The sequence below is a fragment of the Dyadobacter crusticola DSM 16708 genome, from assembly GCF_000701505.1.
Taxonomy (GTDB): domain Bacteria; phylum Bacteroidota; class Bacteroidia; order Cytophagales; family Spirosomataceae; genus Dyadobacter; species Dyadobacter crusticola.
In genome coordinates this window covers 305101-362771 of the sequence record NZ_KL370787.1, presented here as the reverse complement: position 1 = coordinate 362771, position 57671 = coordinate 305101, and the positions used below count along the sequence as shown (strand labels likewise).

Annotated in this window: 55 protein-coding genes (1 of these 55 running past the window's edge); 35 read left to right on the top strand and 20 right to left on the bottom strand. The window is 47.0% G+C overall.

Annotated features, from left to right (window positions below):
- From Q369_RS0126355 to Q369_RS0126330, 5 genes are all read right to left on the bottom strand, one after another.
- Positions 1–123 carry the beginning of a ferritin-like domain-containing protein gene (locus Q369_RS0126355; RefSeq protein ID WP_031530706.1) on the bottom strand. 348 nt of this gene lie to the left of the window's left edge, so only the first 123 of its 471 coding nucleotides appear in the window; its start codon is at positions 121–123; the stop codon falls past the left edge of the window.
- A 146-nt stretch (positions 124–269) separates the two neighbouring features.
- Complete coding sequence (locus tag Q369_RS0126345) at positions 270–1370, bottom strand: DNA topoisomerase IB (RefSeq protein WP_229206954.1); 1101 nt, start codon at positions 1368–1370, stop codon at positions 270–272.
- A gap of 190 nt (positions 1371–1560) precedes the next feature.
- Positions 1561–3849, bottom strand: a complete 2289-nt coding sequence (locus Q369_RS0126340) for an ATP-binding protein (protein WP_031530704.1) — start codon at positions 3847–3849, stop codon at positions 1561–1563.
- Between the two features lie 4 nt (positions 3850–3853).
- Positions 3854–4465 (bottom strand): biliverdin-producing heme oxygenase, encoded by a 612-nt coding sequence (locus Q369_RS0126335; RefSeq protein WP_031530703.1) that lies wholly within the window; start codon positions 4463–4465, stop codon positions 3854–3856.
- A 25-nt stretch (positions 4466–4490) separates the two neighbouring features.
- On the bottom strand, positions 4491–4934 hold the full coding sequence (locus Q369_RS0126330; protein WP_031530702.1) for a response regulator: 444 nt from the start codon (positions 4932–4934) through the stop codon (positions 4491–4493).
- Positions 4935–5193: 259 nt separating this feature from the next.
- Between Q369_RS0126330 and Q369_RS0126325 the strand changes: the two genes are divergently transcribed.
- From Q369_RS0126325 to Q369_RS0126290, 7 genes are all read left to right on the top strand, one after another.
- Positions 5194–5757, top strand: a complete 564-nt coding sequence (locus tag Q369_RS0126325; RefSeq protein ID WP_031530701.1) for a DUF4142 domain-containing protein — start codon at positions 5194–5196, stop codon at positions 5755–5757.
- A 189-nt stretch (positions 5758–5946) separates the two neighbouring features.
- Positions 5947–7509: a sulfatase family protein gene (locus tag Q369_RS0126315; RefSeq protein ID WP_031530700.1), complete on the top strand. Its 1563-nt coding sequence runs from the start codon at positions 5947–5949 to the stop codon at positions 7507–7509.
- Positions 7510–7513: 4 nt separating this feature from the next.
- Positions 7514–8950 carry a phytoene desaturase family protein gene (locus Q369_RS0126310; RefSeq protein WP_031530699.1) on the top strand — a complete coding sequence of 479 codons (1437 nt, stop codon included), beginning with the start codon at positions 7514–7516 and terminating at the stop codon, positions 8948–8950.
- A 14-nt stretch (positions 8951–8964) separates the two neighbouring features.
- The gene (locus Q369_RS0126305) at positions 8965–10056 is read left to right on the top strand and encodes a formylglycine-generating enzyme family protein (protein WP_051664296.1); all 1092 of its coding nucleotides are present in this window, start codon (positions 8965–8967) and stop codon (positions 10054–10056) included.
- 55 nt (positions 10057–10111) lie between these two features.
- Positions 10112–10663, top strand: coding sequence for an RBBP9/YdeN family alpha/beta hydrolase (locus tag Q369_RS0126300; protein ID WP_031530697.1), 552 nt, complete (start codon positions 10112–10114; stop codon positions 10661–10663).
- Positions 10664–10799: 136 nt separating this feature from the next.
- On the top strand, positions 10800–11402 hold the full coding sequence (locus Q369_RS0126295; RefSeq protein ID WP_035333849.1) for a YceI family protein: 603 nt from the start codon (positions 10800–10802) through the stop codon (positions 11400–11402).
- Positions 11403–11474: 72 nt separating this feature from the next.
- A complete protein-coding gene (locus Q369_RS0126290) occupies positions 11475–12620 on the top strand; it encodes a beta-1,2-mannosidase (RefSeq protein ID WP_031530695.1) in 1146 nt (381 codons plus the stop codon).
- 51 nt (positions 12621–12671) lie between these two features.
- Here the strand turns inward: Q369_RS0126290 and Q369_RS0126285 are convergent, their stop codons facing one another.
- Both Q369_RS0126285 and Q369_RS0126280 read right to left on the bottom strand, forming a co-directional pair.
- A complete protein-coding gene (locus Q369_RS0126285; protein ID WP_031530694.1) occupies positions 12672–12965 on the bottom strand; it encodes a type II toxin-antitoxin system RelE/ParE family toxin in 294 nt (97 codons plus the stop codon).
- The gene (locus tag Q369_RS0126280; RefSeq protein ID WP_031530693.1) at positions 12958–13209 is read right to left on the bottom strand and encodes a type II toxin-antitoxin system ParD family antitoxin; all 252 of its coding nucleotides are present in this window, start codon (positions 13207–13209) and stop codon (positions 12958–12960) included. The genes Q369_RS0126285 and Q369_RS0126280 overlap by 8 nt, the downstream gene beginning before the upstream one ends.
- Before the next feature lie 200 nt (positions 13210–13409).
- On the opposite strand from Q369_RS0126280, the gene Q369_RS0126275 reads away from it, so the two are divergent.
- The 14 genes from Q369_RS0126275 to Q369_RS0126210 all read left to right on the top strand — a co-directional run bounded on the left by Q369_RS0126275 (position 13410) and on the right by Q369_RS0126210 (position 28100).
- Positions 13410–13967 carry a fasciclin domain-containing protein gene (locus Q369_RS0126275; protein WP_031530692.1) on the top strand — a complete coding sequence of 186 codons (558 nt, stop codon included), beginning with the start codon at positions 13410–13412 and terminating at the stop codon, positions 13965–13967.
- Positions 13968–14237: 270 nt separating this feature from the next.
- The gene (locus Q369_RS0126270; RefSeq protein WP_229206961.1) at positions 14238–14972 is read left to right on the top strand and encodes a 3-keto-disaccharide hydrolase; all 735 of its coding nucleotides are present in this window, start codon (positions 14238–14240) and stop codon (positions 14970–14972) included.
- A gap of 1 nt (position 14973) precedes the next feature.
- Positions 14974–15408, top strand: a complete 435-nt coding sequence (locus tag Q369_RS0126265) for a hypothetical protein (protein ID WP_031530690.1) — start codon at positions 14974–14976, stop codon at positions 15406–15408.
- Between the two features lie 7 nt (positions 15409–15415).
- Positions 15416–16267, top strand: a complete 852-nt coding sequence (locus Q369_RS0126260) for a sugar phosphate isomerase/epimerase family protein (protein ID WP_031530689.1) — start codon at positions 15416–15418, stop codon at positions 16265–16267.
- Between the two features lie 155 nt (positions 16268–16422).
- Positions 16423–17457 (top strand): ThuA domain-containing protein, encoded by a 1035-nt coding sequence (locus Q369_RS0126255; protein WP_031530688.1) that lies wholly within the window; start codon positions 16423–16425, stop codon positions 17455–17457.
- Positions 17458–17514: 57 nt separating this feature from the next.
- Positions 17515–18342 (top strand): sugar phosphate isomerase/epimerase family protein, encoded by an 828-nt coding sequence (locus tag Q369_RS0126250; protein WP_031530687.1) that lies wholly within the window; start codon positions 17515–17517, stop codon positions 18340–18342.
- 141 nt (positions 18343–18483) lie between these two features.
- Complete coding sequence (locus Q369_RS0126245) at positions 18484–19293, top strand: alpha/beta fold hydrolase (RefSeq protein ID WP_031530686.1); 810 nt, start codon at positions 18484–18486, stop codon at positions 19291–19293.
- Between the two features lie 184 nt (positions 19294–19477).
- On the top strand, positions 19478–20560 hold the full coding sequence (locus Q369_RS0126240; RefSeq protein ID WP_031530685.1) for an aldose 1-epimerase family protein: 1083 nt from the start codon (positions 19478–19480) through the stop codon (positions 20558–20560).
- A gap of 123 nt (positions 20561–20683) precedes the next feature.
- The gene (locus tag Q369_RS0126235; protein ID WP_031530684.1) at positions 20684–21898 is read left to right on the top strand and encodes a class I mannose-6-phosphate isomerase; all 1215 of its coding nucleotides are present in this window, start codon (positions 20684–20686) and stop codon (positions 21896–21898) included.
- Between the two features lie 145 nt (positions 21899–22043).
- Positions 22044–23084 (top strand): sugar phosphate isomerase/epimerase family protein, encoded by a 1041-nt coding sequence (locus Q369_RS0126230; RefSeq protein WP_031530683.1) that lies wholly within the window; start codon positions 22044–22046, stop codon positions 23082–23084.
- Positions 23085–23235: 151 nt separating this feature from the next.
- A complete protein-coding gene (locus Q369_RS0126225; protein WP_031530682.1) occupies positions 23236–24393 on the top strand; it encodes a Gfo/Idh/MocA family protein in 1158 nt (385 codons plus the stop codon).
- An 85-nt stretch (positions 24394–24478) separates the two neighbouring features.
- A complete protein-coding gene (locus tag Q369_RS0126220) occupies positions 24479–25981 on the top strand; it encodes a sugar ABC transporter ATP-binding protein (protein ID WP_031530681.1) in 1503 nt (500 codons plus the stop codon).
- Positions 25982–26119: 138 nt separating this feature from the next.
- Positions 26120–27067 (top strand): ABC transporter permease, encoded by a 948-nt coding sequence (locus Q369_RS0126215; protein ID WP_031530680.1) that lies wholly within the window; start codon positions 26120–26122, stop codon positions 27065–27067.
- Between the two features lie 91 nt (positions 27068–27158).
- A complete protein-coding gene (locus Q369_RS0126210) occupies positions 27159–28100 on the top strand; it encodes a sugar ABC transporter substrate-binding protein (RefSeq protein ID WP_031530679.1) in 942 nt (313 codons plus the stop codon).
- A 511-nt stretch (positions 28101–28611) separates the two neighbouring features.
- On the opposite strand, the gene Q369_RS29205 is transcribed toward Q369_RS0126210, so the two are convergent.
- Positions 28612–28761, bottom strand: a complete 150-nt coding sequence (locus tag Q369_RS29205) for a hypothetical protein (RefSeq protein WP_157488324.1) — start codon at positions 28759–28761, stop codon at positions 28612–28614.
- Positions 28748–29203 carry a DUF6934 family protein gene (locus Q369_RS29975; RefSeq protein WP_031530677.1) on the bottom strand — a complete coding sequence of 152 codons (456 nt, stop codon included), beginning with the start codon at positions 29201–29203 and terminating at the stop codon, positions 28748–28750. Before Q369_RS29975 ends, Q369_RS29205 begins: the two co-directional genes overlap by 14 nt.
- A 134-nt stretch (positions 29204–29337) precedes the next feature.
- On the opposite strand from Q369_RS29975, the gene Q369_RS0126190 reads away from it, so the two are divergent.
- The 3 genes from Q369_RS0126190 (at position 29338) to Q369_RS29195 (ending at position 31795) form a co-directional block, all read left to right on the top strand.
- Positions 29338–30705: a Gfo/Idh/MocA family protein gene (locus Q369_RS0126190; protein ID WP_031530676.1), complete on the top strand. Its 1368-nt coding sequence runs from the start codon at positions 29338–29340 to the stop codon at positions 30703–30705.
- 209 nt (positions 30706–30914) lie between these two features.
- Positions 30915–31490: a DUF4136 domain-containing protein gene (locus Q369_RS0126180; protein ID WP_031530675.1), complete on the top strand. Its 576-nt coding sequence runs from the start codon at positions 30915–30917 to the stop codon at positions 31488–31490.
- Between the two features lie 167 nt (positions 31491–31657).
- The gene (locus tag Q369_RS29195; protein WP_157488322.1) at positions 31658–31795 is read left to right on the top strand and encodes a hypothetical protein; all 138 of its coding nucleotides are present in this window, start codon (positions 31658–31660) and stop codon (positions 31793–31795) included.
- Between the two features lie 34 nt (positions 31796–31829).
- Here Q369_RS29195 and Q369_RS0126170 read toward each other — a convergent pair whose 3' ends face one another.
- On the bottom strand, positions 31830–33287 hold the full coding sequence (locus Q369_RS0126170) for a peroxiredoxin family protein (protein WP_031530674.1): 1458 nt from the start codon (positions 33285–33287) through the stop codon (positions 31830–31832).
- A 177-nt stretch (positions 33288–33464) separates the two neighbouring features.
- Between Q369_RS0126170 and Q369_RS0126165 the strand changes: the two genes are divergently transcribed.
- Entirely contained in the window at positions 33465–36419 is a 2955-nt protein-coding gene (locus Q369_RS0126165; RefSeq protein WP_031530673.1) for an FAD-binding and (Fe-S)-binding domain-containing protein, read from the top strand.
- Position 36420: 1 nt separating this feature from the next.
- On the opposite strand, the gene Q369_RS0126160 is transcribed toward Q369_RS0126165, so the two are convergent.
- Positions 36421–36672: a YrdB family protein gene (locus tag Q369_RS0126160; protein WP_031530672.1), complete on the bottom strand. Its 252-nt coding sequence runs from the start codon at positions 36670–36672 to the stop codon at positions 36421–36423.
- 211 nt (positions 36673–36883) lie between these two features.
- On the opposite strand from Q369_RS0126160, the gene Q369_RS0126155 reads away from it, so the two are divergent.
- Positions 36884–37624 (top strand): hypothetical protein, encoded by a 741-nt coding sequence (locus Q369_RS0126155; RefSeq protein WP_031530671.1) that lies wholly within the window; start codon positions 36884–36886, stop codon positions 37622–37624.
- A 77-nt stretch (positions 37625–37701) separates the two neighbouring features.
- On the opposite strand, the gene Q369_RS0126150 is transcribed toward Q369_RS0126155, so the two are convergent.
- Together Q369_RS0126150 and Q369_RS0126145 are read right to left on the bottom strand one after the other, a co-directional pair.
- Complete coding sequence (locus Q369_RS0126150) at positions 37702–39162, bottom strand: SusD/RagB family nutrient-binding outer membrane lipoprotein (protein ID WP_031530670.1); 1461 nt, start codon at positions 39160–39162, stop codon at positions 37702–37704.
- Positions 39163–39186: 24 nt separating this feature from the next.
- Positions 39187–42324 carry a SusC/RagA family TonB-linked outer membrane protein gene (locus Q369_RS0126145; RefSeq protein ID WP_031530669.1) on the bottom strand — a complete coding sequence of 1046 codons (3138 nt, stop codon included), beginning with the start codon at positions 42322–42324 and terminating at the stop codon, positions 39187–39189.
- A 332-nt stretch (positions 42325–42656) separates the two neighbouring features.
- Here Q369_RS0126145 and thrA point away from each other — a divergent pair, with 332 nt between their 5' ends.
- The 6 genes from thrA (at position 42657) to Q369_RS0126115 (ending at position 48794) form a co-directional block, all read left to right on the top strand.
- Positions 42657–45113 carry a bifunctional aspartate kinase/homoserine dehydrogenase I gene (gene thrA / locus Q369_RS0126140; protein ID WP_031530668.1) on the top strand — a complete coding sequence of 819 codons (2457 nt, stop codon included), beginning with the start codon at positions 42657–42659 and terminating at the stop codon, positions 45111–45113.
- Between the two features lie 83 nt (positions 45114–45196).
- Positions 45197–45589 (top strand): HEPN domain-containing protein, encoded by a 393-nt coding sequence (locus tag Q369_RS0126135; protein ID WP_031530667.1) that lies wholly within the window; start codon positions 45197–45199, stop codon positions 45587–45589.
- Complete coding sequence (locus tag Q369_RS0126130) at positions 45586–46521, top strand: homoserine kinase (protein ID WP_031530666.1); 936 nt, start codon at positions 45586–45588, stop codon at positions 46519–46521. The genes Q369_RS0126135 and Q369_RS0126130 overlap by 4 nt, the downstream gene beginning before the upstream one ends.
- A 75-nt stretch (positions 46522–46596) precedes the next feature.
- The gene (locus Q369_RS0126125) at positions 46597–46923 is read left to right on the top strand and encodes a HesB/IscA family protein (RefSeq protein WP_031530665.1); all 327 of its coding nucleotides are present in this window, start codon (positions 46597–46599) and stop codon (positions 46921–46923) included.
- A 126-nt stretch (positions 46924–47049) separates the two neighbouring features.
- A complete protein-coding gene (locus Q369_RS0126120; RefSeq protein ID WP_031530664.1) occupies positions 47050–47946 on the top strand; it encodes a nucleotidyltransferase family protein in 897 nt (298 codons plus the stop codon).
- A gap of 143 nt (positions 47947–48089) precedes the next feature.
- Entirely contained in the window at positions 48090–48794 is a 705-nt protein-coding gene (locus tag Q369_RS0126115) for a hypothetical protein (RefSeq protein ID WP_031530663.1), read from the top strand.
- A 115-nt stretch (positions 48795–48909) separates the two neighbouring features.
- Here the strand turns inward: Q369_RS0126115 and Q369_RS0126110 are convergent, their stop codons facing one another.
- From Q369_RS0126110 to modA, 5 genes are all read right to left on the bottom strand, one after another.
- The gene (locus Q369_RS0126110) at positions 48910–49344 is read right to left on the bottom strand and encodes a helix-turn-helix domain-containing protein (protein ID WP_031530662.1); all 435 of its coding nucleotides are present in this window, start codon (positions 49342–49344) and stop codon (positions 48910–48912) included.
- Positions 49345–49493: 149 nt separating this feature from the next.
- Positions 49494–50171, bottom strand: coding sequence for an SGNH/GDSL hydrolase family protein (locus Q369_RS0126105; RefSeq protein ID WP_031530661.1), 678 nt, complete (start codon positions 50169–50171; stop codon positions 49494–49496).
- Between the two features lie 77 nt (positions 50172–50248).
- Positions 50249–51139, bottom strand: coding sequence for an ABC transporter ATP-binding protein (locus Q369_RS0126100; RefSeq protein ID WP_051664295.1), 891 nt, complete (start codon positions 51137–51139; stop codon positions 50249–50251).
- Positions 51120–51794, bottom strand: coding sequence for a molybdate ABC transporter permease subunit (modB, locus tag Q369_RS0126095; protein WP_031530659.1), 675 nt, complete (start codon positions 51792–51794; stop codon positions 51120–51122). Before modB ends, Q369_RS0126100 begins: the two co-directional genes overlap by 20 nt.
- A gap of 150 nt (positions 51795–51944) precedes the next feature.
- Positions 51945–52709 carry a molybdate ABC transporter substrate-binding protein gene (gene modA / locus Q369_RS0126090; RefSeq protein ID WP_031530658.1) on the bottom strand — a complete coding sequence of 255 codons (765 nt, stop codon included), beginning with the start codon at positions 52707–52709 and terminating at the stop codon, positions 51945–51947.
- Between the two features lie 150 nt (positions 52710–52859).
- Here modA and Q369_RS0126085 point away from each other — a divergent pair, with 150 nt between their 5' ends.
- From Q369_RS0126085 to Q369_RS0126075, 3 genes are all read left to right on the top strand, one after another.
- Complete coding sequence (locus Q369_RS0126085; RefSeq protein WP_031530657.1) at positions 52860–54017, top strand: pyridoxal phosphate-dependent aminotransferase; 1158 nt, start codon at positions 52860–52862, stop codon at positions 54015–54017.
- A gap of 21 nt (positions 54018–54038) precedes the next feature.
- The gene (locus Q369_RS0126080; protein WP_031530656.1) at positions 54039–54896 is read left to right on the top strand and encodes a prephenate dehydrogenase; all 858 of its coding nucleotides are present in this window, start codon (positions 54039–54041) and stop codon (positions 54894–54896) included.
- A 151-nt stretch (positions 54897–55047) separates the two neighbouring features.
- Positions 55048–55827 (top strand): murein L,D-transpeptidase catalytic domain family protein, encoded by a 780-nt coding sequence (locus Q369_RS0126075; RefSeq protein ID WP_031530655.1) that lies wholly within the window; start codon positions 55048–55050, stop codon positions 55825–55827.
- Here Q369_RS0126075 and Q369_RS0126070 read toward each other — a convergent pair.
- Both Q369_RS0126070 and Q369_RS28945 read right to left on the bottom strand, forming a co-directional pair.
- Positions 55740–56978 carry a L,D-transpeptidase family protein gene (locus Q369_RS0126070; RefSeq protein ID WP_051664294.1) on the bottom strand — a complete coding sequence of 413 codons (1239 nt, stop codon included), beginning with the start codon at positions 56976–56978 and terminating at the stop codon, positions 55740–55742. The genes Q369_RS0126075 and Q369_RS0126070 overlap by 88 nt on opposite strands.
- 478 nt (positions 56979–57456) lie before the next feature.
- Positions 57457–57671: transposase (locus Q369_RS28945; protein ID WP_205624370.1), on the bottom strand; the 215-nt coding region annotated here is incomplete at its 5' end.

Below are 57671 nucleotides of genomic sequence, written 5' to 3'. Positions count from 1 at the left end.
TCCTCTTAGGTCGATGTCGATATCTTCAACCTCATTGATTGCTCTTTCATAGCCTTCAATACGGTCATTATTAATTCTGATCAGGTCATTTAATACCTCAACTAAATTTTCATTGGTTTCCATGATCTATGTTTTTTAGTGTTGATAAATTCTCATTTGTAACTCAAAATAAAAATGCTGTGCCAACCTGATTTCTATATCGTACCCAAGGATCTGATACAAAACACTGGACACGTATATGTAGGAATTCTTGCCCGCTGGCGCATTTTTCATGATTTTGGATGCGCCAAAAGCAACTTAACCCTTTGCTCACTCGCGGAGAACCATTTCATCTCCTCCACATCCTTGGATGCAAAGCGCTTGATCCTGTCATTTTCATAAGCAAGGAACACCGCCGGGTGCACATAGTACTTCTTGCAAACAGCTCTTGTGTTTCCCAAATGCGCCGCCACTACGTCGAGGCAGGTGTTTAGGGTTCTTGTTAATTGCCGCTGCGACGAAGGTTTTTCCTGTGTTGTGAGGTATTCAAATGCAGTTACAGTCCCCATCCAAGTCCTGAAATCTTTGGCCGAAAAGTGCGAGCCGGTATGCTCGCGGATATAATCGTTGACCTGTCTTGCATTGAGCGCGCATTTGCCGCCTCCTTCTGAAGTGTACTGAAACAATCTCTTCCCCGGCATTTCCTTGTACTGCTTCACGAGCCGGGCGAGTTGGGTATCACGTAATGTAATATCTTGTTTAACCCCCTTTTTGCCTGTAAATACAAACCGGATCCGGCTTCCGGTCACAGTTGCTGCACGCGCATCAAGTGTGGTAATACCCGATGATCCGTGTTTCAGCTTGTAACGCTGATTTCCTACTCGAATGCAGGTTTTGTCCATCAGCTTTACCACCAATGCAATGGATTTGTTCAGGTCGAAATCACGCCTTCGGAGATCGTGTTCTACCTGTTCCCGTAGCGCGGGGAGTGCATCAGAGAATGTAAGCAGCCGGAAGTATTTGGCCTGATTGCGGATCAGGTTCCATTGCGGGTGATAACGATACTGTTTCCTGCCCGCATCGTCTATTCCCGTGGCTTGCAAATGCGCATTCAAATCGTTGCTGATCCAAACTTCTTTCCAGGCCGGAGGAAGTACCAGCGACTTGATCCTTTTAATTACCTCTTTGTCTTTCACCCTGTTTCCCTGCGGGTCTACATAAAAGAAGCGCGGTGCTTTTCCTTTGCGCAGGTAACCGGGCGCGTATCCCGATTTGATATAATTTAATCCCACAGCCGCTGCTGTGAGCGCGGGGTCTTTTCTTAACTTTTTAAACTGTCGTGCGGATATTTCAGGTACTTCCGTGAGCGTCCCTACTGCGGTTGCTTGCATGTTCACAATCATTTACTTTCTAGGCCTTTGTTATAACAAAGTAGTACCAGCGGAAGTAGGCAAGATGTGCCGCGCCAAAAGCTTCTAAATCAGCTTTTCAGGGATGGTATCACAAATGAAAATTCTTCAGCCCGGCCCGGATCAGGCTTTGCTGAGGAAGTATATACTCAATTTGAATTTTCTCTTGAAACTATTCTACCGGAAAGTAGGCATCGAAGATAGAGCCTATGCCCAGTTCGGAAGAAGCGATCAGGAAGCCTTTATGGTTTTCCATAATTTTTTTGCAAATCGCAAGTCCGATTCCCGTCCCGGGATACCGGTGGGCAGGGTGCAGGCGCTGGAATACATCGAATATCCGCTCCTTGTATTCGTCCTCGAAGCCGATACCATTATCTATAAACGAAATGCGGTAGTACTGTACATCGTTAACAGCCTTTTCGTCGCCAACATCACTGCCGTTCACTTTCGATACACGGATGTGGATCAATGGCAATACTTCGGAACTTGTAAACTTAATTCCGTTACTGATCAGGTTGATAAACAGCTGGCGGATCTGGAACGGGATCACCGACAGAACAGGCAGCTTGTCGTAGGTAACTACCGCTTTTTTCTCCTCGATGGTATCGCGCAGCTCTTTGATAACTGCGGCAGCAATTTCATTCAGGTCAATGGATTCGTATACCTTTTCCATATTTCCTGTTTTGGAATAGGTCAGGATATCTTCGATCAGCGCCTGCATTTTCTCGGCGGCAAAACGCATTCTTTCCACCGAATCCTTCACTTGTGCCGAGAGATAAGGATCTTCCCGATCAAGTACTTTGGAAGCGAATATCTGTATCTTACGAAGCGGCTCTTTCAAATCGTGCGTGCTGATCCAGTTCAGGTTAGCCAGCTCTTTGTTCGCCGTTTTTAATTCTTCATTCAAAATCCGGTTCTTATCTTCCTGCGTCCGGATCAGCTGATAATTAATGTGCTTCTGCAATGCATAAGAGAAATTGGAAGCAGCGCTGAGCTCCAATTTTCTCCATGGAAGGCTCTTGTCTTTTACCTCAACCATCCAAAGCTCAAACGATTTTCTTGGCGAAAGACGGAAACCATCCTCGTTAGCCAACACCGCCTTGTCCGGATTGCCGGCCCAGTTGATAGTTTCCACTTTCTCCGACCGTAACCACAAGATACCGTCCGGATTCACCGACGCCACAGAGTGATAAATTATGCCCGCCGCAAATTTCGAAAACGACTTGGCTTCCGGGAAAATATCCGAGAGCCTGTCTGTATAAAACCCCTGGGTCGGGTATTTTTCTGCGAGTTTGGTCATCAAAGCAATCAACTCGTCGTCACCCGGCACCAGGCCATTTTTGTACAATTCGCCATTGTAGTATATCACAGCTCCGGTAGCATTGGCCAATCTGAGAATGGAAGGCGACTGATGACAGGCTTCAATAAAGTTCTCATTTTCGTGTAAAAGCGTCAGAGAATCCGAAAGCGCCCGGTCTACTTCCTGGCCAATCTCAAATTCTTCCGCAACTTCTCTCACAGCGATCTGCGACGTAAGAAAGTGTCCCTGAAGCAATGCAGAAAGCCGCGTGTAATGAGGCAACACTTTGGGGGAATAATGGTGGCACGCTATCAATCCCCACAGCTTACCGTTTTGAAGAAGGGAAATTGTCAATGTAGCGCCTACGCCCATGTTTTTCAGGTACTCAATGTGAATGGGCGAAACACTCCTCAGAATGGAGAGGCTCAGGTCAAGCGATTGGTTGTCTTTCTTATTTCCATCGTCAAGGGTCAGCAAACGGACAGGCTCATAATTGATATCCGCGATCATTCTTAACGGATTGCGGATATATAGTTCGCGCGCCTGCACCGGAATGTCCGTGTGCGGGTACATTTGTCCGGCGAAAGAGTCAATTTCGTCTACCTTGCTTTCGGCAATTACTTCTCCATTATACTCTGAATCAAATCGATAGATCATTACACGGTCGTAACCCGTGATCTCCCGTGTTTCATTTGCGATCTCCTGGCAAAGCTCCTGCAGGTAAGTCGTTTTTTCCAGTACCGACACAAAATGCCTCGTCTGGTTATATAAATTAGGTAAGTTGATCGTTCCGTCAGGGAAAGGCTCAAATTCCAGAATAATGGTGTCGCCGCTCTGGTGTACCGTCGTATTGTAGGAAACCCCGTTGAGGGTAAATACAAATGGCTGTGCTGTATCTATAACCCGGACTGTGGCGTAGCTGGCGAATTCTTCCGCCTGCTTCTCCGGGACAACTTCTTTTAATGATTTACCAAGAATCGCGTCCGGTGTGAGACCGATATAGCTGCCTGTATTCTCACTGCAGTATTCGATTCGGAGGGTATCTTTTTTTATGCCAAACAGGAATCCATGAGGCTGAATGCTACCCGGAATGTGAATTGGTTCGCTTTCGCAATTCGTCAGATTAACGATGTCCCTGTTTACTATATCCTTAATGTTCATTCAACTAATTTTTTCTATCGCTTAGCCAGCTGTTAATTACTGTAAAAGTTTTTTTGGCGCTTTCGATAATGGTCGCACTGTCGTTATTCCGGGTGGCATACTGAGCAAGCACGGACACAAATGCTTTCCACATTGTGCCGGTTTGATCGCCATAACCCCAGAAATAAGCGGCGCCGCTCTCCGGATCCAGCCCCAGTTTGTCATGAACATGCTTGTAAATGATTTTCCCGCCGAGGGTCGAACCCTCCATTACGTACATCACGCCCATTGCCTCCGAAATGCCCGAGCAGTCAAACTGATGAATCGGCAAATCGCGGATCTGATCGTCGCTCATTCCTGTACGGGACAGGTCTTTTACGATCAGGGCAGATTTGTACCTGTTGTTCTTATCCGGCAAAACGTTGTTCAGAATAGGGAAAATCTGCAGTTCACAAGCCAATGTGATTCCATAGATTTTTGACAAATACGCCTGATAATCGGATAGGGTAACAGCTGGGTCAAGTAACGTTTTGGAAAGCTGATTGTTTTCAAGAATTTGATGGCTTTCAGCAGTTTCTCTTCTTAAATTCTTAATAAACGATTCTTGTTCCTTCTCAATAACGGTTACTTCATTCATAGAACGCTAATTCAAACCTCTAAAATCAGTTTGTAATCAAAAATTGTTCCACATGTGCCGGGGTAGTATGGTTGAGGCTCTGGAACAGGCACTTCTCCAATACATTTACAAGTCCCGCAAAGCTGGTAGGCTTTTGAATGTACAGGTTCGCTCCACCTTTATACGCTGATTCCCAAAGATACTGGGCAACCGAAGTAGACAGGATAATGACAGGTGTTTTTTCAAAGCCCGGGGTCGCCCTGATCTCTTCAAGACATTCCAGTCCGTTCTTGACCGGCATGTTCATGTCGAGAAAAATAAGGTCAGGCTTCGGCTCGTCGCCCTGGATCTTGTCGGTCAGCTCTACGCCATTTGCGGCAATGGATAGCTGTGAATTTGGGGAGACTTGTTCTAAAGCTTCTCGGAATAGAAAGGTATCATCATCGTCGTCGTCAGCGAGAAGAATCTGATATTGTTTGTCCTGCGTCATTACTTTTCTCAGGAGCGAGGCTCCTTTTTCTGTCTTTTACCGGAGTGGGGGTGTGAATATTATGAGCCAATAAGGTCGGTCGGCAAAGCTAATATAACTTTTTTTCAAAAAATGCATTCACTCCTTTGTAGAATGAGAAAAAGTAATATCCGCTATGATGATCGTCTTGTTCCAAACGGCTCGTGAATGCGGAATAGCCGAGGTTGGCACACTTTTTTCAATTTTCATATTCAAAAATCACAAAAAAATTAAAATGATTATGAAAAAGATCGCATTTACTTCGCTGGCACTTGCTACAATGATGGCATTCTCTGCCTGCAATTCCAACAAGACGGAGGATACCGCAGAAGTAGCAGAAGAGCAAAATGAGCAGAAGCTTGACGATACCGATCTGGAAGATGATTCAGAGTTTGCAGTCGCCGCTGCAGACGGCGGTATGATGGAAGTTCAGCTGGGCGAGCTGGCCAAAACAAATGCCGCCAGCGCTGATGTGAAGAAATTTGCGGCGACTATGGTGACAGACCATGGAAAGGCAAATGATGAGCTGAAAGCTTTGGCACAACAGAAGAATATCACGCTTCCCGCTATGCTGAGCAACGAGAAGCAGAAGAAATATGACGAACTCGCTGCCAAAAAAGGCGCTGAGTTTGACAAGGCATACATCTCATTTATGGTTGATGATCATAAAGAAGATATCAGCAAGTTTGAGGAAGCTGCCAAAGATGCCAAAGATCCGGACGTGAAATCGTGGGCAGCAGGCAAAGTGCCAGCCCTGAAACACCACCTGGAAATGGCAGAAGCGATGAACCGCGCAAAAAAATAGCACGCAAATTCCTCCCTGATCAGCCGGTAACCCACAAGGTTCCGGCTTTTTTGTTTGCCGTATGGTTGAGTTTTGGGAAGAAATGGACAATTTGAAGCTTTCAATCAGAATTAATACGAAGCCAAAAACACGCAAATATTTGATTAATCATTTGTATAAGCTTATTTTGTCTACCAACTTAATAGAGTTATGATTTTAGGTCTCCTTTTTTCATTTCGTAAAGCCGTGGTTATCGCTGGTCTGGCCATTTTTTCAATGGGTTTTGCAGCGGCGCAAACAGCCAGCCGGCCGAATATCATTTTTATTTTTTCCGATGATCACGCTTACCAGGCGATCAGCGCCTATGGGAATAAGTATGTAAAAACGCCCAATATCGACCGCATTGCCAAAGAAGGTGCATTGCTGACAAACAACCTGGTTACTAATTCCATTTGCGGGCCAAGCCGGGCTACTTTGCTTACGGGTAAGTACAGCCATTTAAACGGGTATAAACGAAATGACAATACCAGGTTCAATACCAATCAGACCCTACTCTCAGAGACACTCCGGCAGGGCGGGTACCAGACTGCGTGGATCGGGAAAATGCATTTAAATAGTTTGCCTGCGGGCTTCGATTACTGGAATGTACTGCCGGGGCAGGGCAGCTACTACAATCCTGATTTTATCGGTCAGCCCAACGATACTACCCGGCACACCGGCTATGTTTCTGATCTGATCACCAAGTTCTCAACGGACTGGCTCGACAAGCGGGACAATTCCAAACCTTTTTTCCTCATAGTAGGGCACAAAGCAACCCACCGCGAGTGGCTGCCCGATTTGCAGGATCTGGGTGCTTACGACAATGTGAACTTTCCGCTTCCTGCCAATTTTTACGATGATTATAAAGGAAGAGCGGCCGCACTGGACCAGGATATGTCGATTGAAAAAACAATGCGGCTGAAAGAAGATCTGAAAGTGAATGCGGATTTCGAGAAAGACTGGACTTACAATCGCTTCAACGCAGAACAGAAAAAGATATTTAAGGGGTATTACGATAAGATATCAAAAGAGTTTGCCGACAAGAAGCTGACCGGAAAAGCATTGACCGAATGGAAATACCAGCGTTACCTGCGCGACTATTACTCCGTTGCGAAATCGCTGGACAGGAATATCGGAAAGTTGCTCGATTACCTCGACAAGAGCGGACTGGCAAAGAATACAGTTGTGATTTATGCGTCCGATCAGGGATTTTACCTGGGCGAGCATGGTTGGTTTGACAAGCGTTTTATCTACGAAGAATCACTGAAAACACCATTTGTGATCCGGTATCCGGGCGTAATCAAGCCGGGGACTAAGAATAATGACCTCGTTGTGAATATCGACTGGGCCCCGACTGTTCTGAACATTGCAGGTGTGAAAGTACCGGCAGATATGCAGGGTAAATCGTTTTTGCCAAGACTGCAAAACAGTCAGACTGCGCAGGTACCCTGGCGGAAGGAGGCTTACTATCATTATTATGAATTCCCGCAGCCTCACCACGTGTATCCGCATTTTGGTTTGAGAACGAACCGTTACAAGCTGGCTTATTTCTACGGCGGGGCCGATTCGTGGGAGCTTTTTGATTTGCAGAAAGATCCTAGCGAGGTCAATAATATTTATGGTACCAGAGGAACAGAGGCGCTTACCGCTGATCTGAAAAGCAAGCTGGAAGTTTTAATGGAAGAATACAAGGATGAGGAAGCATTGAAGGTGCTTGCATCTGCTAAAAAATAGTAACGTGGGTAGCAAACAATATGATGCGGTGGTAGTTGGCGCCGGTCCGAATGGATTGGCGGCAGGGATTACCCTGCAACGTCGCGGACTGTCCGTTCTGATTGTGGAAGCCAAAGAGACGATCGGCGGAGGAATGCGGAGCGCGGAGCTGACCTTGCCGGGTTATATCCACGATGTTTGTTCGGCTGTACACCCGATGGCGTTAATGTCGCCATTCTTCAAAAGCATTCCATTGCGTGAGCTGGGTGTGGAATTTATCCAGCCTACGTTAGCCGCAGCACATCCTTTTGACGAGGGTCATGCAGCAATCCTGGATCAGTCGGTTGCGAAAACAGCAGACAGCCTGGGTGTGGATGAATCCGCTTACCTGGACTTTATGGGCGGGCTGGTAGAACTTATTCCGGAAATTTTGCCGGATCTCCTGGGGCCTTTGTCTTTTCCGGAACATCCGCTGTCACTGGCAAAGTTTGGATTGAAAGCGCTGCCACCTGCTACCTGGTCGGCGGGGAGGTTTAAGGCGAAAGAAGCGCGAGGATTGTGGGCCGGCATGGCGGCGCATTCCATTCAGCCACTGGAAAATGCGGCTACCTCGGCTTTCGGGATCATGTTGATGGCGGCTGGGCATTTGTATGGCTGGCCGATCCCAAAAGGTGGAAGTCAGTCGCTGGCTGACGCACTGGCAACCTATTTCAAATCATTGGGTGGAGAGATCAGAACAAATTTCCGTGTCAACAGTATAAATGAGCTGCCGGCTGCAAAAGCTATATTAATGGATGTTACCCCCAGGCAGCTGGTACAGATCGCCGGGGACGAGCTGACTTCTTTGTATCGCCGCAGGCTGCTCAACTACCGGTATGGTGCCGGTGTCTTCAAATTAGATTGGGCCCTGGAAGAGCCAATCCCATTTACGGCAGCAGCGTGCCGGCGGGCAGGCACTGTTCATATTGGCAATACCATTGAAGAAATCGCAAAATATGAAGCAGGAATAGCAAAGGGTATCCATTCAGACAAGCCTTTTGTACTCGTAGCACAGCAAAGCACGTTTGACAAAACCCGCGCACCTGAGGGAAAGCACTCGGCCTGGGCATATTGCCACGTTCCAAACGGATCAACGCGTGATATGACGGCGGCTGTCGAACAGCAGGTGGAGCGGTTTGCGCCAGGGTTCAGGGATATAATCAAAGCAAGAAGTACCATGAGCCCTGCCCAGATCGAACGTTATAATTCCAACTACATCGGAGGCGATATCAATGGGGGAATGCAGGATATTTTTCAGCTTTATTCAAGACCTGTACTCAGCGCCTCGCCTTATCGTACATCAGCAAAGCACATTTATATATGTTCTTCGTCAACACCACCGGGCGGCGGAGTGCATGGAATGTGCGGGTACCACGCTGCTACACAGGCATTGAAAGATATTTTTAAAGTTACTAATGATTAGTTTTTGTGAGATCAATGAACATCAGTAGAAACAACCTTCAAAGATTCGCCTTGCTCGCGCTTGTTGCGGGCGCAGCTTTGGGTTGCGGAAGCAAAAAAACCGCTGAGGAAAAAAAGGCGGACAGCATTGCCCAATGCATTTCCGAAGGCATTCCTTCCCGGGCAGCGGCAATCGCCAATGCGGTGAACATCACCGCAGGTAAAGGCGACACGACCGGCATGGTGTGGATCAAAGGAGGTAAGTTTTTAATGGGCGCCGACGAATTTCCCGACTCGCGACCGATGCATGAAGTAACGGTCGACGGATTTTATATGGACGCGCACGAGGTAACCAATGCGGAATTTGCAGCGTTCGTCAAAGCAACGAACTACAAAACAGTGGCGGAGCGGCCGCTGAACCCCGCCGATTACCCGGGCGTGCCTGCGGATAAACTGGTGCCCGGCTCTGCGGTGTTTACGCCCACGCCCACGCGGGTGAGTCTTGATAACCCGCTTCAATGGTGGAATTACGTACCAGGCGCAAACTGGTCGCACCCCGAGGGGCCTCAAAGTTCAATTAAAGGAAGAGAAAATTATCCGGTGATCCACGTCGCTCACGAGGATGCGGCTGCTTATGCCAAATGGGCTGGCAAGCGGCTTCCTACAGAGGCGGAATGGGAGTATGCGGCGCAGGGCGGCAAGGGAAACCACACCTACTACTGGGGCGATGAACTCAAACCCGGTAATAAATGGGTCGCCAATATTTACCAGGGCAGCTTTCCCGACAAAAACACTAAAGAAGACGGCTACCTGACTGCCGCGCCGGTAAAAACATTTCCAGCAAATCCGTACGGGCTCTATGATATGGACGGAAATGTGTGGGAATGGTGCGAGGATCTGTACCGGCCGGATTACTATCAGAAAAGTGCGAAGGTAAACCCCACCGGCCCGTCAGACAGCTATGATCCCGACGAGCCAGGCGCTGTCAAGCGCGTACAACGGGGAGGGTCATTTCTTTGCAGCGACGAATATTGCATTCGCTATAAAGCGGGGAGCCGCGGTAAAGGTGAAGTTACAAGCGGGAGTAATAATCTCGGTTTCAGATGTGTGATGGTTGTAAAGATGTAATATATTTTCGGTGTTTTTACTTTAAAATGATTCAACTGTTAAGTTGTAGTATAATATGCAAGGGTTCGAAAACACACATTTCCTGACAGTTCCGGGTCTTGCCAGTTCAGGGCCGCAGCATTGGCAAACAATCTGGGAAGAGCAGTATCCCGCCCATTTCAACCGGGTACAACAGGTAAACTGGGACTGGCCTGTAAAAGAAGAATGGGTAGGGCAGCTGCAAAAGGAAATCAGCGAATTGAAAGGGCCGACTGTACTGGTAGCCCACAGCCTGGGCTGCATTACCGTAGCGCATTGGGCGCAGGAGTTTCACTCGGAGCATATAAAGGGTGCATTGCTGGTTGCGCCGGCTGATGCCGATCTGTCAAAACGCCTGAACTTCGTGGTAGGTTTTACGCCAATCCCGACCGGAAAAATCAGCTTTCCGACGATTGTAGTGGCGAGTACCAACGATATGTATGCGAGTATCGCGCGGTCACAGACGTTTGCAGCAGACTGGGGCAGCGAGTTTATCAATGTAGGAAAGAAAGGTCATATCAATGCCGTTTCAGGACTTTCTGATTGGAGTGAGGGGAAGGAGATATTGTATAAGCTAAGTGGGTCTTAAGTGTTGAAGCGGCACGCAACGTTTATCCCGAAAGTACCGTAAGGCATTGAAACAACAGTTCTATAATTCACTATATCTTTTTATATTACAAAAAAATCTTTCTCACCTTAAAACGATGGAGTCCACTATGAAAAAAATGTTTCTTCTAGCCGCAGCCGGTTTGTTGTTCAATGTTGCTGCAATTGCCGACGGACCTGGCAAGACGAAGGTTGCAGACAAGACATTGAAGGTCGACACTAAAAGCAGCAGCGTAACCTGGGGAGCGAAAAAAGTGACAGGAACCCACGCGGGTACTGTTCCATTGGAAAGCGGCTCTCTGGTAGTTGACGGAGATAAGCTGAAAGGCGGCAGCTTTGTGGCAGATATCAAGAACCTTGTAGTAACTGATATCACCGACAAGGAAATGAACGGCAAGCTGACCGGCCACCTGAAAAGTGATGATTTTTTCTCTGTTGAAAAACACCCGCAAGCCAAGCTGGTAATCTCTTCTGTAACTCCGAAAGGCGGAAATGCGTATGATGTGACAGGTAAACTGACTATCAAAGGCATCACTGAGGAAGTGAAGTTTCCTGCTACTGTGAAATCGGATGCACAAAAAGTAACTGCAACTGCGAAAGTGACGATTGATCGTACCAAATACGATATCAAATTCCGCTCGACCAACTTCTTCGAGAACCTGGGCGATAAGGCGATTGACAATGATTTTACATTGGATGTGAACCTGGTTGCCAACAAATAATTACAAGTTTTCTTTGAAATAGAAAATCCGGTTTGAATATTCAGACCGGATTTTTCAATTTTTAACCAACCTATGAACAAATCGACTACCGGATTACTCTTTTGCCTCGCGCTTCTTTTCGGCGAGGTGGCTGCTCAAAAAGAAAATAAATTGCCTGACTGGACTTTCGGAGGCTTCAAACGTCCGGCCAATGTGAACCCCGTGATTTCACCGGATAGTACCTCCACATTCTTCTGCCCGATGAATAAAAAGCAGATTGACTGGGAGTCGAATGATACCTTCAATCCAGCCGCTGCGATCAAGGACGGAAAGATTGTAGTGCTTTACCGAGCCGAAGATAAAGCAGGTAAGGCGATAGGAAAGCGCACATCGCGGCTCGGATATGCTGAAAGTGAAGACGGAATCCATTTTAAAAGGAAAAAAGAACCTGTGCTTTTCCCTGCGGAAGACAGCCAGAAGGCAATGGAGTGGCCGGGCGGCTGCGAGGACCCGCGCGTGGCAGTTACCGAGGACGGCTTGTACGTCGTTTTTTATACGCAATGGAACCAGGACAAGGCGCGCATTGGCGTAGCGACTTCCCGGGATTTGATCAACTGGGAAAAACACGGGCCGGTATTCAAACAAGCTTACGGGGGTAAGTTCAATGAGATATGGACAAAGTCGGGCTCCATTGTAACTAAACTGGTCGGCGACAAGCAGGTAATTGCAAAGATCAATGGAAAATACTGGCTGTATTTCGGAGAAGCGAATGTAAATGTGGCCACATCAACTGACCTGATCAACTGGGAGCCGGTTGTGGATAGTAAGCAAAACCTGGTAAACCTGATTTCCCCCCGCAAAGGCTATTTTGATAGTAACCTGACCGAATGCGGCCCGCCGGCGATCTTGACTGACAAAGGCATTGTCCTTTTATATAATGGTAAAAACGACAAAGGCGAGGATGGCGACAAGCAATTTACACCCAACAGCTACTGCGCCGGTCAGGTGCTTTTTGACAAAAATGATCCCTCCAAAGTACTCGCCCGCCTCGACAAGCCGTTCTTCCGACCAATGGAAGCATTTGAAAAAAGCGGCCAGTATGTAGCAGGTACAGTGTTTATTGAAGGAATGGTTTACCACAAAAAGAAATGGTACCTATATTACGGCTGCGCCGATTCGAGAGTAGGGGTGGCGATTTATGATCCCGCGAAAAAGACACCCGGCGACCCGCTTCCGTAAGCTGAACCAATTAAAGGAGCAAAGTGAGAACGGCGCATCTGCTTTGTTCCTTTAAAGATGCCTTTCAACATCCATGCTGACGTGAAGGATGCGAATAATTTCAGCTTTGTTTTCAGTTGAAAAACGGAAAAATATGTAATGCTTTCCATACAATGTTTTCTGGTAGCCTTTCCGGACCTGATCAATCGCTTTGCCTTTTATTTTTCCTTCTCCTATTGCTTCAAAACTCGATAATAGCCCGTCAAGATACTTTTCAGCCTGGTGCAATGACCATTCATGAACTGTATATTCCCAAATTCTTATCAAATCATTCTCTGCAAGTCGGGTAAGTTTGTAACTACTCATTGGCTGAATAGTTCTTCTTCAATTTAGCCTTGAAATCTGCTGGGTCAAAGTTTTCTGACCAGCCGCTTTCTTCGCCTTCAATAAGCGCTTGTCGCAACAAGCTCAGCTTTTGCTCTTCTTGCTCCAATAGTCGAAGACCTGCACGAACTACTTCACTCGTAGAGGCATATCGGCCATTGGCTATTTGAGTCTGAATGAACGAATCAAAATGCTGGCCCATTGATATGGATGTATTCTTTCCCATTTCCGATTTATTTACATGTGAAGATCAAAGTTACCAATTTTTGGTAACTATCTGCCAGCGCCGACGTTCCATTCATTTTTCTCCCGATACATATTTTTTACTTGCTGTTACGCGATAGCGGCAAGAAAATTATCTGGCATTTAATCGATCGGAATCTGATCGACGTACATAAAGGAAATCACTAAACTAGGTTTCTTATTATGAAAATGTCAACAAAAATCATGGGCTTGCTGCTCGCAGCGATGTTTACAACCGGATCTGCTTTTGCACAAAAAGAGAAAACCGTCATGGTGGGAGGCGCTGCAATGTACCCTTCTAAAAACATCATTGAGAATGCAGTAAACTCCAAAGATCACACTACGCTGGTAGCTGCGGTAAAAGCAGCTGAACTGGTAGAGACACTATCAGCAACTGGCCCATTCACAGTGTTTGCACCGGTTAATGCCGCATTTGCTGCATTGCCAGCCGGAACGGTGGATAACCTGTTGAAGCCGGAGAATAAAGGAGCACTTACTTCGGTACTGACTTACCACGTTGTTCCAGGAGTAGTGGATTCTAAATCGGTTGCAAAAATGATCAAAGACGGAGGCGGCAAGGCCATGGCGAAAACTGCCCAAGGTGCTGAACTTACTTTTTCAATGAAAGGAAAAGACTTGATTGTGACCGATGCAAAAGGAAATTCAGGCAAAGTTACCACAGCTGATGTTTATCAGTCAAATGGTGTAATCCACGTGATTGACAAAGTGTTAATGCCTTAATGATTGTGTGAAGTTGGTTGAGTGAGTGAGTTGTTGTAGAAGCGGGAGGACCTTGGTCTTTCCGCTTTTTTATTTGCGCTGCACCCCTTCAAGCAGGTTAGTACAGGATAGTCGGTCAGATATTTTTAGGAATTTTTGGATATAATTTTCTGCTTTTTTAAGAGTATTAACTTTTATAAAAACCCTCTTGTAAGGGAAAAGGAGATTAAGGAAGTCACTAAACCTATAAAACCAATTCAAATGAATTTCAGATTTGTCAAAGCCGGTTTTATGCTGGCAGCTCTGCTGGTCATCGCAAGCCAGGCTACTTCGGTGGCCCAGAAGAAAGAGAAAGGGTTTGTTTCCATTTTCGATGGCAAGTCCCTGAAAGGCTGGGAGTATGATGCAAAATACTGGCGGGTGGAAAATGGGAATCTGGTAGGCGAAATCACTCCGGAAACACTTCTTAAAACCAATTCTTTTATAGTTTGGCAAGGCGGTCAGCCGGGGGATTTTGAACTGAAAGGTTCATTTAAGATCCAGCAGAGCGGTAATTCGGGCATTCAATACCGGAGCGAAAAAGTGGAGGATGTGCCGAATGCGCTGAGAGGATACCAGGCCGATATTGACGGGAAAAATACTTACACCGGCCAGAATTATGAAGAACGCCGCCGCACCACACTGGCCTATCGTGGACAAAGAACGGTGATCCAAGAATACACAGGCGATAAGACACCAGAAGGTGTACGCAGCAACATCAAAGCCAATGCATGGAAAGGCTTCGAAGTGACCGGTTCACTAGGCTCTTCCGATTCCCTCAAAACACTAATTAAAAGCGAAGACTGGAACACCTTTCACCTGGTGATCAAAGGCAACCGTTTGCAGCATTATATCAACGATGTACTCATGAGCGAGGTTACGGACAATGATACCTACAATGGTCGTAAAAAGGGATATTTGGGTATGCAGGTACACGTAGGCCCTCCCATGAAAGTTGAGTTTAAGGATTTGAGGATTAAGCAGTAGTATGGAGTTTTATATTTTGGATCCAGAAGTTTCGGGGAGCTTCGATGAGAGAACTGATTTAGATGTTTCTTCTCATCCACCAACAGTGAGAACTCTTGTTTACCAATTTGATGGTTGGTTAGGAGATGATTTGATAAGCTCATTTCCAGTATTTTTAGTTACGGAGCGGCTTGCCAATGAGATTGAAAGGCTAGACTTAACGGGTTACTTATTTGATAATCTAGAAGTCTCAACATCTAAGCAATTCGAAATTTTATATCCCAACCAAAAGCTGCCAAAATTTAAATGGCTTAAAGTTGTTGGATTACCTTGCAAAGATGATTTCGGAATATCGAGCGATCAAAGATTGGTGGTATCTGCTAGTGGACTCAACTGTTTGCGTTTATATTCCCTTCAATATTGTGATATTGAAGCGTTTCATTGTTCAAAAATATAATAGTTTAATGAACAAAATAGGATTCAATGTACTTGCCTGGACGGCGTCAGTGTCGGATGATTTATTTCCGATTATCGACAGGCTGAAAGGTATCGGTTACGATGGTGTGGAATTTTATCTCGGGCCTCAGGAATCGGCTGCTTACCAGCGAATGGGCGGTTATACCAAGGATCTTGGACTGGAAACTACTGCGGTAATGACCTTGGGCGCGGATGAAAATCCTGTGAGCGAGTCCGTAGAGGTACGCCAAAGAGCTTTGGATAAGATCAAATGGGCAGTTGATCGTGCGCATGATCTGAATGCGAAAATCATTTGCGGACCATTCCATTCGGCACATACCGTTTTTGTAAATCGGCCGGCTGAGAATCAGGAATATGCATTGGCCGGCGAAGTATTGAATGCGGCTGCGGAATATGCGGCACAGGCCAATATCACATTTGCATTGGAGGCACTCAACCGTTTCGAGTGCTACCTGTGCAACACCATGGAGCAGCTTCACAAACTGGTGACCGCCGCCAATCACCCGAATGTACGCGCGATGTTTGACACGCATCATTCCAATATTGAAGAAAAGAAATATGGTACCGCATTGCAGACCATCGCGCCGGTACTAGCCCACGTTCACATCAGTGAAAACGATCGCGGGACACCAGGTACCGGTCAAATCTTGTGGGATGATGCATTTGCAGGATTAGCCGCCATCAACTATCAGGGCTGGCTTACGATCGAAGCATTTTCAAGAAACGATCCGGGCTTTGCCAATGCAATCGGCGTGTGGCGGGAGTTTAATGAACCCTGGGATATCGCTGAAAATGGCTACCGGTTTATCAGGGAGATGTGTTTGAAGCATGGATTATAAGTGACTTCGGCTGTCGGCTTTCGGCAGTCGCCTTTTTTGCGATGGACTTCGTCATCGTGACCAGATTAACCTCCTAACACGAGGTTGTAAAAACCGAAAGAGAAACAGTAAAAGGCCGAAAGCCGACTGCCGAAAGCCGATGTAAACTAGCCACTATGACCCGCAACCTGCAATTTCTTCTCCTCTTCCTTCTGCTGAATTTCTCTGCATTCGCGCAGGGTGACGCTTCCAGATATCAGGTTGTTTACAAAGGTGCCAAAGGCCCCGGTTTGGGTAAAAACATCGTTTTCGTTGCTACCGACCACGAATACCGCAGTGAAGAATCGCTGCCTGCGCTGGCGCGGATTATGGCAAAACGGTATGGTTTTACCTGCACGGTCATCTGGGGGCTGGACGACGCAGGCAATATCCTGCCCGGCAGCTCGAACCTGAAAGGATTGGAAGTGCTCGATAGAGCCGATCTGCTGGTGATTTTCATGCGGTTTGCGCATTTCGAGGATCAACAAATGCAGCACATGGATAAGTATATCAAACGCGGCGGACCAATCGTAGCTTTCCGCACATCTACACACGCATTTGAAATAAAAAATGATCCTAAATGGGAACATTATACCTGGAACTACAAGGGTGATAAAACAAGCTGGAAAGATGGTTTCGGGGAAGTGGTACTTGGCGAAACCTGGGTGTCGCATTATGGTACCAACCACAAGCAGTCTTCGAAGCTGATCATTGAGCAATCAGAAGCCGTGCACCCGATTATGACCGGGGTGAAAGATGTGTGGGTACAATCGGGCGGGTATACTGCCGAACCGAAAGGTACGGTACTCGCGCGGGGACAAGTGTTAAACGGAATGACCGCCACTTCCGCACCGGATCCCACAAAAGAGTTGTTGCCGGTCGCCTGGATCAAGGAATACCAGGTAGAAAGCGGGCAAAAAGGGAGATCTTTTACAACTACGCACGGAGCTTCCGAAGACCTGCTGAATGAAGGCTTCCGGAGAATGGCAGTGAACGCCATGTTCTGGGGACTGGGCATGGAGAAGTCCATTAAGCCCACTAACAATATCGCATTCGTCGGCCCTTACAAGCCCACCACTTTCAATTTCAATGGATACAAAGCCAATGTAAAACCGGCCGATCTGGCTGGATTTGATTCGCTGATCATGCCTGGTGAGATTGTGAAGAAATGAGATTGTGAAGAAAAAGGCACCTTGATTTTAGTTTTTGACCAAACAGATTTAAAAATAATGTCAGTACAACTTCCATTTCGTTTCGGTTCTGAGGTATATACCTGGTTTATGAGCGGCAACGGTAAAACGTATGAAGGCCAGCTCGGGCACATGATCGAGGTAATTTCAAAAGCTGGTTTCAGTGGCATTCAGCCGATTTTCACCTGGATGGGCGAGTTGGTTGATCCGGACCTGCTGGAAGCGAAATTAAGGGAACAAAACATAGAGCTGGCCGCATTGGCGCTTGCATTGGACTGGAATGAAGCCGAAGAGACGGAGCGCGAAAGAGAGATAGCCGATCATGCGATCAGGGTATTGCAGCGCTTTCCGGGTGCTATCCTGAATACAGTGCAGATCCCGAGTGGCCGGCACAACCTGGCTCAGCGCCAGGCGAACCTCATCAATATTGTCAACACAGTATCAAGAAGGGCCGCTGAAAAAAGCATTCCGTGCAGTTACCATCCCAATTCGCCCCATTCATCCATTATCCGCACCGAGGAAGATTACAAGATCGTACTTGAATCGCTGGATATCTCGGCTACGGGCTGGACGCCGGACGTTGGCCACATTATTAACGGGGGAATGGACCCGCTTTCCAAAATGAAGGAGTACGAGGCGCTTATCAACCACGTGCATTTCAAGGATTGGGACGGAGCACCTGAATTTGCATTGATGGGAAATGGAAATGTGGACCTGCTCGGGGTAACCCAGTGGCTAAAAGATATCAATTACAAGGGCTGGATTATCTGTGAAGACGAAGGAGCCGAAGCCCTGGACGATCCCGATTACGTGACTTTGCATGACGGAAAGTGGATCCGGGAAACGCTGGTGCCGGGACTTAAGTGACTTCGGCTTTCGGCGGTCGGCTATCAGCTTTCGGCTATCAGCTGTTAGCAATTAGCAGCCAGCTACCTTACCTAATCTTGATAAACATTTAAAAAAATAAAGGCCGACGACTGACTGCCGAAAGCCGAAGTCCCCAACAATATGCCCACCATCAAGACCAATGCAATAAACATGTACTATGAAGAGCGCGGTTCAGGGGAGCCGCTGCTTTTGATTATGGGAATAACAGCTCCTGGTTCGGTCTGGAATGTGCATGTGGCGGATTGGAAGCATCATTTCCGCTGTATCATTGGTGATAATCGCGGGGTCGGGTTGACAGATAAACCGGCCGGACCTTACTCCTCGGAGCAAATGGCGGATGATTACGCGGGGCTGCTGGACTCGCTGGGTTTGGAGAATGTGCATGTAATCGGCTGCTCCATGGGCAGTACTATCGCACAGCAACTGGCAATCCGCCATCCTGAAAGGGTAAAATCGCTGATATTAATGTGCCCGTGGGCTCGCTGCGACAATTATGCAAAAGGGCTTTTTCAGCATATTATGAATGCCAAGGCGAGGTTCAGGCCGGAGGAGTTCAGTTTGTACATTCAATTGCTGATCTACTCCAAATCGTCGTGGGACAATGCTGAAAAGCACGCGGATCTCGCGCAGGGCAGGCAGCAAGATGCTTATGGTGCATTTCCGCAGCCTTTACATGGTTTAGAGGGACAAGCCGCTGCTTGCATCAACCATAACGCATTGCCCGATTTACATAAAATTGATAAACCGACGCTCGTGATTGGCGGGCGCGAAGATATTTTCACGCCGGTGTGGATGGCGGAGGAAGTAGCAAAAGGTATCTCCGGCGCAGAGCTGTTTTTGTATGAAAAACTGGGACATGCGTTTCATTTTGAGGATACGGAAGACTTTAATGGAAGGGTGAGGGATTGGTTGAAAAGCGTATCAGCCTGAGCAGCACTGCCTCGTCACCGTGAGCTATCCCGCTTGTCACCCTGAGCGCAGTCGAAGGGAGTAGCGCAAACGCCTGCCCTTCGACTGCGCTCAGGAGGGTGACAAAAAGGGAACAAAGCCTGTAAGAACATTAAAAAAATACTCTTTTTAGCTTTTAGTATTATACTATTTAGTAATAAAAATAATGGAAAGTGCCGATTCAATAAACCAGGACTGGATAGATAAGGTGTCAAATCACGCGCAGGTAGGTGGTATTGAAACATCTGTACTGGACAATGGCGCGGGGCGAGGTACCCGGATCGCGTGGGTGAATACAGGCACCGGGCTGCGTTTTAAGGTAGTGCTAGACAGGGCAATGGACATTGCAGAGGCATTCTATAACGAGCACAGTCTGGCCTGGATCAGTCACGTGGGCGTAACTTATCCGCAGCCTTTTTCGGATAAAGGCATCGACTGGCTCCGGACTTTCGGCGGCGGCCTGCTTACCACTTGCGGCCTTTCTCACGCAGGCGGACCAGAATCAGATGAGTATGGTGATCGCGGACTGCACGGTTTGATCGGGAATGCACCTGCCGAGCTTATTTCGATTGTGCAGCCGGATCTGAGGAAAGGTCAGCTGGAAATGAGCATAACAGGCATAATCCGCGAAACCAAGCCTTTTGGCCCCAGTTTTGAACTAAAAAGAACCATATCGGCCACCTTGGGAAAACCCGGGATTCGCATTCAGGATGAAGTCACAAACCGGGCGAATACACCGGCGCCGCATATGCTTTTGTACCATTTCAACTTCGGCTGGCCGCTGGCCGACGAGGGTACAGATATTCTCTGGAACGGAAAATGGCACCCGCGCCATGGCGAGGAAAATGCAAAGATCTTTAAAGAAGGTAATCCATTTAAAAAATGCCCGGCACCGCTCGAAAGTCACCTCGGAACAGGAGAAGAAGTAGCATTGATTGACGTGGAAGCAGATATTTTCGGGGATAGCATTTGCGGTTTACATAATGAAAAATTAGGCCTCGCTGTGGCTTTGAAATGGAAAAAAGAGCAGCTGCCCTGGCTGGCCAACTGGCAGCATTGGGGAAAAGGAGAATACGTGACCGGCCTTGAGCCCAGCACGCACCCGCTGTCGGGACAAGCAAAAGCAAGGAAGGACGGAACGCTGATCTTCATAGAACCGGAAGAAACAAGACTTTACGAGCTCGAACTCAATGTGCTGACTGAAAAGGAGGCGATTGAAGAGTTGCTTTTGAAGGTGACGACAGCTTAAATGACCTTGTTAAGCTGCGCTCAGCATGACAAAGAAGGGAGCATTGATAAGAAGCATTACATAAATGAAGCTTGCAATAACTAAATCAAGTACAATCAACTAAACCAACTTTCAATATAAACAATGGGACTTTCAAGTATAGCTGAGAAGGCGTTGGAGCAGGGAAAAGGAATATTGCGTTTGGCTCCTACGTGGGTGCCGCGCTCATTTTGCGTTCCCGGCCGCAGGATCAAATTACACCCCGATGATTATTATGTATTGGGTGGAGAAAGAGGAGGGATCGACGAACGTTGGCTGTCTTCCACTACTCCGGCTGAAAACGGACCGCTGACCGGCGACAATGAAGGTTTGAGCCAAATTGTTTTGGAAGATGAGTCAGGAGTCCAGAAAGTAACATTGCGGGACGCGGTTGATGAGCTGAAAGGTGAAATCATAGGAGAAAGACTCTGGGATCAATACAAAAGCTGGCCCATGTACTCCAAGTTTTTCGATAACATGGGTCCGCTTCCGCACCATATTCACCACAGAGATGAGCACGCTGCAATGGTGGGCCAAAACGGAAAGCCGGAAGCCTACTATTTCCCGCCTCAACTCAACAACCACGGGGGCGATTTTCCATACACATTCATTGGTATCGCGCCCGGTACTACAAAAGAGCAAATCAAGGAGTGCCTGATGAACTTTACCAAGGGCGACAACAAGATCACCAACTACTCTCAGGCATTTCGCCTGGAACCCGGGACAGGGTGGGATGTGCCTCCTGGTATGCTACATGCGCCGGGCAGCTTGTGTACTTATGAGCCTCAAAAAGCATCAGACATTTTTGCGATGTATCAATCGCTTGTGAACGAGGCCGTTATTCCGGAAGAATTGCTTTGGAAGGGAACTCCTAAAGACAGAATCGGCGATTATGACCTGTTGATGGAAGTAATTGATTGGGATTTGAATGTCAACCCAAATTTGATGGAAAAGCACTTCATGCGTCCCAAACCGGTGAAAGATGTAGCTGAAATGGCGGAAGAAGGATACAGCGAAAACTGGATTTGCTACAAAAACGAAGCTTATAGTGCCAAGGAGCTAACCGTGTTCCCCGGACAAACTGTAACTATCACGGATGCTGCTGCATACGGAATGATAGTCATGCAAGGCCACGGTAAATTCGGTGAGTGGGATATCGAAACCCCTGCATTGATCCGCTACGGACAACTGACAAATGATGAATTCTTTGTGAGCGAAAAAGCAGCAGTGCAGGGAGTTGTAATCAGCAATCCATCCAAAACGGATCCGATTGTAATCTTGAAACACTTCGGCCCAGGAAACCCGGATTTGGTGTTGTAGGGAACTTCGGCGGTCGGCTATCAGCAGTCGAAAAGCCGGGTGAAGACCTTAATCATTGGAATAAGCCAATTTTCAAATAAATAATCTTCGAAGCCGAAAGCTGACTGCCAACGGCCGAAGTATCTAAAAACTAACTTCTTAAACCATGCCTGAAAATAATTATCCTAAACTCCACAATGCCACCTGGCCTGGGATTGTTGGAAAGGGCTCTGACTCTGAGCCGATTATTTCATTTGATACCATGCTCGAACATACCGCCGCTGCTGAGGTAGACGGTATCAAGTTCGACGGTATTGATATTGGTCTGTTCGATCCGCATGTAGGCATTTATATGAATACCGAGGACGGACCAAGGCGACTTGCTGATAAGCTGAATGCATTGGGTCTGGAAGTGGGCAGTTTGGTTGCGAATGTATGGGCGGGCTCCGCAATGGGTACTCAGGAAGCACGCGATGAATTTGTTAATCAAGTCCGCATAGCTTGCGAATTTGGTAAAAAACTGCGTGACCTGGGTGTTCGTAAAGGCGGCGTTATTCGCGTGGATTCGGCTTGCTCGCCCGAAGCCTGGGCCGCTGACCCTGCCGGAAATACCAGGCAAATCGCCGAAACGTGGCGCCGCGCATGTGACGTAGCTGCTGATTTTGGTGAAAAGCTGGCGGCCGAAGGTGAGATCTGCTGGGGTGGAATGCATAGCTGGAAAACAATGCTTGAAACACTGAAAGCGGTTGACCGTCCGAATATGGGTTTCCAGGCGGATATGTCACACACTTTCCTGTACCTGCTCGGGTACAATGCGCCTGAGGACCGTATCCTGCCCGAAGGTTTTCAATGGGGAGATCGCATTGCCCAGGAAGAAGGTTTAAAGAAAATGACCGCAGCGCTTCGTCCGTACACTTTCGATTTCCACGTTGCGCAAAACGACGGAACGGTACACGGAACGGGTTCGCACGATAAAACGGGACGTCACTGTCTGGCTACCGATCCAAATGGCAAGCTTGATATCACAAAAGACGCGGGTTTCTGGATGCGGGATGAAAATGGCGAAGTAACCAAAGCATTCCGCCATATCTGTTGGGACGGCTGCATGTTTCCGAACGAAGTAATGACGAATCAGCAAACCTGGAATGATATCCTGGCTGCATTGATCAACGTAAGAAAAGCCCACGGCTGGTACCAGGAGGCATAATCCCAGGAGCAGCGCCTCTCCCGTCGACTGAAGTCGACGGAAATGGATGATTGGAAATTACCAGCCACCGCATCCGGCAAAGCATCGTACAAAAACATCCACTTGCCGTCGGCTTCAGCCGACGGAACAGAGATAGATAGCAATCAATTTTATGGAGAAAAAAGAAATAAGAATAGCATTAATAGGAAGCGGGCTGATGGGACGCACGCATTCCAATGGATATAAACGCATCGGGGACTTCTTCCCTGAGCTCGAATACCGCCCTGTATTGCAGGCTGTTTGCTCCCGTAACGAAGAAAAAGTGAAAGCTTTCGCCGAACAGTGGGGCTACGCTTCTTATGAGACAGATTGGAGAAGGATCATCGAGCGCGACGATATCGACGCGGTTGATATCTGTACGCCCAACGATACCCACGCCGAAATCGCATTGGCTGCCGCTGCTGCCGGTAAAATGATCCTTTGCGAAAAACCGCTTGCCAGAACATTGGACGAAGCCAAACAGATGGTGGAAGCCATTGAAAAAGCAGGTGTGAAAAATACAGTTTGGTACAACTACCGTCGCGTTCCTGCGGTTACTCTGGCTAAACAAATCGTTGATTCCGGTAAGCTGGGGCGCATTTTCCATTACCGCGCTAATTTCCTGCAGGATTGGACGATTAATCCCGACGTACCGCAGGGAGGTGCTGCCACGTGGCGTTTGGATGTGGACGCAGCTGGTTCCGGTGTAACGGGCGACTTGCTTGCGCATTGCATTGATACCGCAATGTGGATCAATGGCGGTATCAAAGATGTATCGGCTGTGACTGAGACTTTCATCAAAGAACGCGTACATACAGGCAGCGGCGAGAAGAAAAAGGTAGGTATCGACGATGCCTGTATTTTCCATTGCCATTTCGAAAATGGTTCGCTGGGGCTATTTGAATCAACACGTTATGCGCGCGGGCATAAGGCGCTTTATACATTTGAAATCAATGGAGAGCACGCTTCCATTCGCTGGGACCTGCACGATTTGAACCGTCTGGAATACTTCGATCACAGCGACGAATCGATTGTGCGTGGTTGGAGATCGATCCTGGTTACGGATAGCGACCAGCCTTATATGAAGCGCTGGTGGATTCCTGGGACCAGCATTGGTTATGAGCATTCGTTCATTCACCAGGCTGCCGATTTCTTCGAAAGTCTGCAAACCGGCGAACCTTGCTCGCCTACTTTTAAGGATGCTTACGAAACTCAGAAAGTGTGCGAAGCGGTACTCGATTCGGCGGCTTCCAAGTCATGGAAGGATACCGGCGTGGAATGGGAAGGCTAACTCCATTTTTTTGCCAAAAATAAAAAAGGGCTTTAACCACTTGCTGAGTATTCAGGTTGGGGTTAAAGCCTTCTTAAATTGACTTATGCCGGAATTTATTCTTACTGTCAACCAACTTTCGAAATCGTTTTCGGGGATTAAGGCGCTGGATCATGTCAGCTTTAATCTGCGGAGAGGGGAAGTGCATGCATTGATGGGCGAAAATGGTGCGGGTAAGTCGACATTCATGAAAATCCTGATCGGCTTACTTGCGCCGGATTCGGGCGAGATCATTTTTGAGGGTGAAAATCTGCACGACAGCAATGTCGGCGATACGCTCAAAAAAGGAATCTCAATGATCCACCAGGAAATCCTGATTATACCGGAGTTGACCGTAGCACAGAATATTTTTTTGGGAAGAGAAAAGGCATTTGCACCGAAAACAAGCTGGATACCCGCCTGGCTGGACGATTCAGAGATCAACAAAAAATCGGCGCAGATCCTGCGACAGCTTGGCGTCGACATTTCTCCTAATACCAAAATGAAGCACCTGAGCGTCGCGCAAATGCAAATGGTGGAGATTGCGAAGGCTGTTTCGAACGATGCGAAGGTGATTGTCATGGACGAGCCAACCTCTGCGATTTCGGATAAAGAGGTAGAGATGCTGTTCAAAATGATCCGTGACCTCAAAGCGAAGGGTGTCAGTATCATTTATATATCTCACAAAATGGACGAGATTTTCCGGATCTCGGATACGATTACTGTTTTGCGGGACGGTAAATACATTGGAACAAAAAGGGCCGACGAACTGGATCAGAACACGCTGATTTCCATGATGGTTGGACGAGAAATCGGGCAGTTATTTCCAGAAGGAACCAGGGAGATCAAAGAAGAAATCCTGTCTGTCGAAAATCTGGGGAGAAAAGGAAAATTCTCTGATATCAATTTTGCCGTTCACGCAGGTGAAATCTTAGGATTGTCCGGGTTAATGGGCGCGGGGCGGACTGAAATTGCGCGTGCGATTTACGGTTTGGACAAACTGGATGAGGGGACGATCAGGATCGCGGGTGAAACCGTGCAGATCAACTCACCATTAAAAGCCTTGAAAAGCGGCATTGGCTATGTGAGCGAGGATAGAAAGGGGTTGGGTTTTATTCCGGGAATGTCCGTCAAAGATAATGTCACATTATCGAGCATGAATCGCCATCGGAAAGGCATTTTTATCGATACCAAAAGTGAAGAAGCCGCAACTGCGCAAGTGATCGCTGATTTGCGGATCAAGACTGCCGGGATGGGCCAGAACGTGACAAATCTGAGCGGCGGAAATCAGCAGAAAGTAGTGATAGGTAAAGTGTTACTGGCTGCTCCGCGGCTGATTATATTAGACGAACCAACGAGAGGCGTGGATATAGGGGCGAAATTCGAGATATATAAATTGATACGAAACCTGGCGGAAGAAGGAATGGCGATCGTCCTGATCTCGTCTGAACTGCCCGAAATTTTGGGTATGTGCGACCGGATTATCGTGCTGTCAAAAGGCAGGCAAACGGCAACGTTGTCAAGAGAGGAGGCGACGCAGGAGTTGATTATGAGGAGGGCGGTAGTTTAGGGCTGTCGGCTGTCGGCAGTCAGCTTTCGGCTTTTTGCGTTATTTCCATCAAATGCTTAATTACTCATTTGTCAGAAAGTATAACCACATAAAAACTAAAAAAGCCGACGGCCGACTGCCGATAGCCGAAGTAACCCCATGCTCCAAACTCAAAACTTCCGCCTCACCAAATTTGGCCAATACGGCATATACCTGGCGTTTCTCATTCTTTGTATTGTGCTGGCTTTCAGTACGCCGCGATTTTTTACGGTTTCCAATTTGCTGATTATCGGCACGCAGGTGTCTATCAATGCATTGCTTGCATTCGGGGTGACGTTTGTGATCATTACCGGAGGAATTGATCTTTCGCTTGGTTCGATGGTGGCGGTGACGGGCGTGGTGGCGGCTACCTTTGCGCATCCGGATACCTATCCTCTTGCGGTTCCTTTGTTAGCGGGTATCGGCAGCGGATTGCTGTTCGGCGCATTCAATGGGCTGGTGATCACTAAAAGCAAAGTGCCCCCATTTATCGTTACGCTGGGTACGATGACAATCGGGCGAGGTCTTGCTTTGATCATTAGTAAAGGCCGTCCGATTTCCAATTTGTCCGATACTTTCAACTTCATTGGCGGAGGAAACATTTTTGGTATTCCATTCCCAATCGTCATTCTGATCGTCGCATTTGCAGTTTGTGCGGTGATTTTGAACAAAACCGTTTTGGGCAGATATATGTACGCGGTAGGTGGGAACGAGCCGGCCGCGCGTGCTTCGGGAATTCGGGTAGGCAATGTAAAAATGTGGGTTTATACCATTTGCGGGATACTTTCTGCAATGGGTGGGATTTTACTCACTGCCCGGATCACAACCGGTCAGCCGAATGCAGGAGCGGGGTTCGAGCTGGATGCGATCGCAGCAGCGATTATAGGTGGTACAAGTACTTCCGGCGGAACAGGTACGATGACTGGAACACTAATAGGTGCATTATTGATCGGTGTGATCAGCAATAGTCTGGACCTGCTCAATGTAACTTCCTATTACCAGCAGGTCGTGATGGGCGTTATCATCATCGGCGCAGTGGTGCTGGATGGGTTTGGGAAGAAGGAATGAATATTGGAGGAAGGAAGAAGGGAGGAAAGGGAGAACGGAGGATTTTAAATATTAATTTCTTGATGGCCGAAAGCCGATAGTCGAAGTACTTATGAAAATCAACTCAATTTTTGCTGCATTTATCGCCGGCGCTCTCTTGTCAGGTTGCAATCAATCTTCGGATGGGAAATCTGGTGAATCTTCTGGCGAGAAGCTGGTGATCGGCGCTACGATGCTGAGTATGCAGAATGAATTTATCGTGAATGTGAGTGACGAAATGGAGGCGAAGGCGAAAGAGCTGGGTGTGGAGCTGATCACGGTTGATGCTGAACGTTCGGCTTTGAAGCAGGTGGAACAGGTGGAAAGTTTCATTGCACAAGGCGTTGATGCGATTATCATGAATCCCTGCGAAGTAGAGGCAAGCTCGCCGGCTGTCAAGCTCGCGATGAACGCTAATATCCCGATCATCAATGTAAACTCGGAAACTTCTGCGAAACCAACTGCATTCATTGGCTCCGATGATACGGAGTCCGCCCGGATCGCGATGCGGTATTTGGTTGATAAGCTGGGCGGCAAGGGTAATATCTTGATGATGCACGGTTTTATGGGGCAGGCGGCGCAGTTAAAAAGAGATAATGGCGCAAAAGAAATCCTGAAAGCGAACCCGGGCATAAAGCTGCTTGCCGAGCAAACCGGCGAATGGGACCGCGCCAAGGGAATGTCTTTAACCGAAAACTGGATCCAATCTTACGGCTCACAGATCAATGCGATCTTCGCTCACAATGATGAAATGGGAATGGGTGCAGTAAAAGCATTGGAAGCCGCCGGGTTGAAAAATAAGGTGATCGTAGTAAGCGTAGACGCTATTCCCGACGCATTGCAAGCCGTGAAGAAAGGTTCTTTGGACGCTACCGTCTTCCAAAATGCAAAAGAACAAGGCAGCAAGGCAATCGAAACAGCAGTGAAAGCGGCAAAAAAGGAAGCATTTGAAAAGGAAGTGCTGATTCCTTTTCAGCTGGTGACGAAGGAGAATGTGGGGGAGTTTTTGAAGTAGCGTAACTGATTAATTAACACGCTAATTGAAGATGCACACACTTGATTTGACGGATATGGTCATTTAATGCCGTACGAATTAATCGAGATAGATCTGGAGACGTTTGAGCACTACTTCTTGTTTAATGAGGAGCGATCGAAAATATACACTGAAATCAAAGGGCTAGTCTCACGAATGAAGTTGTCGATAGTAGAAATCTGGATAGATTGTCTCGACGGACAACTCTTTTTTTTGAGAAACCGCCAGAATGTTAGAAAAGGGATAATTAGAATATTATTGTGATGAAACCTTTTTAACAAGTTCAAAGTGAGATTCAGCTGACTTTGGAAAAAATTGCAAGAGCCAATAGCGCAATAGCATGGCACGAATAGGAAGAAAACGTCGATGTGCTTGCAGTTCAACAATTCAAGGATTTCAAAAAACAGCTAACAGAACAACTGCTTGAACTGTTAGAGCAGATGGATATCAGATTTGATGTTGCTGCATAATATTATGCACTTTTAAGTAGTAGTTACTTCTTGTCCTTGTCGAAAAGTGAAAAATCAACTTCTTTCAGCTGTTCACGGACGATCTTCATCTTCGCTTCAACGAATGCTTCGATCGTAGGGTAGGTGATCACCTCTCTTGGAATTCGTCTCTTTGATTTATCAATTGTTTTCATTTAATGTGCGTTTAGGTGTTATTGAAAAGCCTATATAGTTGGTATCTGCGCTGAAAGGCTCTTGCCCAGTCTGCGGAACTCCATAAATTTCATAATATTTTTTCGCTTCATGAAATTCCCGACTGATTATCGCCCGGTAAAGTCGGGTACGAGATGGAGTACTTCCGGTAAAATAAATTGATCGCGACTGATCCTTGCCTAGGAAAATGGATATTGTTTCAATAACAGTTGCAATAATTTTGTTCATATCCCCATTATTGCTGACTGTTAAGTCGCACAGATCGCCATTTGGAAGTACATGCCCCAGGCATAAGTTATACTTGTTAGAGTCCATTGAGGAATACAAGACAACCTTCCGATCCTCCTTAAACTCACCCTGACTCAAAAATTCAAAATAGCAGCACGATTCGTCGTGCGTGAACGCATAGGATTCTGACTTCATAGAAAACTTGGATACCAATTCTATTAGACGTCAGGTTGCATAAATAGTAACAAGCTGTTTTTGTAAAGTAAATCCGGGACCTGCCTTCGCTTTTAGTAGCATTTCACATTGATTTTGAATAAAACCAGTAACGAATGAACACTTTCAATATCAACCGCCGCAGCTTTTTACATGGGGCTACTGCGGCGCTGGCGCTTTCGACTTTCGGCGCAAGAGGAATGGACCTGATTAATCCGGCTAAAACTTTGCGCGTAGGACTGATCGGTACGGGCTGGTACGGGAAAAGTGATTTGTTCAGGTTGATCCAGGTGGCTCCTGTGGAGGTTTTGGCGCTTTGTGATGTGGACAAAAATCAGTTGAATGAAGCCGGGAAACTCGTTAGCCGGCGGCAGAAATCCGGCAAAGTGCCGAAGCTGTATGGCGATTACCAGAAAATGCTTGCAGAAAATGAGATGGACATAGTCCTCATCGGTACACCCGACCATTGGCACGCATTGCAGATGATCGACGCCGTGAAAGCCGGCGCGCACGTGTATGTACAGAAGCCGATCAGTGTGGATGTAATGGAAGGCGAAGCTATGGTAGCTGCTGCGCGAAAATATAAGAAAGTAGTGCAGGTAGGGACGCAGCGGAAAAGCACGCCGCATCTAATTGATGCCAAGAAAAATATCGTTGACGCAGGTCTGCTAGGCAAAATTTCCCACGTAGAAATGTGCTGCTACTTTCACATGCGCAACAACGGTAACCCGCCTGTGGAAGCAGTTCCGGCGTTTCTGGATTATGAAAAGTGGACTGGTCCGGCGCCCCTGCGGCCCTACGACGGGCTCCCGCACATCCGCTGGTGGCGCACATTTATGGAATATGGAAATGGGATCACAGGAGATATGTGCGTGCACATGTTCGATACGGTGCGCTGGATGCTGAAACTCGGCTGGCCCAAAAAGATCAGCTCAACAGGAGGTATTTATGTTCAGAAAGAAGGTAAGTCCAATATCTCGGATACACAGTCTGCCATTTTTGAATACGACGGACTGAATTGTGTGTGGCAGCATCGCACCTGGGGAACGCCAAATAATCCGGATTATCCCTGGTCATTTACATTGTATGGTGAAAAAGGCACGCTTTGGGCAAGTACTATGGCGTATGATTTCATTCCGCAGGGTAAAGGCGAAAAGATCCATAAAGATGTTGTTTATGAAAAAGAAAAGTATCCTGAAGATTTGAAAGAAGACAGAATTGAGCTCAATGCAGCACCCGCTACCCGGCTTCACATGCTTGATTTTCTGAGCGCAATCGATAACAGCAGTAAGCCGGTTGCCGATATTGAAGAAGGCCACATTTCGACTGCCAGCTGTATTCTCGCAAATCTCTCTATGAAAACCGGAAGGTCGCTTGTTTATGATCCTGTAAAACGCGAAATTGTTGGAGATAGAGAAGCGACCGCATTACTGGCGCGCGAGTATCGTTCCCCCTACGTTCATCCTGACTATAAAACCATTTAGATTGATCCAAAAGTTTGTGGTCCGCAATACATTCCCAGTGCTCTCGTCCGGTTATGCCGGGCGCTTTTTTTGTTGCTGGTATGAAATTTATAGGCGCGCATAACAATCTGACAAAAAATGAGTTTTATACATTGTTTTCCGATCATTTTAAACCTTTTGCCCTCGGAAACTGTCAGATATATTGTTAAACTAAACGTTCAATCAAAAAGATGAAAAGCATAGTGAAGTTGATAAAATCCGCCGGTGTAGCGGTTGTGGCGGGAGTGCTGATAATGGCGTGCAGCCAGGCCCTTCAGGTTAGTTACGATTACGATTCCTCGGTTAATTTAAAGCAATTCAAAACCTTCAAAGTAGAGGCAGAACATAACATGGAAAATGACCCTCTGCTGGGTAGCGAATTGAACAGAAGACGACTGGGTGATGCAGTGAAAGAAGTAATGGAAGCGAAGGGTTATAAGTACGACCAGCAGAGTCCTGAACTGATTGTCAGATTTATGACAGATGTGAAAGACCGTCAGCAAGTACGCTCTAACAACATGTACTCGCCTTATATGTGGTGGTACGGTGGTGGAAACAACATTTCTACCTATAACTACCAGGAAAGTCGCTTTATCCTGAATATCTATCAGAAAAACAGCGACAGAATGATCTGGCAGGGCTGGGCTTCCGGCAAGGTAAAAGCGCCAACCAAGAAGGAAGACCGCGAAACAATGGTTAAAAACACCATGTCAGATATCCTGAGAACCTTCCCGCAAGCGACAATGGATACGTATAGCAGGAAGTAATTTTAAGTTTTGATTCAAACGATGAAAGCCGCGGATAGCGGCTTTTATCGTTTGAAGGTATCTTAAAAAGTCTCCCCTCACAAACTCAAGGATTTGACTGGACCAAAAACAGAAAGCTGGAACTTGCAGACAGCGAATTATCTGAGTTTAACGAGGTAATGCTAAAAATGTCCTCCAAAATGCAGCACGATTATAAAAGTCTTTGTGCGGGGCTTGCTAGTGTGAAGCAGATCTGTGACAATTATGACTTGCACATCGACTACCAGCAGGTAGATTCTCTGCACAGTATCCGGGTTTTTGCATAAAAAAAGCGCGGATAACTTCTCCGCGCTTTCATTTCTATTTCGCAACTTTCTGCAATTCAGCTGCCAGTGTTGGGTTGTCCGGAAATTCCTGCGGTATCCAGCGGTTGACGATCTTGCCGGAAGCGTCGGCGACTAGAAACGGGTAGCGAATATCGATCGCGTATTTGTCTTTCAAAACCTCTATATTTTCATCCGAAGCCCACAAATGCTTCACATTCGGCCGCTCTTTTGCATATTGTTTCCAGGTAGCAAGCGGAATACCAGGCGCCACGGAGACGTAAACAAAAGTCACTTTCGATCCGTACTTATCTTCCAAAGCTTTCAGGCCAGGCTCGTGCTGACCGATGCTGAAAGAAAATACCATGCAAACCGGCTTTCCCTGCAAAGAAGCAACGGTCACTGCGCTGCTGTCGGGTGCAAGCAGGGTAACATCCGCGAGCTGCGCGCCAGGCTGCAATGCAGATTTTGTATCAATTAATTTCGCGATATAGGCCGCGTTTTCAGATTGCGGGAAAGTCGTTTTATAATCTGCGAGCAGCGTTTTAGCAGTTTCTACGTTCGGGATTGCAGTAGCAGCGTAGTTGAGCCAGTAAGTAAGCAGGTATTCCCGTTGTTTGGGATACTGCGCCAATTGTTCTTTGCTGAATGCGTATACATCTTTCAATGCTTCCGGACTGATCTCGTAACGCGTCTGAGAATTCAGCGGATATTTTCGGGTAGATGGAATTAACGCCCAGTTACGGAGCTCATCACGATACGCCTGGCTCAGTAATGCGTCGTCGGGCATAATTTTGAAATCTGCAAGTGTGGCATCTTCCAACTCTTTACGTTGTGTGGCATCGAGTTGCCCGACACGGTTGCGACGCATAATTCTTTCCTGTATCAATCTGCGGGTGGTAGCAGGCTCCGTGGCGGTAGTCGCGAGCACGTAAGCTTCAAATGCAGGTACAGCCGGATTGGTGGTTTTGAATTTCTCGTAAGCTTCCAGCCGCACTTTCTTCAAGCTGTCGCTCTGGGCGATCACGCTTTTGTTGTCGATTTGAGAAGGTTTATAGCCAAATACAGGCAGGTACTGATATTGGTTTTCGAGAAAGTAGTTTTTCAGGAAAGTCTGATAATTCGCATTCTTGCCAGAGAAAGTTATATCATTGTTTTCTGCAAAATTGATGGTCAGGTCGTCGCCCGGCTGCATGAAAAGCATCCAGGTTTTATTAAGCCCGTTGCCGCTGTACTGCAGCCGCATCATCTGGGGTTTGCTGAGCTGTATTACTGCTTTCTCACTTGCTTTTTCAGCAAAGTTAACCGCCATAACAGGTTCCAGTTTCGCATCAGCCAGCCCAATGCCCAGATTGGGGTGGAAGTGAACATCCTCGCTGATCAGCGTCACGTTCACAGGTCCTTGCTTGGAAACGGAAAGCGTAATGATAGCAGTATTTTGCGCGAAGGCAGAGAAGCTGAATAGTGTGAGTATCAGTATGGTAATTTTTTTCATGTTCTCGATTAGTGACGGTTTTTTGTAAGACTCGTGTGTAAAAATTGTGCCAATATACGTAATGGAATTTCGGCTTTGTGCACCGTCCTGGTCAAATGAAGCTGGTCAATTTTCGTTAACCGGACAATAACTAACATTTGTGCGTTAATTTAGCCAGGCATTTTTCGCTTGTTCATCATGAGTCCCGTTTCCCAAATCCAGTTCAATGCGCTACGCTCCCGATTCGAAGGTGAGCTGTATTTTGATAATTCTACATTACATAGCGCTCAGAAGTCCATTTATGCGACTGACGCGTCGGTTTACCAGGAGTTACCGGTGGCAGTAGCATTGCCGCGGAATGTTCAGGATATCAAAGCTTTGATTGAATTTGCAAAAACCAACAAGGTAACCCTCATTCCGAGAGCGGCCGGTACTTCGCTGGCGGGGCAGGTGGTGGGAAAGGGGATTGTGGTAGATATTTCCAAGCATTTTAACAAAATACTGGAAGTCAACCAGGCTGAAAAATGGGTGCGGGTGCAACCGGGCGTAATCCGCGATGATCTGAATAAGTACCTCGCACCTTATGGGTTGTTATTCGGACCGGAAACTTCCACGGCCAGCCGGGCGATGGTCGGGGGGATGATCGGGAACAATTCCTGCGGGCTGCATTCCATTACCTGGGGAGATACGAGGGGTAATCTGCTGGAAGTAAATGCATTGCTTTCAGACGGGCAAGAAACAGTTTTTACAAATAATCCAATACCTGATTTTACCAAAAAGATTGCCGAAAAGCAGGCGAAAAGCGGACGGGAGCAGGCGGTTCTGGCAGGTATGTTCGGGCTGATTTCCAATCCTGTTGATCAGGAACTGATTAAAAAACAGTTTCCAAAGCCAACAGTTACCCGCCGCAACTCCGGCTATGCGCTGGATGCATTGGTGCGCAATTTTGAGAATGGAAGTATCAATCTCTGCAACCTGATCGCTGGCTCGGAAGGTACCTTGTGTTTTGTAACCGAAGCCAAGCTCGCATTGGTCGATGTTCCGCCGGCTTCTGTCGGAGTGGTTTGCATTCATACCAATTCCGTAGCCGAAGCATTGCACGCCAACCAGCTTGCCATGAAATTTAATCCGAAAGCTTCCGAGCTGGTGGATAAGTACATTATGGATTTTACCAAAGACCATAATGTGTATTCACAAAATCGCTTCTTTATGCAGGGCGACCCCGCGGCGATGCTGATGGTGGAATTTTGGGGAAACGACAATGGGGCAGTAGAAGCGCAAGCCAGTGCATTGGTAAGCCAGCTCCGGGAACAGCAGCTGGGATATGCATACCCGTTACTCTTTGGCGATGATGCAAATAAAGCCTGGGATATACGAAAGGCTGGTTTGGGTTTGATACGAAATCTGCCCGGTGATACGCAGCCTGTCAATTTGATAGAAGATTGCGCAGTGGCGGTCGAAGACTTACCTGCTTATATTGAAGAAGTAGAATTGCTGCTGCGTTCGCACAATTTGCACGCATCGTACTATGCACACGCAGGCGCCGGCGAGCTGCACGTAGAGCCGATGATCAATTTGAAAACCTCGGAAGGTAAGTCGCTGTTCAGACAGGTTTTAGCAGATACCGCGGCTTTGGTTAAAAAGTACAATGGCGCACTTTCGGGAGAGCACGGCGATGGAAGATTGCGCGGAGAGTTTATCCCATTTATGATGGGCGAGGAAGTGTACGAAATGTTCAGGCAGGTAAAGCGGATCTGGGACCCCGACGGCATTTTCAATGCAAACAAAATCGTGGATACCCCGCCGATGAACGAATTCCTGAGATACCAGCAGGATCAAGCTCAGCCCGCGATTAAAACTATTTTCGATTTCAGCAAGCAGGAGGGTATTCTGCGGCTTGCCGAGAAATGCAGCGGCTCAGGCGACTGCCGGAAAACGGAACTAACCGGCGGTACCATGTGCCCCAGCTACATGGCGACCCGCCGCGAACGAGATACCACCCGAGCACGCGCCAATATTTTGAGGCAATATTTCACTCCGATTAAAGAAAAACAAAAGTCGACAACGCAGGCAATGGTGAAAGAGATACTTGATCTGTGTCTCTCCTGCAAAGGCTGTAAATCGGAATGCCCGTCCAGTGTGGATATTGGTAAAATGAAGGCCGAGTTCACGCAGCAATATTATGAAACCCACGGTATCCCAACCCGCAGCAAGCTGATCGCCAACTTTTCGAAACAAATGAGGCTAGCTTCCATTGCGCCCTGGGCATTCAATGGCGTATTCGGCCAGCCTGCATTGCGAAAAGTAGCAAACAAAATGGTAGGTTTCCACCCCGACCGCAGTATGCCTTCGCTTGCATCGCAAACGCTGTCACAATGGTGGAAAAAGAGAAAAAAGCCGACGGTAAATGTATCCCGGATCGGAACAGTGTACCTGTTCTGTGATGAATTTACCAACTATAACGATGTTGAGATCGGTAAGAAAGCGGTTGAACTTTTGGAAGCTTTGGGGTATGAAGTGATCTTTCCAAAACACACAGAATCCGGCCGCTCGTATTTATCCAAAGGCTTTGTGAAAGAAGCGCAAAAGCTGGCCATTGAAAATGTCAGTTTGTTAAAAGACAAAATTACCTACGAAACGCCGCTGATCGGGATTGAACCTTCGGCAATTCTCTCATTCAGGGACGAATACATTGATTTGGTGCCAGAAAAGCAGCGTGACGATGCACAGAAAATCTCCGCAAATGCATTGCTGTTTGAAGAATTTATAGCCCGGGAAATTGACGCAAAACGGATCAATAAATCTGTTTTTACACAAAAAAAGCAGCTTATCAAGCTGCACGGGCACTGTCACCAAAAAGCATTATCTACATTAAGCGCTTCCAAGAAAATGCTGTCGCTTCCTGAAAATTACCAGACTCAGCTTATTCCTTCAGGATGCTGTGGAATGGCAGGTTCGTTCGGATATGAAGAGGAACATTATGAAGTCTCCATGCAAATCGGCGAGCTGGTGCTTTTTCCAACTGTCCGGCAGCAACCCGATGAGGTCATCATCGCTGCTTCCGGAACCAGTTGTCGCCACCAGATTAAAGATGGCACCGGACGCAAAGCGAAGCACCCGGTCGAAATATTGTGGGAAGCATTGATCCGGTAACCTAGTTTGTACCCCTTACATGCTCCATTACGGTATCGGCAGGCATTTGGTTAGCAGTATCTGTGGCTACTGTGTCGGATCCTGCTGCACTTTGTGAAGGAGTGTCAGACTCCTGGAAATTTTCGTCGTGGTTGAAAAAACCTCCCCAGAAAGCGATGGCCATCAAAACGATACCAACTCCAAGGATCCATTTCCAAACGTTCTTGGTATTCTTGGTAGCTCTTGCTTCTTTGTCTGTTTCTCGACTGTCCATGGTTCAATGATTTAGTTTGAACAGACACCTACCATTTTTATACCAAGCCCAAAATCAAGCGCTCCGGGCCATTTATATAACATTGTGTTGATAAAATTTCCCCAAACTAAGTAGGTGGAATTTTAATGTAATAAAACCTCTATGTTTGGTGTTAGCATAAGTGGAAATTCGTTCCATTACCCCCATTTCGTCACATTTTAAGCCAATATTCATGAAGATTTCCCTCAGATACCCTGCATTGTCAATCTTGTTTTTCGCATTGATCTGCGGCCGGAGTTACGGACAGAATACCAGGAGCTTTCTTTCTGTAACAGCAGGTTACAGCTTACCGGTAGGTGAACTGGCGCGTGAAAAACTCGACGATCCATTCTCGGGTCTGGCGGGCTCAGGCTACTTTGGACAAGCTAACTTTGACTTCCGTCTTAGCCGCGGATTTGGGTTGCGGGCATCCGGGAGTATGAACCTGAACACAACCATTTCCCAGCCGATTGTAGACAAAGCCAATGATTACGCTGAGGTACTGAATGAGACTTTTCTGTGGGATGCGAAAGTTTCAAAATGGAAATTCAATGCATTGATGATCGGACCGGCATTTTACCTCAATATGGGCCGCGCTCAGATCGAAGTTCACGGGCAGGTAGGGAAAATCTGGGCGGATTCACCGTCTGTCAACCTGGTCGGAATTTCCGAAGCGGGCGGCGAACCAATCACAGTTGACCTCAAACCAGCATCAACTTCTGCATTAGGACTTTCTGGCGGAGCGAGCTTGCGGTTTCCTATCGTTGGAAATTTGTTCTTTCAACTGAGCGGAGACGTAATTGGTGGTCAGGCAGAACTGAAAGATGTGACAATCCGAGCAGTAAGAGGCAGTTTTGAATTTGCTGAGCCGATAAGTGAAAAGCGGTTTGTGGGTGTGGTGAACGTAGGCGCGGGATTGGGGATCGCATTTTAGTTTATATAAAATAAAAAAGAAAACCGGTCTGGCGCCGCAAGCCTGACCGGTTTTCTTTTTGTACAATGGTTTGCTGTTTATTTGGCAAACCAGAGCTTCATTTTCATGTCATTCTTTCCACCCTGGGCTGCCAGCGCCGCGCTGTAATTGTCAAAGTTCAGCGATTCTTCGGAACCTGGATAGGGTAGTCTGGTCGGAATAACATTTCCATTGGTATTCAATGCGGGCGGTACAAGCGCGGGCAAGCCGGTGCGCCGGTACTCAGTCCAGGCTTCTACGCCCTGGCCGTACAATGCGATCCACTTTTGCTCCATCATCTGGGTAAAACCTTCTGCGCCCGGCTTCAATGCATTTGTTGTCAGATAAGTGTCCGGCACAGTCAATTTGTATTGGGCAAAAGAAGCAGTAATTGCATCGGAGTAGTTTTTCGACGCGGTACCCGCAGCTGCAACTCCCTTGTATGCGAACTCCGCTTTAAGGAACAGCAGCTCTGCGTAGCTGATCAGCACACCAGGCGCAGTAGCTGCCACGAAGTAGTCGCCTACTTTCGAGGTTTTTGAAAGTCCCAACGCGTTTGCGTCAGATGAAGACAAACCGTTGGGTACTCCCTTGTATTCGCCTCCGTCAGCCGGTTTATTGGCATATACCGCAAGTCTGCCGTCGCCCAATGCAAGCAGCTTGTTTACCAAAGTTGCACTTACGCGATGGTCGTCGCGGGTTTTGCGGTTCTGGTTGATCGGGTTGTTGTTATTGGTTGCGTCGAGGTAGTTCAGCTGCACATTATCTGCATTCGATTCCAGTACCGGGTACTTGGCAGGGTCGCTCAGAATGCGTGCAATCTCGCTTTTTACGTCAATCGGTGCGTCAGCTTTGTCGATCATCCGGCTCAGAATGCGCAGGCTCAGTGTATTGGCAAACTTTTTCCATTTGGTGAGGTTACCATTGAAGAGGATATCTCCTGCAATTGCCTTGTTTTTGTCGGCCACATCAATGGACTCGCCTGCGGTTTTCAGCTCTGCAATCAAGCCGGCGTACACATTCTTTTGCGCATCGTACTTTGGCAGCAACTTATCTTCCAAACCCTGCAATGCATCCGTGTACGGGATATCACCATAAATGTCGGTCAGCAAACAGAAAACCCAGGAGCGCATGATTGTTGCCACAGCCGCATAGTTGGTGTTCCCCGATTCCTGCGCGATCTTGTTGATCCGCTGGAAATCCGCAAGCGACTCAATGTACAAAGTCTGCCAGCCGGAAGTAAAAACGTCGGCAGAAACGGTATACTGGTCTACATCGGTGTATTGAATGCGCGCCCAGTGCTGTACAAAACCGTCGCCCACATCCTGCCCGATAGAACCACCCCAGTAAAGGTCAACCGCACTCTGGATCCCGTGCGGCAGAAAAAGATCGGCTGTACCGCTTGCTGCGCTGTTGTTATTGGTGTTGATTTCGTCAAAATCGCCGGTACAAGCCGAGAGGCAGAGAATGGAAGCCGCCAGCAGTGTTTTTGATCTGAATGAATGTATGATGCTTTTCATGATAAAATCAGTTGAGGTAATGGATTATAGGTTGAAACTGATGTTGAACCCAACTGTTCTGGTTGTCGGGATCTGGCCGTTTTCGATCCCCTGTAAGTTACCATCGTTATAATAGCTGGTTTCAGGATCGATGTGCGGCAGGTTGCTTTTCAGCAATGCAAGGTTCCTTCCTACTACTGAGACTGCTATGTCGCGGAATGGCAGCTTTTTGAAAACCTGGCCGGACAGCATATAAGTCAGCTTCACCTCGCGCAGCTTCACATAGCTCGCGTCGAAAATTGTGTTTTCGTTGTTGGTAAGCAGGTAGTATTTGTGGTGGTACTCTTCTGAGGTTATCCGCTTTTCGTTCGCTACGTACTCTGGCGCAGCGGCTGTGCCGATGTTTACAACACCTGCGCCGATTATACCATCCTCTCTGCCCAATGTAGTTTCTTTCAGAACACCCGTGTAGCGGCCGATGTTGATCGATTGCGAGAAGATATCCCCGCCGTGTTTTACGTCGATCAATGTGCTTAGTGAAAGGTTTTTGTAGCGGAAAGTGTTGGAGAAACCGCCGATCCAGTCGGGAGTGAAGTTACCCAGTACGCGGCTCACAGGATCTATTACCGGGTAACCCTGCGCATCGTACACGATCTGACCATCCGGCGCACGGAGAAAACCTTTGCCAAAGAATGTACCATAAGGCTGGCCCACGCGTGCTTCCACCGACAAGCCTCGGAAACTGTTGGTAGATGTGGTTTGCGTCAATGCGTTGTAGCTGGTGTTCAGCTGATAGGTTGTGAGATTATTGGCAAGCTCAACCACCTTGTTTTTGTTTTTGGCCCAGTTCAAACCAATATCCCATTGAAATGAATTCGTCTTCACCGGCGTAGCAGTCAGCTGGATCTCCACTCCCTGGTTTTCGATTTTGCCTGCATTCAAAAGTTTGGACAAATACCCTGTCGAGTTCGAAATGTTTACATCGAGGATCTGGTTGGAAGAAATCTTTTTGTAGTAAGTAACATCGAGGCCAATCTTGTTTTGCCACAACCTGATATCTGTTCCGATCTCGTAGGAAGATGTGATTTCGGGTTTTAATGCGGCATTTAATAATGCATTGTTTTCGGAAAGGCTCGGTGTGCTGCCCCAGGGATTTTCGTATTTGTAAGTACTTGTGAGGCGGTAAGGATCTGTATCGTTCCCTACGCGTGCCCAGCCAGCACGTAGTTTTGCAAAAGAAAGAATGGATGATTTTACATCAAACATATCGGTAACAATGGCGCTTACCGCAGCAGAAGGGTAGAAGTAAGAGCGGTTGTCGCTCGGTAGTGAGCTCGACCAGTCGTTTCTTGCGGTGAGGTCAACAAACAGATAACTGCGGAAGCCCAGATTCGCCGAAGCGTATAAGCTGTTCACTGTTTTCTGGATAAAGCTGTTTTCAGTCACCGGTCTCTGGCGGGAGTTACCCATGTTGAAAACACGGGGAATAGCGAGCTCAGTAGCTCCCATGTAATTGCGTTGCGCATAGTTGCTGCGGTGGTTACCTCCGATATTCGCAGTCACATCAAATTCGCCGAACTTTTTCGTTGCATTCAAAAGGAAGTCGGAATTTGACTCTCTTACGAAAATCTGCTCTTCATTGTAAGCGTCGAAAAGCGCGGAGGAGCCTAGTCTCGCCTGGCGTGCTGCTGTTTTGGTCTTACGGCGGTCTTCATAGAAATCGGTACCACTGCGGGCGGTGAGGCTCAGCCAGTCGGTAAACTTGTAGGTGGCCGAGATGTTACCATAAAGCCGGTCGCGGTCATTTGCACGGGTGCTCAGGTTGAGCAGGTAGTAAGGATTCGTCCAGTAGTTATCGTTCCAGTTGTATTGGTAAATGCTGCCGGGCTTTTGATAGTTGGTCAGTTTGTCCATATCCACCTGGCGACCGAACCAGATGAAATAAAGTCCGAAGTTGTTGCGGTTGTCGCTGCCGTCGCGGACATAGTTACCGGTTGCGCGTACGCTTAGCTTTTTGGTCAGGTTCCAGCCTGCATTCAATGCAACAGTCCGGCGTTTGTAATTGGTGTTCGGAAGAATGCCGGTTTGGTTCAGGTCCGTAAAAGACAAGCGGAAATCTGCTTTATCGCTTCCGCCGGTGATTGCGATGTTGTTGGTCAGGGTCCGTCCGGTTTCAAAAAACTTGTCGACATTATCCGGATGCGCTACCCAGGGAGTTGGCGTACGCTTTCCATCTGCACCGATTGGAGAATCAAATTGCGGCAGCAGACGGCCGTCGAGCTTTGGTCCCCAGCTTTCGTCCACACCATCATTGAAACCGCCGCCCGCTCCGTCCACATACGAAAACAAGCCTTTTGCGCCTTGTCCGTATTCATTCTGCCACTCAGGTAACCTGAACGGACTTTCAAATGCGGTATTCGTATTAAATGAAACACCGATCCCTTTTGAACCTTTGCCGCTTTTGGTGGTGATCAAAACCACGCCATTAGCCCCTCGCGATCCGTAAAGAGCCGCAGCGCTTGGACCTTTCAAAACGTTAATAGACTCCACATCGTCGGGGTTAATGGAGGCAGCCGCATTACCATAGTCAATACCGGTCCCGGAACCGAAGTTGCTGTTGTCGACAGGCACGCCGTCCACCACAAAAAGTGGCTGGTTGTTGCTTCCGATAGAACTTGCACCGCGGATGATCATTCGGGAAGAAGATCCTGGTGCGCCATTGGAGCTAGTTACCTGTACGCCAGCCAGCCTGCCTGAAAGTGAGTTCACGAGGTTGGTTTCCCGCGCCTGGGTCAGCGTTTTGCCATTTACTTCTTGTACTGCATAACCCAATGCTTTTTTCTCCCGGGCTATACCCAATGCAGTAACCACGATTTCGTTAAACTGGGTCGCGTCCTGTTCAAGCGTAATGTCAAATGTGGTCTTTGATCCCACGGGTACTTCAAGCGTTTTGTAGCCGATGAAAGAAACCACCAGGGTTGCATTTGCAGGAGCGCTGATGGTGAATTGACCGTCGGCGTCGGTTGTGCTTCCGCGGCTGGTTCCTTTGATAAGGATGCTGGCGCCGGGCAAATTTCCGTCCGAGGACTGCACTTTCCCTTTCAGGTTGAGTTCTTGTCCGAAGCTGACTGCGGAGAGCAGGATCAGAAAGGACAAACAGCTTAGAGTAAAGCTCTTTCTCATAATTGAATATTTAAGGAGTGAAAATTGGTAGTTAGGCAAATAATATTCTATGCTTATTCAAATTGATAAAATTTAAATTCTTGTAAAAACATTAACTCAAAATATTAATCTGTTATAATCAAATTGTTTGAAATTTTATATTTTAGAAAAACATCTTCATATAATGATTATTCCGCCTGAGTATGTCCATGCAGGTTCTTCGACGGAAAAGAGGTGCGGCCGTCATTTCGGTATATCTATGAAGTATGGGGCGTTTGAATTGCTATATTTGCGTTAAGTACAGAAACGGCCAATTCGGCTGTAAATCAAGTGTAATTCGAATATTGCGTTCAATGAAGGTTCTTAAATTTGGCGGCACCTCTGTCGGTTCGGTTGACAGCATTAAAACAGTGATCAGTATCCTCGAAGAAAACCTTGCGAAAGGCGAGCGTTTCGCGGTCGTATTTTCTGCAATGGGCGGGGTCACAAACAGGCTGATTGAGATCGGTAAAATGGCCGCAGGCGGCAATACGGATTACATTGAATTCCTGAAAGGTGTGGAGGAAAGGCATTTTGCGGTGGTCAGAGGGTTGATTCCCGTCAAAAACCAGAGCAGTACGTTTGCAGCTATACGTGGGCTTTTCAACGAGCTTGAAGATATATTGAGAGGCGTATCCTGGATCAAGGAACTTTCCGAGCGTACGCTGGACCTGATCATGAGTTTCGGAGAGCGGCTATCTACAATGGTGATTACCGAAATCCTGAAAAGCAAAGGCATCGACGCCGAATTCTGCGACGCCCGCCAGATCATCCATACCAATGCAACTTATGGAATGGGCGATGTGAATTTTGAAATAACCAATAAGCAGATACTCGAATATTTTGCCAAAAACGCTGCATTGCAATGCGTAACGGGCTTCATCGCTTCCACGGCCGAGGGAGTGACCACCACTTTGGGACGCGGCGGCTCGGATTATACAGCTTCCATTCTCGGGGCGGCGCTGGATGCAAATTCCATTGAAATATGGACGGATGTGGATGGTATGATGACGGCCGACCCGCGTAAGGTGACCAATGCATTTACAATCCCTTCTATTTCTTATGCGGAAGCGATGGAGCTTTCACACTTTGGTGCGAAAGTCATTTACCCGCCAAGCTTGCAGCCGGCCTTTGCCAAGAATATCACGCTGAAAGTTCTGAACACTTTTAATACTGCATTTGAAGGTACTTATGTTCAAAAGGCCGCGAATGGGAAGGAATATGCGATCACTGGGATTTCGTCCATTGATGAGATCGCGCTGGTGAATATTCAGGGGAGCGGGATGATCGGTGTTGCAGGGATTTCGGGTAGGCTTTTTACGGCTCTTTCCCTGAATGCAATCAGTGTTATCCTGATCTCGCAGGCTTCTTCCGAACATTCGATCTGTTTTTCCATTGATCCCAAAAATGCGCAGAAAGCAACTGAGATATTGGAAAAGGAGTTTGCGATAGAGATCAGCCTCGGACATATTGATAGTATTTCCATTGAAAAAAACCTCTCGATTATTGCGATAGTCGGCGAAGGAATGAAGAAGAGCACCGGCGTTTCGGGTAAGCTGTTTTCGGTTTTAGGCAAGAATGGTATCAATGTCGTAGCAACTGCACAGGGTTCTTCGGAGCTGAATATTTCGGTTGTGATTGCAAAAAGTGACCTTTCGAAAGCATTGAATGCAATTCACGGCGTTTTCTTCCAGTCAGAAACCCGCTCGCTGAACCTGTTTATAGTAGGAGTGGGGCTGATCGGCGGTACATTGATCGAGCAGATCCGCAATCAGACCAAATACCTCAGAGAGGAAAAATTATTGAACCTGAATATTGCAGGTTTGTCAAATACAAAAAAGATGTTGCTAGATCCGGACGGGATCAAACCAGAAAACTGGCGCGACCGGGTCATGGACGAGGGCGTGAAAACAAGCCTGCCGGCATTTGTGCAGCGAATGATTGAGCTCAACCTGCCCAACAGCGTTTTCGTGGATTGTACTTCGGACAAGGATATTGTACAATACTATCAGATTCTGCTGGATGCAAGCATTTCGGTGGTAACACCCAATAAGGTAGCGAATTCCGGTTCCTATTCTGAATACGTGTCGCTGCAGCGCACAGCTTTGCAGCGGGGGGTTAAGTTTTTATATGAAACCAATGTAGGCGCCGGCTTGCCGATCATCAATACCATTCAGGGCTTGATGGCGAGTGGGGATAAATTTTTGAAGATTGAGGCGATTTTGTCGGGTACCTTGTCTTACATCTTCAACAACTTCAATTCCGAAAACCGGTTTGTTGACGTGGTGAAAGAGGCGAAGGCAAAAGGATTTACCGAGCCGGATCCGCGCGACGATCTGAGCGGGGCTGATGTAGGGAGGAAAATCCTGATCCTGGCTCGCGAAGTAGGCGTGCCGCTTGAACCGGAAGAAATCGTGATTTCACAGATATTACCGGGTAACTGTCTGAATGCGCCCACAGTGGATGCTTTTTTCAGGGAGCTCGAAATATCAAACAATTATTTTGCTGAGAAACAGGCCAGTGCAGAAGCGAACCAGGAAAAGCTCCGCTATATCGCTACACTGGAAAATGGAAAGGCGACGATCGAGCTGAAAACAGTCGGCCCGGCACATCCTTTTTACACTTTATCGGGCAGTGATAACATCATTTCGTTTACGACAGAACGCTACAAAGACCGTCCGCTCGTAATCAAAGGTCCCGGCGCCGGCGCAGAAGTTACCGCCTCAGGCGTTTTCGCCGACATCATGAGTATCAGCAGCTATTTGGGGTGATGTGTTAAATACTATTACAAAGTATTATTTGAAAGTACTCACGTTCCATTAAAGATCACTTGTGTATCAAACAATGGAGCTAAATGAAAGAGATTACAGTCGAACGGATCTTGGCAAGGGCGCTCGAATCTTTAACAGACACACAGCATCTACTCGAAAAGAGTCGATTCGATTTTGCTGTAAACAGAGCATATTATACTATGTATCATAGTATTCAGGCACTGCTTTCGGTAAAAAGTTTAAGGGTTAGATCACTGCAAAAAACGCATGCTGCTTTTTATCGAGAATTGATATTAACCAACAAATTGCCTCGAAGACTGGAAGAACTTTTGAAAAGAACATTTAAAAAAAGTCAGCTTGCTGATTATAGCTACTCCAAAATGGAAGAAACAGATGCTATTGAGGCATTTGCCGACGCCGAGTTTTTTTTCAATGTTTCGGTGCAATATTTAATAGCTAACAACTACTTAAAGTGAATTTTGTAAAAGCTTTTGCCCCTGCTACGGTTGCTAATGTGGCTTGCGGGTTTGATATATTTGGTTTTGCGATCAAGGAGCCGGGGGATACCGTGGAGCTGCGCCGCCGTGATGAACCGGGCATTGTTATCAAAGACATAACCGGAGATGATGGTCGCCTGCCTAGGAATGCGTCGAAGAATTCGGTGACGGGCGTAATGCTGCATTTGCTGAAACACCTCGGGATCTCCGATTTTGGCTGCGAAGTTGTTTTGCATAAGAATATGCCCCTGGGCAGCGGAATGGGATCCAGTGCTGCCAGTGCGGTAGCTGGTGTGGTAGCGATCAATGAAATGCTTGGCAAGCCACTTACCCGCGAGGAGCTGCTGCCTTTTGCAATGGAAGGTGAGCGCATTGCCTCAGGTTCGGCGCATGCGGATAACGTAGGTCCGTCGCTGCTGGGCGGTTTCGTGGTGATCAGAAGCTACAATCCGCTCGACGTTTTTACGATCCCCGTACCCGACGATCTGTACTGCACGCTGGTGCATCCTGATATTGAGATCAATACGAAAGATGCGCGTTTTATATTGCGTAACGAGGTTTCGTTGAAAAACACGATTGCCCAAATGGGTAATGTAGCCGGATTGGTGGCTGGGTTAATGAAAGCAGATTATGACCTGATCAGCCGCTCGATGGTGGATGTGATCATCGAGCCGGTGCGCTCCATTCTGATCCCGGAATTTAAAGAAGTGAAGCAGGCGGCCATTGAAAACGGTGCGCTGGGTTGCAGTATTTCCGGGGCGGGTCCATCCATGTTTGCATTAAGCCGGGGAATTGAAAATGCGCAAAAAGCAGGTAATGCAATGATCGCGCGGTTTGCCGAAGCCGGAATCGCAGCCGGTTTACACGTTTCTTCCATTAATCAGGAAGGCGCCGCTATCTTAACAGAATAGGTGCTTTTTCTGGCTGTTGCTGAACTTTCTCGAAGGTTCGGAATGTTTAAAAGTGTAGTTAAAAAATAAAAAATCATGGTTACTGTAAGCGATACCGCCAAAAACAAAATTGTTGAACTCCGTAATGCGGACGGATTTGCTGACGATTATCAGATCAGGGTCGGTGTTCTCGGAGGCGGATGTTCCGGTTTGACATACAACCTGGAATTCAACTCCGAATCAAAGCCTACTGATATGGTTTTTGAAGATAAGGGAGTGAAGATCATTGTAGATAAGAAAAGCTTGCTATACCTCGCTGGAACTACGCTCGATTTTTCCGACGGGCTGAATGGCAAAGGTTTCCAGTTTATCAACCCGAATGCAACCCGTACCTGCGGATGCGGTGAAAGCTTTGCGGTATAAATTTTAAAATATTTTATTTTTCTGAAACGCGTCCTGATTAACGGGGCGCGTTTTTTTTATCGTTTTGAATGGCCTTATTTTGCCCGCATATTTTATACACCACAAGGCTTTTTTAAATACAATTAAATGAAACCAACTCTTTTGATTCTGGCCGCCGGAATAGGCAGTCGCTACGGAGGTATCAAACAGCTTGATCAGTTTGGACCAAATGGAGAGACGATTATCGATTACTCGCTATATGATGCAATCAGAAGCGGTTTTGGGAAAGTAGTGTTCATCGTTCGTCAGGAAATCAAGGACAGCGCGGAAGCTATTTTTACTCCAAAACTAACAGGCAAGATCGACTTTGACTTTGCAATCCAGGGCATACAATCCTACGTTCCGGAAGATCTGGGAAAGGTGGAGCGTACCAAGCCGTGGGGAACGGGCCACGCCACCTTGTGCGCCTGGGATCAAACCGACACGCCTTTTGCTGTGATCAATGCGGATGATTTTTACGGTCGGGACGCATTCGAAACGATGGCGGAATTTCTTCAAAATGACACCGATGACACGCAGCACGCGATGATCGGATATGAATTGAAAAGGACTCTGTCTGAAAATGGAACAGTGTCCCGCGGGATCTGCATTGAGCGCGAAGACCACAACCTGAAATCCGTTGTAGAGCGCACCAAGATCTTTGAAGAGGAAGGGGTAATCTATTTTGAAGAGGACGGAGCGAAGACGGAGCTCGCACCTGAAACGCCTGTTTCTATGAACTTCTGGGGTTTTAAGCCAACCATGTTTCCGCTGACGAAGGAATTTTTCGAAACTTACGCAAGAGAAAATATCAACACGCCCAAAGCGGAGTTCTACATACCGACTGTGATGACCAAGATCATCGAAGGCAAACTGGGTAACTGCCGCGTTTTCCGCAGCTCGTCGGATTGGTTCGGCGTTACGTACCCAGAAGACAAGCCAAACGTACAAGCATCGCTGGCTGCACTGCACGAGTCAGGAGAGTACCCTGACAAGTTGTGGTGAGTTAGGTATTAATTTTTATAAGGAAACCCTTTCTGTTATTACTAGGAAGAGTTTCCTTATAAAACATTGGTATATAGAAAATAGCCTTTTGTCTTTCAATTGAGCATGCAAAGTGACTTTAGTTAATCTCATTAATTTCCAAAATGCAGGAAAATGTAATACTGAAAGCGACTATTAATGGATACGAAACTGTCAGGGATCGCGTAAAGTTGTATCGTGATTCAATTTGTGCGATCAATTCTAAGTGGAATATAGAAAGAGATCTGAGAGTGCGCATTCTAGGTCAGCTATATAACTTGCTCACTCAATACAATGTTAGCTTGGTTTTTATAAGAGACAATTACGTTCATCCTGAGAATCTTGCAAAGCTTCTGTCACTTGACACTATGCAAGACGCTAGATCAATCAATTTTGACCTACACACGTTCTATAAAAATGGGTACATCTATAACGTTTCGTCAATAGTTGAGGCGTTTTCTAGAATAATTGCAAATTACTTAGGAGTGAATAAAGGAAGCTATTATTCTTTGCAGTCTGCGACATTCAAACATTTAGGGCTTCAAACGAATGATGAATGGAAAGCTATGAGAGTGTTGGCATTTATAAGAAATGGAATACACAACAATGGGATTCATAGGCCACTCGACGGCTCGCCAAAACAAAGCCAAATTTCATATAGAGGACGAGAAATGAATTTCGTTGATGGACTGGCAATAACTGGGGTAACTGACGAGCTCTTAATCTCTATTAGTGCTGATATTCTAAGTTTCTTCAAACTTGTTATTCAGTCAAACGAGATTATGGAACTGGAATGCGTCGAAGACCCTTCCATAACTTGGCGAAAATAATTTATGAGAATAGTCCCTCGATCTCCGCCTTCAAAACCGGCAAATGCCTTACAACAATCCCTCAAATCACTTCATCGGATATAGAACCATATTTGTGGATAATCCGATTTGACTATCATTGAAACTTACCTGTTCCGATAATTTTTTCCAACATCCTTATCGTCTCATCTTTGGCTTTGAGCAGCTCGGCAGTCAGACGTCTATTTTCGTCCATAGCTTCCAGCCATTTTTCGAATGGATTTATATTGTAGGTTGGCTGAAAATTGACACCGCCTGATTGGTCGTGGAATTCTTGAAAAGTGTTCGATATAACATTCACAGCTTTCTCTTCATCAAAATTGCGAATCGCCTCAGCGGGTATCTTCAATATAGCAGAGACCTGCTCCAAAATTCCGGATTCGATCTTTTCCTTTTGTTCTAATAAGGAGACCTTTTGCTGGTTCCAATCTTCGCCAAGTTCGAATGCGAGAAAGTCTTGTTTAATGCCAAGCATTTCGCGAAAGCGTTTGAGATTGCGACCTTCGTGGATTTTTTGGGTAGTATGTGTCATGGGGAAGGTGGTTTTGGTTTGGAGGCAAGTTAGGGATTTATGATGGGAAGTCGGAGATGTAAATTACGGGAGATAGCCCGTTTTATACAGACAAATAAATCTTTTTCCGCCGGCTTTAGCCGACGGAATCAGGGTTGCCGCCGCATGCTTTATTTCTGAACCAACGCCTCCATCATCTTCTCTGCCAAAAATTTGTTACCGGCCTCCGTTAAGTGTACACGGTCGGTTGTCAGGATTCCTTTTTCTTTGTTTTCGGGATTGTTTTGAGCGAGGTATTCGGTGAAATGCTTGCGTAAATCGCAGAGCTGCAAACCGTTTCTGGTTGCTATCTCACGGATCAGCTTGGAGTATTGGTTGAGATCTCCATCCTGCTGGTTTGAATTGTCGTTTCTTTCACCAATCACAGTCGGTGTGCAGACAATCACGCGGATGTTCTGGGCTTTCATTTTCCTGATCAGCGCTTCATAGAACTTTACGTATTTATCCGCATCTGTACCGGTGCCGGAGGAAGCCTTGTGCCAAACATCATTGATGCCGACATAAATAAAAACGATGTCCGGCTTTTTGGAGAGCACGTCGTCTTCCAGTCTCAGGTACAGATCATATACTTTGTTCCCGCCGATTCCCGCGCCTACCAGCTCGTACTGAGCTCCCTGATTTTTTGCTTTCAGCATTTCACCCATTTGGGTGATGTACCCCGTCGGATTTACACCAGCCTGGGTTATTGAATCGCCGAAGAAAATGACTTTAAGTGGCTTATCCTGCCGCATTGCAAGAAGTGGTAAAACGAAAAATGCGATTTGTGCGAGTTTGAAAAATAGCTTCATATACTGGTTTAAATAGATTCCAGGGGGAAAAGACAAACGTACTTGAAAGTTACTTTTCCATTCAGGTAGCTTTCCAATCAGCTTATCCAGGAAATTTGCGGGGATTGCAGCGGATATTTCAATGCAAACTTTCTTCCCACAACTATCTCACTTTGCATAGTAAGCGGGAGCCTGATTCTGCGGATTTTACTTTCAATCAAAACATCAACTAATAGCTGGTCTTCTGCTATCTCCGATCTCAGCACTTCGCCGTGGATGAACAAGCTTTCTTCCGGTGCATTGGTATTCAGGTAAATAGTTGCGGGTGCACCAAAACGGGTGAGCTTGCCATTCTCCATTACGCCAACTTGATCTGCCAGGCGGAATATTTCGGCTGTTTCGTGCGTGACAATGATTGCAGTAAAACGATAGTTTGTGTGAAATTGCAGGATTAACTCCTGCAATTGATACCGCATTTCAGGATCTACCGCAGAGAACGGTTCATCAAGCAGCAGAAGTCCGGGCTTGCGCACCAATGCTCTTGCCAGTGCGACCCGCTGCTGCTGTCCGCCTGAAAGCTGGTTGGGCTTTCTGTGGCTGAGCTGATCAAGTCCTGTGGCAGCCAGCAGCTCGTTGACAATTGTAGGATCAGAACCTTTTGACAATGCGTATTTTAAATTTTCCACAACGGTCATATTGGGAAATAATGCGTAATCCTGAAAAACAAAACCGATGTTCCGGTGCTGGGGAGGTAAGTTTCGCTGGTTTTCGCTGTCAAGCCAGACGGTTTGGTCAAAATTGATCTTACCTTGCTGCGGACTCTGCAGTCCTGCGATTTGTTTCAATAGTGTCGTTTTTCCAGCGCCGGATGGTCCGGTAAGCGCCATAATGCTTCCTTTTTCCAGCGCGAATGAGACTTCCATCGGGAATTCCCCGTTTGCCGTATGCAATGAATGCCTGATCGCGATTTTAAGCTGATTGTCGGACACGAAGCAGGCGGTTGTTGATTGAATAAACCAGCAGCAAAATCACAAAGGTGATTGCAAACAGTACCATTGCATATTGATTTGCAACGGAATAATTAAGGGCTTCCACTTCATTGTAAATAGCGACTGAGGCAACTTTCGTAACACCCGGAATATTTCCGCCAATCATCAGAACCACTCCAAATTCACCTACCGTATGTGCGAAAGTGAGAACAAATGCAGTGAGAATGGCAGGTTTGCAGTTGGGGAGCAGCACTTTGAAAAACGTTTCCCATTCATTTTTACCCAAAGTATAGGAAGCTTCCCGCAAAGAGGGTGGCAAAGATTGCAGTCCCGCCCGGATCGGGTAGACCATAAAAGGCAGACTATATAAAATAGAGGCAATTACAAGACCGGGAAATGAAAATACAAGCCGCAGGCCAAATACACTTTCAATCCACGAACCAAACCAGTAAGACGGACTAAATGCCAGCAAAAGGTAGAAACCGATCACAGACGGCGGCAGTACCAGCGGCAGTCCAATTACGGCTTCAACAATACCCCGTCCCTTAAACTTCCCGAACGCGAGCCAGTATGCGACCGGCAAGGCAAGGACAAGCAGGATCAACGAGGTGATGGTAGCGAGACGGAATGTAAGCCAGATGGGCTGGTAGTCCATTTTTTAGTTTTGAATGAGTGAATGAGTGAATGATTGAATGAGTGAATGATTGAATGAGTGAATTAGTGAATGACCGAATAGTGAATGACTGAATGAGTTAGTTAGTAATGATGAATCTCGTCTTCTTTATTCAATCATTCAGTCATTCACTCATTCAATCATTGGATTGTACCCGTATTTGCTTAGGATCGCCTGGCCTTTTTTTGAGTATAAGAAGTCGTAGAACTGCTTGCTGGATTGTTTTTTAGGGGAGCTGTCGCTGTGTTTGAGCAGGATAGCGGCTTGCTGAATGGGTTTGTGAAGCTTCGGGTCAATCGTGATATATTGTCCTTTGCCTTTCATTTCGGGAGCGAGTACAATCGACAATGCATTGAAACCGGCTTCCGCAGAACCTGACATAATATACTGAGCTGTCTGTGCGCTGCTTTCTCCGTATACCAGCTTTGATTCTGTTTCGCCCAACAAGTTCTGAGATTGCAGCACTTCCATTGCAGCCACTCCGTAAGGCGCCGTTCTAGGATTTGGGATCGCGATTTTCCGGATCTTTTCAGTGGCAAGCAATGCTGTATTCAGTTCGGCTTGCGGGATGTTTTTTGACCATAATACCAGTGAGCCGAGCGCGTACACCTTCGGTTTCTCTTCCGAACCGCCGTTTTTGAAGATCTCTCCGGGATACTTGGTGTCCGCCGATACGAACACATCAAATGGAGCACCTTCGCGGATTTGGGTGGTCAGGTTGCCCGATGAGCCCACCACGATCTGGATTTCCTTGCCCGACTCTTTCTCAAATTCCGCCTTGATCTCCTTCATGACGTACTGGACATTTGCTGCCGTGGCCACGATTATTTTTTCAGAAGGCTGAGAGCAGCCTGTCACAAGCAGGGTAATCAGAAGTGTAAAATGCAGAAAGTTCATCTTGCAATTTAAAGGATTTTTGTTTCCTATACATGACGGCAAAATCCGGCTCATCGGGAAAATATCGTAAATTGCGCGCCGTTTCGACCAGTCTGGACGAACATTAACCGCTGGTGGTTCAAGTCACCAAAGCGTAATTCGATTTTATAAATGATCATAGAAACCGCCCTTCGCACCAGGCAGACTTCCGAATACTATTTTTCTGTGAAGCTCGCCGAAGTGCGCAAACTGATTGCAGAAGGACACGATGTCATCAATCTGGGAATCGGTAATCCCGATATGATGCCATCGGCGGCAACGCTGGAAGCATTGTCGACCGCCATTTTGAAACCGCAGGCGCATGGTTATCAATCTTATACGGGTACTCCGGCTTTCCGGGGAGCGATCGCGGACTTTTATGATCATCAATATGGTGTTAAGCTCGATGTCAATACAGAGATACTGCCGCTGATCGGCTCAAAAGAAGGTATCACACATATCAGCCTCACATTTTTGGATCCGGGCGATGAAGTGCTGGTTCCTGAGCTGGGCTACCCGGCATACAGGGCTGTGAGCCAGATGGTAGGTGCAGTAGTGAAAGAATATCCCTTGCAGGAAGAAAATGGCTGGCAGCCCGACTGGAACGCAATGGAAAGTTTGGTGACGGCAAAAACGAAACTAATGTGGCTCAACTATCCGCACATGCCCACAGGCGCGCCTGCCACAGTAGAACTGTTTGAGAATGCAGTGGCTTTTGCCAGGAAGCACCGGATATTACTCTGTCACGATAATCCGTACAGCCTGGTTCTGAATAAGAAACAACCTATAAGCCTGCTTTCCGTAGAAGGTGCAAAGGAGGTGGCGATCGAGCTGAACTCGATGAGCAAGTCGCATAATATGGCGGGCTGGCGAATGGGCTGGCTGGCTGCTGCAAAGCCTTATATTACAGCTGTGCTGACCATTAAAAGCAATGTGGATTCGGGTATGTTCTGGGCAATGCAGGAGGCGGCAGTAGCAGCGCTGCATAATTCAGACGATTGGCATAAAGAGCGGAATGCAGTGTATCAGGGCAGATTGGAAGCTTCGGAAGCTTTATTGAATGCACTTGGCTGTACTTGGGACGCAAAGCAGGAAGGAATGTTCCTGTGGGGAAAATTACCGGAGACTGTCGAGTCAGCGGAGAAGCTGGTGAATGAATTATTGACTGAAAAACACGTATTTATAGCTCCCGGCTTTATTTTTGGTCCAAAGGGGCAGCGTTATATCCGGCTTTCACTTTGTTTGCCTAAAGAACGCATTTGGCAGGCAGTAGAGCGGATCAAAGGCTGAGGCAATTTTATCAATATCAAAATGATAGTAAGCATAATCGGGGTAGGTCTGCTGGGCGGTTCTTTTGCACTTTCTCTTCGTGAAAAGTATCCGAATGTAAAGTTTGTAGGTGTTGATAATTCGGCTGTCAATCAGAAGATTGCATTGGCAAAAGGTATTGTCGATGAGATCGTGAGCTTGGAAGAATCCCTGCAAATCGCGGAGCTGAATGTGCTTGCAACGCCTGTCGATGCGATTTTGAAGCTCCTGCCTTATATGCTCGACCTGCTTCCCGAGGGACGTACCATTATGGACCTGGGATCCACAAAGGAGCTTATCTGCAAACTGGCGGATACACACCCGAAACGCGGCCAGTTTGTAGCAGTTCACCCGATGGCGGGTACCGAAAATTCAGGGCCTGGCGCTGCATTCAAGGAGCTGTTGCCGCATAAAAATGTCATTATCTGTGACAAAGAAAAAAGTAACCCGGAGTCGCTTGGTCTGGTAGAAACATTCCTGCGCGACGCGGGTATGAAGATCCATTATATGAAGCCCGTGGAGCACGACCTGCATTTGGCTTATGTATCTCACCTCAGCCACATCAGTTCTTTTGCATTGGGACTAACTGTTCTGGACAAAGAGGCGGATGAAAAAGCGATATTCGATATGGCGAGCACGGGTTTTTCTTCCACTGTGCGCTTAGCTAAAAGTTCACCGCAGATGTGGGCGCCGATTTTTGACCAAAACAAAACCAATGTCTCCAAAGCGCTCGCGGATTACATTGAATTGCTCAAAAAATTCAAGGCTGCTATTGACAGTGAGGATCTGGATACAAGCCTCAACTTCATGAGCCGCGCCAATGATATCGGGCGCATTCTTGCTGGTATTGAAAAGAAATAATCCGTGAGTTTTGTTTAGTTAAGTGCTGATAGTTAGTCGCTTACTATACTCTATTTTGAAGAATGGAACCAATGCAGGCGGGCTGCCTGTTAACCTGCTACCTGCATATCTATCAGTTCAAATCTTTATTTTTCCAACAAAACAGTAAGAAATGACGAAGGCTCAGGCAGTTTTTGTAGCGGTATTTGTTGCGCTTAGTGTTTCCTTAGGTATCCGCCAAATTAATCCGTTTGCGGATGCATCCAAACCCAGACAAATTTCAGTAGTCGATACGGATTCCATTTCCAAGCCGGAATGGATTGCATTATATGATTCGCTTGGATTAAAAGCCAAGGGATTGTCGGAGGCGGCGTTCTATTGCGCCTGGTATGGTTTTCAAAAAGCAAACCTGCAAAATCCGATACTAGCGATTGCAGATTTTACACAGTCTTCCAGAAATAAGCGCCTTTATGTAATTGATTTGATCAAGCGTAAAGTCTTGTATAACACTTATGTAGCGCATGGCCGCAACTCCGGACAGGAATTTGCGGAGCGATTTTCAAATGACAATTCCTCGTACCAATCCAGTTTAGGTTTTTATAAAACATTAGGTACATACCAAGGGAAACATGGTCTGTCACTCCGATTGGAAGGGCTGGAAAAAGGCATTAACGACCGCGCGCTTGAACGGGCGATCGTTATGCATGGTGCTGATTACGTAAGTGAATCGTTTATAAAGAATACAGGTCGTCTGGGCCGTAGCCTTGGCTGTCCAGCTGTATCTGTCGAAGATTCTAAAAAGCTGATTGATCTGCTGCACGGCGGCTCCGGGCTTTTCATTTACTCTGGCGATCAAAGATACCTTCAAGCGTCTACTTTATTGGCCGGATTAACCTTGGACAAAGTTAACCGCGCTTTGGGTGATCCTTTCTTGTATATATCAGGGAAGTAAAGCAAATCACCTTTCTCATTACAATCTGCCGGAAGATAAAGCAGGAACACCGGAATGCGGACTTTCAGTTTGTGCCACTTAGGTGGCGTAGAAACAGTGTCAGGCTCGGTCATGAAATCACTGCTCAGCAGCTCAGTGCCCGCCATGTAGTTAGCCAAGTCGGTTGGTCGCTGAACGCGCACACAGCCGTGGCTTCTCCATCTTTGCTCGCTTTTAAAAAGGTACCTTGCATTGGTATCGTGCAGGTAAATCGCCAGCGGGTTTTTAATTTCAACTTTCAACAATCCAAGAGAATTGTCTTCTCCCGTTTCCTGACGAAACCGGTAAGGGAATTTGTTTTCCTTTGCAGCTTCCCAATCCACTTCCGTCGGATCGACAGCCTGACCGTTTTTATCAATGATCTCAATCCTGTTTCTGGATAGGTACTCTGCATCGCTCATTGCTTTAGGTAAAATCTCTTTCAATGCAATGCTTTTCGGCACATTCCAGTAAGGGTGTGTCACAATACTGGTCGCGTATGTGTCCATCGTGGGAGTTGGCGTATCTGATTTTCCGACCACAGTACGCATTCTGATCACATTCTTCCCTGCCGAGTCCATTGCAGTCAGGTAAGCGCCTCTGATGTTGACCATTACAAAGCGCGGCGCATTCTTGGTTTGTCTGTTAATCCAGCGATATGCATTCAGGGATTCAGCCACAAAAGCGGCGCTATCATATTTTTGCTCTTTGAGTAAGCGCGTATAATTTACTTTGAGATTGTTGTAAACCGGATAAACAGGTTCAAGTCGCTCCATTACTTTCTCTATGTCCTTGCCTTCTACCAGTTCTTCGGCGGCGGCGCGGAGCACCGCAGTATCGGCAGCGATTTTCTTCTGTACAAAACGCAGAGCAGGTTTGTGCCCGAAACCGATTTCTTCAAGAAGCGCGTAAACGGGCGCAGTACCATCTTTGGACGCAAATTTGGCGGGATCTATACCAACCTCTTTTGAAAATTGAAGCAGCTTATCGTAGTTCTTCCTGGTAATCTCACTAGCCAGCTCCTCCCGGGTCATTTCCTTCGGGTTTTTCCGGCAGGATTGCATAATTGCCAGTGTAAACAGAATGAGGAGTGGTAAATATTTTGTCTTTCCGAGGCCTGAAAGCATTTGCATTGTATTGCAGTTTTTGTTTTCATCTACACTACAATTGTTGTGCTAACTCTTGTTGCTAAACTAAATACACAAAATCCACTGATTTACAGCTTCTTCTTGCAACACCCGAATTCTCGATCCAATAAACTGGGGAATTTAAGTGCCAATATCGCGCACCAAAACTCCACTTCTGGTTTAGCAGCAAGGTTTTGGATGAATAACAAAAAAGCCAGGCTAAGAACCTGGCTTTGGTGACCGCGACGGGAATCGAAGTCGTTCGCAACTCCAACCATATCTAGAGTTTAGGTGGGAGTCGCCATCGACAACTCCTATTCTATGCGTTGGACTACGATTATTAAAACACAAAAAGAGGGTGTCTCAGTTTTAGCCGAGGCACCCTCGTCCATTTGCTTTAAACTGAGTGGAAATTGAAACGCGATATCGATCCATTCAAAGCTAATCGGCTGTTTTCGGCTTAAAAAGCAAGAAACGGGCGCTCCTAAGCTGCTCTTTTCCTTAGATTCTGGGCTAATGCGATCAGTCCCCATTCGATTTCGACCTTTTGCTTGCCGCGGAGCATAAACCGGCGGAAGCCGTGGTTATTTTTGATGTTGCCAAAGACCGGTTCGACATCAAAGCACCGTTTCTTTCTTTTAGCAATTCCTTCTTCACTTTTTAGTAGCTCGTTGGCTTGCTGCTTTTGTCTTTCCAGGT

Coding starts and splice junctions, on each gene's coding strand:
- Q369_RS0126075 (WP_031530655.1), top strand. CDS start 55,048: ATGACGAAGGCTCAGGCAGTTTTTGTAGCGGTATTTGTTGCGCTTAGT.
- Q369_RS29205 (WP_157488324.1), bottom strand. CDS start 28,761: ATGAAAACAATTGATAAATCAAAGAGACGAATTCCAAGAGAGGTGATC.
- modB (WP_031530659.1), bottom strand. CDS start 51,794: ATGGACTACCAGCCCATCTGGCTTACATTCCGTCTCGCTACCATCACC.
- Q369_RS0126210 (WP_031530679.1), top strand. CDS start 27,159: ATGAAAATCAACTCAATTTTTGCTGCATTTATCGCCGGCGCTCTCTTG.
- Q369_RS29195 (WP_157488322.1), top strand. CDS start 31,658: ATGTCCTCCAAAATGCAGCACGATTATAAAAGTCTTTGTGCGGGGCTT.
- Q369_RS0126160 (WP_031530672.1), bottom strand. CDS start 36,672: ATGGACAGTCGAGAAACAGACAAAGAAGCAAGAGCTACCAAGAATACC.
- thrA (WP_031530668.1), top strand. CDS start 42,657: ATGAAGGTTCTTAAATTTGGCGGCACCTCTGTCGGTTCGGTTGACAGC.
- Q369_RS0126165 (WP_031530673.1), top strand. CDS start 33,465: ATGAGTCCCGTTTCCCAAATCCAGTTCAATGCGCTACGCTCCCGATTC.
- Q369_RS0126115 (WP_031530663.1), top strand. CDS start 48,090: ATGCAGGAAAATGTAATACTGAAAGCGACTATTAATGGATACGAAACT.
- Q369_RS0126290 (WP_031530695.1), top strand. CDS start 11,475: ATGAACAAATCGACTACCGGATTACTCTTTTGCCTCGCGCTTCTTTTC.
- Q369_RS0126230 (WP_031530683.1), top strand. CDS start 22,044: ATGCCTGAAAATAATTATCCTAAACTCCACAATGCCACCTGGCCTGGG.
- Q369_RS0126085 (WP_031530657.1), top strand. CDS start 52,860: ATGATCATAGAAACCGCCCTTCGCACCAGGCAGACTTCCGAATACTAT.
- Q369_RS0126225 (WP_031530682.1), top strand. CDS start 23,236: ATGGAGAAAAAAGAAATAAGAATAGCATTAATAGGAAGCGGGCTGATG.
- Q369_RS0126260 (WP_031530689.1), top strand. CDS start 15,416: ATGAACAAAATAGGATTCAATGTACTTGCCTGGACGGCGTCAGTGTCG.
- Q369_RS0126245 (WP_031530686.1), top strand. CDS start 18,484: ATGCCCACCATCAAGACCAATGCAATAAACATGTACTATGAAGAGCGC.
- Q369_RS0126340 (WP_031530704.1), bottom strand. CDS start 3,849: ATGAACATTAAGGATATAGTAAACAGGGACATCGTTAATCTGACGAAT.
- Q369_RS0126240 (WP_031530685.1), top strand. CDS start 19,478: ATGGAAAGTGCCGATTCAATAAACCAGGACTGGATAGATAAGGTGTCA.
- Q369_RS0126335 (WP_031530703.1), bottom strand. CDS start 4,465: ATGAATGAAGTAACCGTTATTGAGAAGGAACAAGAATCGTTTATTAAG.
- Q369_RS0126275 (WP_031530692.1), top strand. CDS start 13,410: ATGAAAATGTCAACAAAAATCATGGGCTTGCTGCTCGCAGCGATGTTT.
- Q369_RS0126145 (WP_031530669.1), bottom strand. CDS start 42,324: ATGAGAAAGAGCTTTACTCTAAGCTGTTTGTCCTTTCTGATCCTGCTC.
- Q369_RS0126265 (WP_031530690.1), top strand. CDS start 14,974: ATGGAGTTTTATATTTTGGATCCAGAAGTTTCGGGGAGCTTCGATGAG.
- Q369_RS0126345 (WP_229206954.1), bottom strand. CDS start 1,370: ATGCAAGCAACCGCAGTAGGGACGCTCACGGAAGTACCTGAAATATCC.
- Q369_RS0126220 (WP_031530681.1), top strand. CDS start 24,479: ATGCCGGAATTTATTCTTACTGTCAACCAACTTTCGAAATCGTTTTCG.
- Q369_RS0126170 (WP_031530674.1), bottom strand. CDS start 33,287: ATGAAAAAAATTACCATACTGATACTCACACTATTCAGCTTCTCTGCC.
- Q369_RS0126285 (WP_031530694.1), bottom strand. CDS start 12,965: ATGAGTAGTTACAAACTTACCCGACTTGCAGAGAATGATTTGATAAGA.
- Q369_RS0126215 (WP_031530680.1), top strand. CDS start 26,120: ATGCTCCAAACTCAAAACTTCCGCCTCACCAAATTTGGCCAATACGGC.
- Q369_RS0126330 (WP_031530702.1), bottom strand. CDS start 4,934: ATGACGCAGGACAAACAATATCAGATTCTTCTCGCTGACGACGACGAT.
- Q369_RS0126120 (WP_031530664.1), top strand. CDS start 47,050: ATGAAACCAACTCTTTTGATTCTGGCCGCCGGAATAGGCAGTCGCTAC.
- Q369_RS0126190 (WP_031530676.1), top strand. CDS start 29,338: ATGAACACTTTCAATATCAACCGCCGCAGCTTTTTACATGGGGCTACT.
- Q369_RS0126125 (WP_031530665.1), top strand. CDS start 46,597: ATGGTTACTGTAAGCGATACCGCCAAAAACAAAATTGTTGAACTCCGT.
- Q369_RS0126315 (WP_031530700.1), top strand. CDS start 5,947: ATGATTTTAGGTCTCCTTTTTTCATTTCGTAAAGCCGTGGTTATCGCT.
- Q369_RS0126080 (WP_031530656.1), top strand. CDS start 54,039: ATGATAGTAAGCATAATCGGGGTAGGTCTGCTGGGCGGTTCTTTTGCA.
- modA (WP_031530658.1), bottom strand. CDS start 52,709: ATGAACTTTCTGCATTTTACACTTCTGATTACCCTGCTTGTGACAGGC.
- Q369_RS0126110 (WP_031530662.1), bottom strand. CDS start 49,344: ATGACACATACTACCCAAAAAATCCACGAAGGTCGCAATCTCAAACGC.
- Q369_RS0126105 (WP_031530661.1), bottom strand. CDS start 50,171: ATGAAGCTATTTTTCAAACTCGCACAAATCGCATTTTTCGTTTTACCA.
- Q369_RS0126270 (WP_229206961.1), top strand. CDS start 14,238: ATGCTGGCAGCTCTGCTGGTCATCGCAAGCCAGGCTACTTCGGTGGCC.
- Q369_RS0126250 (WP_031530687.1), top strand. CDS start 17,515: ATGTCAGTACAACTTCCATTTCGTTTCGGTTCTGAGGTATATACCTGG.
- Q369_RS0126135 (WP_031530667.1), top strand. CDS start 45,197: ATGAAAGAGATTACAGTCGAACGGATCTTGGCAAGGGCGCTCGAATCT.
- Q369_RS0126070 (WP_051664294.1), bottom strand. CDS start 56,978: ATGCAAATGCTTTCAGGCCTCGGAAAGACAAAATATTTACCACTCCTC.
- Q369_RS0126305 (WP_051664296.1), top strand. CDS start 8,965: ATGAACATCAGTAGAAACAACCTTCAAAGATTCGCCTTGCTCGCGCTT.
- Q369_RS0126255 (WP_031530688.1), top strand. CDS start 16,423: ATGACCCGCAACCTGCAATTTCTTCTCCTCTTCCTTCTGCTGAATTTC.
- Q369_RS0126325 (WP_031530701.1), top strand. CDS start 5,194: ATGAAAAAGATCGCATTTACTTCGCTGGCACTTGCTACAATGATGGCA.
- Q369_RS0126150 (WP_031530670.1), bottom strand. CDS start 39,162: ATGAAAAGCATCATACATTCATTCAGATCAAAAACACTGCTGGCGGCT.
- Q369_RS0126300 (WP_031530697.1), top strand. CDS start 10,112: ATGCAAGGGTTCGAAAACACACATTTCCTGACAGTTCCGGGTCTTGCC.
- Q369_RS0126295 (WP_035333849.1), top strand. CDS start 10,800: ATGTTTCTTCTAGCCGCAGCCGGTTTGTTGTTCAATGTTGCTGCAATT.
- Q369_RS0126180 (WP_031530675.1), top strand. CDS start 30,915: ATGAAAAGCATAGTGAAGTTGATAAAATCCGCCGGTGTAGCGGTTGTG.
- Q369_RS29975 (WP_031530677.1), bottom strand. CDS start 29,203: ATGAAGTCAGAATCCTATGCGTTCACGCACGACGAATCGTGCTGCTAT.
- Q369_RS0126280 (WP_031530693.1), bottom strand. CDS start 13,209: ATGGGAAAGAATACATCCATATCAATGGGCCAGCATTTTGATTCGTTC.
- Q369_RS0126155 (WP_031530671.1), top strand. CDS start 36,884: ATGAAGATTTCCCTCAGATACCCTGCATTGTCAATCTTGTTTTTCGCA.
- Q369_RS0126235 (WP_031530684.1), top strand. CDS start 20,684: ATGGGACTTTCAAGTATAGCTGAGAAGGCGTTGGAGCAGGGAAAAGGA.